General features: G+C 39.9%; 39 protein-coding genes and 1 tRNA gene (1 of these 40 running past the window's edge). 26 read left to right on the forward strand and 14 right to left on the reverse strand.

What is annotated here, in order from left to right; genetic code table 11:
• Positions 1-1,348: 1,348 nt before the first annotated feature.
• The 3 genes from DU508_RS13605 (at position 1,349) to hscB (ending at position 4,549) form a co-directional block, all read left to right on the forward strand.
• On the forward strand, positions 1,349-2,509 hold the full coding sequence (locus DU508_RS13605) for a 1-deoxy-D-xylulose-5-phosphate reductoisomerase (protein WP_115403468.1): 1,161 nt from the start codon (positions 1,349-1,351) through the stop codon (positions 2,507-2,509).
• A 28-nt stretch (positions 2,510-2,537) separates the two neighbouring features.
• A complete protein-coding gene (gene rseP / locus DU508_RS13610; protein ID WP_115403366.1) occupies positions 2,538-3,926 on the forward strand; it encodes an RIP metalloprotease RseP in 1,389 nt (462 codons plus the stop codon).
• An 83-nt stretch (positions 3,927-4,009) separates the two neighbouring features.
• The gene (gene hscB, locus DU508_RS13615) at positions 4,010-4,549 is read left to right on the forward strand and encodes a Fe-S protein assembly co-chaperone HscB (protein WP_115403367.1); all 540 of its coding nucleotides are present in this window, start codon (positions 4,010-4,012) and stop codon (positions 4,547-4,549) included.
• A gap of 67 nt (positions 4,550-4,616) precedes the next feature.
• Here hscB and DU508_RS13620 read toward each other — a convergent pair whose 3' ends face one another.
• Positions 4,617-5,027 carry a hypothetical protein gene (locus DU508_RS13620; protein ID WP_115403368.1) on the reverse strand — a complete coding sequence of 137 codons (411 nt, stop codon included), beginning with the start codon at positions 5,025-5,027 and terminating at the stop codon, positions 4,617-4,619.
• Between the two features lie 436 nt (positions 5,028-5,463).
• On the opposite strand from DU508_RS13620, the gene DU508_RS13625 reads away from it, so the two are divergent.
• The 6 genes from DU508_RS13625 to DU508_RS13650 all read left to right on the forward strand — a co-directional run bounded on the left by DU508_RS13625 (position 5,464) and on the right by DU508_RS13650 (position 8,246).
• Complete coding sequence (locus DU508_RS13625) at positions 5,464-5,943, forward strand: DUF2975 domain-containing protein (protein ID WP_115403369.1); 480 nt, start codon at positions 5,464-5,466, stop codon at positions 5,941-5,943.
• Positions 5,944-5,946: 3 nt separating this feature from the next.
• Positions 5,947-6,174 (forward strand): helix-turn-helix domain-containing protein, encoded by a 228-nt coding sequence (locus DU508_RS13630; protein ID WP_115403370.1) that lies wholly within the window; start codon positions 5,947-5,949, stop codon positions 6,172-6,174.
• 258 nt (positions 6,175-6,432) lie between these two features.
• Positions 6,433-6,717 (forward strand): DUF3817 domain-containing protein, encoded by a 285-nt coding sequence (locus DU508_RS13635; protein WP_115403371.1) that lies wholly within the window; start codon positions 6,433-6,435, stop codon positions 6,715-6,717.
• A gap of 101 nt (positions 6,718-6,818) precedes the next feature.
• Positions 6,819-6,898, forward strand: a tRNA-Leu gene (locus DU508_RS13640).
• Between the two features lie 339 nt (positions 6,899-7,237).
• Positions 7,238-7,708 (forward strand): hypothetical protein, encoded by a 471-nt coding sequence (locus DU508_RS13645; protein WP_115403372.1) that lies wholly within the window; start codon positions 7,238-7,240, stop codon positions 7,706-7,708.
• Positions 7,695-8,246 (forward strand): helix-turn-helix domain-containing protein, encoded by a 552-nt coding sequence (locus DU508_RS13650; RefSeq protein WP_115403373.1) that lies wholly within the window; start codon positions 7,695-7,697, stop codon positions 8,244-8,246. Before DU508_RS13645 ends, DU508_RS13650 begins: the two co-directional genes overlap by 14 nt.
• 606 nt (positions 8,247-8,852) lie before the next feature.
• On the opposite strand, the gene DU508_RS13655 is transcribed toward DU508_RS13650, so the two are convergent.
• Positions 8,853-9,203 carry a winged helix-turn-helix transcriptional regulator gene (locus tag DU508_RS13655; protein ID WP_115403374.1) on the reverse strand — a complete coding sequence of 117 codons (351 nt, stop codon included), beginning with the start codon at positions 9,201-9,203 and terminating at the stop codon, positions 8,853-8,855.
• A 102-nt stretch (positions 9,204-9,305) separates the two neighbouring features.
• Between DU508_RS13655 and DU508_RS13660 the strand changes: the two genes are divergently transcribed.
• Positions 9,306-9,650: an EthD domain-containing protein gene (locus DU508_RS13660; RefSeq protein ID WP_115403375.1), complete on the forward strand. Its 345-nt coding sequence runs from the start codon at positions 9,306-9,308 to the stop codon at positions 9,648-9,650.
• Positions 9,651-10,912: 1,262 nt separating this feature from the next.
• Here DU508_RS13660 and DU508_RS13670 read toward each other — a convergent pair.
• The 7 genes from DU508_RS13670 to DU508_RS13700 all read right to left on the reverse strand — a co-directional run bounded on the left by DU508_RS13670 (position 10,913) and on the right by DU508_RS13700 (position 21,391).
• On the reverse strand, positions 10,913-12,028 hold the full coding sequence (locus DU508_RS13670) for a TlpA disulfide reductase family protein (RefSeq protein WP_115403377.1): 1,116 nt from the start codon (positions 12,026-12,028) through the stop codon (positions 10,913-10,915).
• Between the two features lie 43 nt (positions 12,029-12,071).
• Entirely contained in the window at positions 12,072-13,202 is a 1,131-nt protein-coding gene (locus tag DU508_RS13675) for a TlpA disulfide reductase family protein (protein ID WP_115403378.1), read from the reverse strand.
• Between the two features lie 34 nt (positions 13,203-13,236).
• Positions 13,237-14,205, reverse strand: coding sequence for a discoidin domain-containing protein (locus DU508_RS13680; RefSeq protein ID WP_115403379.1), 969 nt, complete (start codon positions 14,203-14,205; stop codon positions 13,237-13,239).
• Positions 14,206-14,223: 18 nt separating this feature from the next.
• Complete coding sequence (locus tag DU508_RS13685; protein WP_115403380.1) at positions 14,224-15,597, reverse strand: RagB/SusD family nutrient uptake outer membrane protein; 1,374 nt, start codon at positions 15,595-15,597, stop codon at positions 14,224-14,226.
• Positions 15,598-15,609: 12 nt separating this feature from the next.
• Positions 15,610-19,134: a SusC/RagA family TonB-linked outer membrane protein gene (locus tag DU508_RS13690; protein WP_233509560.1), complete on the reverse strand. Its 3,525-nt coding sequence runs from the start codon at positions 19,132-19,134 to the stop codon at positions 15,610-15,612.
• 371 nt (positions 19,135-19,505) lie between these two features.
• A complete protein-coding gene (locus DU508_RS13695; RefSeq protein WP_115403382.1) occupies positions 19,506-20,696 on the reverse strand; it encodes a FecR family protein in 1,191 nt (396 codons plus the stop codon).
• Between the two features lie 101 nt (positions 20,697-20,797).
• On the reverse strand, positions 20,798-21,391 hold the full coding sequence (locus DU508_RS13700) for an RNA polymerase sigma factor (protein WP_115403383.1): 594 nt from the start codon (positions 21,389-21,391) through the stop codon (positions 20,798-20,800).
• Between the two features lie 311 nt (positions 21,392-21,702).
• Here DU508_RS13700 and DU508_RS13705 point away from each other — a divergent pair, with 311 nt between their 5' ends.
• Positions 21,703-22,122, forward strand: a complete 420-nt coding sequence (locus tag DU508_RS13705; protein WP_115403384.1) for a hypothetical protein — start codon at positions 21,703-21,705, stop codon at positions 22,120-22,122.
• Positions 22,123-22,157: 35 nt separating this feature from the next.
• Here DU508_RS13705 and DU508_RS13710 read toward each other — a convergent pair whose 3' ends face one another.
• Entirely contained in the window at positions 22,158-23,183 is a 1,026-nt protein-coding gene (locus tag DU508_RS13710; protein WP_199562711.1) for a GntR family transcriptional regulator, read from the reverse strand.
• 292 nt (positions 23,184-23,475) lie between these two features.
• On the opposite strand from DU508_RS13710, the gene DU508_RS13715 reads away from it, so the two are divergent.
• The 13 genes from DU508_RS13715 to DU508_RS13775 all read left to right on the forward strand — a co-directional run bounded on the left by DU508_RS13715 (position 23,476) and on the right by DU508_RS13775 (position 51,282).
• Positions 23,476-25,146 carry a hypothetical protein gene (locus tag DU508_RS13715; protein ID WP_115403385.1) on the forward strand — a complete coding sequence of 557 codons (1,671 nt, stop codon included), beginning with the start codon at positions 23,476-23,478 and terminating at the stop codon, positions 25,144-25,146.
• Between the two features lie 94 nt (positions 25,147-25,240).
• On the forward strand, positions 25,241-28,420 hold the full coding sequence (locus tag DU508_RS13720; RefSeq protein ID WP_115403386.1) for a SusC/RagA family TonB-linked outer membrane protein: 3,180 nt from the start codon (positions 25,241-25,243) through the stop codon (positions 28,418-28,420).
• Positions 28,421-28,437: 17 nt separating this feature from the next.
• Positions 28,438-30,006 carry a RagB/SusD family nutrient uptake outer membrane protein gene (locus tag DU508_RS13725; RefSeq protein ID WP_233509566.1) on the forward strand — a complete coding sequence of 523 codons (1,569 nt, stop codon included), beginning with the start codon at positions 28,438-28,440 and terminating at the stop codon, positions 30,004-30,006.
• Between the two features lie 17 nt (positions 30,007-30,023).
• Entirely contained in the window at positions 30,024-30,923 is a 900-nt protein-coding gene (locus DU508_RS13730) for a DUF5017 domain-containing protein (protein ID WP_233509577.1), read from the forward strand.
• Positions 30,920-33,508, forward strand: coding sequence for a glycerophosphoryl diester phosphodiesterase (locus DU508_RS13735; protein ID WP_115403389.1), 2,589 nt, complete (start codon positions 30,920-30,922; stop codon positions 33,506-33,508). The genes DU508_RS13730 and DU508_RS13735 overlap by 4 nt, the downstream gene beginning before the upstream one ends.
• 70 nt (positions 33,509-33,578) lie before the next feature.
• The gene (locus DU508_RS13740) at positions 33,579-36,935 is read left to right on the forward strand and encodes a hypothetical protein (RefSeq protein WP_233509579.1); all 3,357 of its coding nucleotides are present in this window, start codon (positions 33,579-33,581) and stop codon (positions 36,933-36,935) included.
• Complete coding sequence (locus DU508_RS13745) at positions 36,922-38,340, forward strand: SGNH/GDSL hydrolase family protein (RefSeq protein ID WP_115403471.1); 1,419 nt, start codon at positions 36,922-36,924, stop codon at positions 38,338-38,340. The genes DU508_RS13740 and DU508_RS13745 overlap by 14 nt, the downstream gene beginning before the upstream one ends.
• 98 nt (positions 38,341-38,438) lie before the next feature.
• Positions 38,439-40,397 carry a glycoside hydrolase family 97 protein gene (locus tag DU508_RS13750; RefSeq protein WP_233509581.1) on the forward strand — a complete coding sequence of 653 codons (1,959 nt, stop codon included), beginning with the start codon at positions 38,439-38,441 and terminating at the stop codon, positions 40,395-40,397.
• 5 nt (positions 40,398-40,402) lie between these two features.
• Complete coding sequence (locus DU508_RS13755; protein ID WP_233509583.1) at positions 40,403-43,252, forward strand: glycoside hydrolase family protein; 2,850 nt, start codon at positions 40,403-40,405, stop codon at positions 43,250-43,252.
• A 12-nt stretch (positions 43,253-43,264) separates the two neighbouring features.
• A complete protein-coding gene (locus tag DU508_RS13760) occupies positions 43,265-45,559 on the forward strand; it encodes an FAD-dependent oxidoreductase (RefSeq protein WP_115403390.1) in 2,295 nt (764 codons plus the stop codon).
• 1 nt (position 45,560) lies between these two features.
• Positions 45,561-47,240 (forward strand): sodium:solute symporter family protein, encoded by a 1,680-nt coding sequence (locus tag DU508_RS13765; RefSeq protein ID WP_115403391.1) that lies wholly within the window; start codon positions 45,561-45,563, stop codon positions 47,238-47,240.
• A 442-nt stretch (positions 47,241-47,682) separates the two neighbouring features.
• Positions 47,683-49,182 carry a sulfatase family protein gene (locus DU508_RS13770; protein ID WP_115403392.1) on the forward strand — a complete coding sequence of 500 codons (1,500 nt, stop codon included), beginning with the start codon at positions 47,683-47,685 and terminating at the stop codon, positions 49,180-49,182.
• 429 nt (positions 49,183-49,611) lie between these two features.
• A complete protein-coding gene (locus DU508_RS13775; protein WP_199562712.1) occupies positions 49,612-51,282 on the forward strand; it encodes a molybdopterin-dependent oxidoreductase in 1,671 nt (556 codons plus the stop codon).
• A 422-nt stretch (positions 51,283-51,704) separates the two neighbouring features.
• Here DU508_RS13775 and DU508_RS13780 read toward each other — a convergent pair whose 3' ends face one another.
• The gene (locus tag DU508_RS13780) at positions 51,705-52,406 is read right to left on the reverse strand and encodes a type 1 glutamine amidotransferase domain-containing protein (protein ID WP_199562713.1); all 702 of its coding nucleotides are present in this window, start codon (positions 52,404-52,406) and stop codon (positions 51,705-51,707) included.
• A gap of 5 nt (positions 52,407-52,411) precedes the next feature.
• Positions 52,412-52,564, reverse strand: coding sequence for a hypothetical protein (locus DU508_RS23850; RefSeq protein ID WP_158542175.1), 153 nt, complete (start codon positions 52,562-52,564; stop codon positions 52,412-52,414).
• Between the two features lie 431 nt (positions 52,565-52,995).
• On the opposite strand from DU508_RS23850, the gene DU508_RS13785 reads away from it, so the two are divergent.
• Complete coding sequence (locus DU508_RS13785) at positions 52,996-53,925, forward strand: tetratricopeptide repeat protein (RefSeq protein ID WP_115403393.1); 930 nt, start codon at positions 52,996-52,998, stop codon at positions 53,923-53,925.
• Positions 53,926-53,982: 57 nt separating this feature from the next.
• On the opposite strand, the gene DU508_RS13790 is transcribed toward DU508_RS13785, so the two are convergent.
• Together DU508_RS13790 and DU508_RS13795 are read right to left on the reverse strand one after the other, a co-directional pair.
• Positions 53,983-54,687 (reverse strand): response regulator transcription factor, encoded by a 705-nt coding sequence (locus DU508_RS13790; protein ID WP_115403394.1) that lies wholly within the window; start codon positions 54,685-54,687, stop codon positions 53,983-53,985.
• Positions 54,688-54,689: 2 nt separating this feature from the next.
• The gene (locus tag DU508_RS13795) at positions 54,690-56,132 is read right to left on the reverse strand and encodes an ATP-binding protein (protein WP_115403395.1); all 1,443 of its coding nucleotides are present in this window, start codon (positions 56,130-56,132) and stop codon (positions 54,690-54,692) included.
• 223 nt (positions 56,133-56,355) lie between these two features.
• On the opposite strand from DU508_RS13795, the gene DU508_RS13800 reads away from it, so the two are divergent.
• Positions 56,356-57,671: the 5' portion of an alpha-L-fucosidase gene (locus tag DU508_RS13800; RefSeq protein WP_115403396.1), read on the forward strand. 100 nt of this gene lie beyond the right edge of the window; the window shows 1,316 of its 1,416 coding nt (coding positions 1-1,316); it begins with the start codon at positions 56,356-56,358; the stop codon falls past the right edge of the window.

Consider the following 57,671-nt stretch of genomic DNA (forward strand, 5'->3'; position numbering starts at 1 on the left):
ATTTGTTAGGCCGGATTTAAGTAGAACGAAGAAACACTGCTTGGGCTTAGCGAGGTGGAATGCGTATTGAAATTTAAGCTGTGATTTGTGACAGGGATTGGCAGCTTGTTGAACGAGGTTCGTCATTGCGAAGAGACACGACGTGGCAAACTCGCTTGTGGTTTTGTCCTGGCCGGACGGGCTTTTTTCTTTTTGATGTCAAAAAGAAACAAAAAACACCGGCTGAAAATTTTTCTTTAAAGTCAGTGGTTTGGATTTGATAAGCGCTGCCGAAAAATTTGTTAGGCCGGATTTAAGTAGAACGAAGAAACACTGCTTGGGCTTAGCGAGGTGGAATGCGTATTGAAATTTAAGCTGTGATTTGTGACAGGGATTGGCAGCTTGTTGAACGAGGTTCGTCATTACGAAGAAGCACGACGTGGCAAACTCGCTTGTGGTTTTGTCCTGGCCGGACGGGCTTTTTTCTTTTTGATGTCAAAAAGAAACAAAAAACACCGGCTGAAAATTTTTCTTTTAAAGTCAGTGGTTTGGATTTGATGAGCGCTGCCGAAAAATTTGTTAGGCCGGATTTAAGTAAAACGAAGAAACACTGCTTGGGCTTAGCCAGGTGGAATGCGTATTGAAATTTAAGCTGTGATTTGTGACAGGGATTGACAGCTTGTTTAGTGAGGTTCGTCATTACGAAGAAGCACGACGTGGCAAACTCGCTTGTGGTTTTGTCCTGGCCGGACGGGCTTTTTTCTTTTTGATGTCAAAAAGAAACAAAAAACACCGGCTGAAAATTTTTCTTTTAAAGTCAGTGGTTTGGATTTGATAAGCGCTGCCGAAAAATTTGTTAGGCCGGATTTAAGTAGAACGAAGAAACACTGCTTTGGCTTAGCCAGGTGGGAAATGCCATATTGAAATTTGAGCTGTAATTGGCAGTTTGTTGAGCGAGGTTCGTTATTGCGATTTGGCAAACTCGTTTAATGGTTTTGTCCTGGCCGGACGGGCTTTTTTCTTTTTGATGTCAAAAAGAAACAAAAAACACCGGCTGAAAATTTTTCTTTTAAAGTCAGTGGTTTGGATTTGATAAGCGCTGCCGAAAAATTTGTTAGGCCGGATTTAAGTAGAACGAAGAAACACTGCTTAGGCTTAGCCAGGTGGAATGCGTATTGAAATTTAAACTGTGATTTGTGACAGGGATTGGCAGTTTGTTTAGTGCGGTTCGTCATTGCGAGGAGGCACGACGTGCCAAACTTAGCTGCGTTTTTGCAGCGACTTTGATTATACTGTCGTGCCTCAGCATGACAAGGAAAATAAACTAAAGGTTCGATACATATTTCGAACCCTTGATATTAAAATAAATTTGAAAAATATAACCATATTAGGTTCTACAGGAAGCATAGGTACTCAGGCGCTCGAGGTTGTCAGAGATCATCCTGCTATTTTTAAAGTTTCTGTATTATCTGCATTAAAAAATTCAGAACTGCTTATTCAACAGGCTAAAGAGTTTAGGCCTGAAGTAGTGGTCATTTGCGATGAGAATCAATACCTGTACGTTAAAAATGAACTATCCGCTTTTAACATCAAGGTATTGGCAGGAGAGGCAGCTTTGTCAGAAGTGGCTGCTTATCCCCAAAGTGATGTTGTTCTAACAGCTTTGATGGGTTCAGTTGGATTAAAACCTACCATTGCAGCCATCAAAGCCGGAAAAAATATCGCATTGGCAAACAAAGAAACACTGGTGGTTGCGGGCGAGTATATCACTCAGCTGGCTGCTGAACACAATGTTAAAATTCTTCCGGTTGATTCTGAACATTCGGCAATCTTTCAATGCCTGGTAGGCGAAGAACATAACGAAATTGAGAAGATTTATTTAACGGCATCAGGAGGCCCTTTCCTGGGGAAAAATAAAGATTTCTTATCAACCGTAAAAAGAGAGCAGGCTTTAAAACATCCGAATTGGGTCATGGGAGCCAAAATCACAATTGATTCAGCTTCTTTGATGAATAAAGGACTAGAGGTAATTGAAGCCAAATGGCTTTTTAACCTTGATGTAGATCAGATCGATGTCATTGTTCATCCACAATCAATCATCCATTCCATTGTGCAGTTTACCGATGGCTCTATGAAAGCACAAATGGGTGTTCCCGATATGAAATTGCCAATTCAGTACGCTTTAAATTATCCCGACAGGCTAAAAAACAATTTTAAACGTTTTAATTTTCTGGATTACCCAAATTTCAGCTTTCAGAAAGCAGATATGGAAACATTCAGGAATTTGGATTTGGCCTTTAAATCCTTAAGAAAAGGTGGTAATATGCCTTGTATTTTAAATGCGGCCAATGAAATTGTTGTAGCGGCTTTTTTAAAAAATAAAATTGGTTTCTTACAAATGAGTGAGGTAATTGAGCGATGTATGGAAGAAATCAGTTTCGTTGAAAAACCACAATTGAACGATTATTTAGAAACTGACAAACATAGCCGTATCTTAGCCGGCGAATTAGTAACAAAAAGTATAGTTTAACATCTAACATAAAATTTTATAAGAGAATATGAATGGATTGATTATGGCGGGGCAGCTGCTGCTCGGATTGTCTTTATTGGTAATTTTACATGAATTAGGGCATTTTCTGGCAGCAAGAGCGTTTGGTATTAAAGTAGAAAAGTTTTATTTGTTCTTTGATGCATGGGGTTTTAAGCTATTTAGTTTCAAAAAAGGAGATGTTGAATATGGCGTGGGCTGGTTGCCACTTGGTGGTTATGTAAAAATTGCCGGAATGATTGATGAGAGCATGGATACCGAGCAAATGGCTCAACCTGCCCAACCCTGGGAATTTCGTTCCAAGCCGGCATGGCAGCGCCTAATTGTGATGCTCGGCGGTATTATTGTGAATGTAATTGTAGGAATTGTCATTTTTTGGATGCTTACCTTTAAATACGGACAAAATTATACGGTTAACGGGAAATTAACAGATGGGATCTCTGTAGGAAACATTGGCAAGGAAATCGGCTTAAAAAACGGTGACAGGATTTTAGCCATTAATGGTAATAAGCTGATTCGTTTTGAAGATGCAATTTCAAGCAAAGTTTTATTCGACGGTGCGCAGTTAACCATTTTAAGAGGAAATCAAACACTTTATATTGCTGTTCCGGATACCATATTAAATAAGATTTCTAAAAATGAGAAGGAGAATTTCATCTCGCCAAGATACAGAATGGCCAGTGTGGCCACAGTGCTTGCTCCGGATGAAAAAGCAGATCAGCAATCTTTCTTCGATAAATTGTTTGGAAGACCTTATGAAAAACCTCAATACCCGGCCTACACGGCAGGCATTAAACCCGGCGACAGCATTTTAGCGGTTAACGGAAAGCCCATTACTTTTTTCGATCAGTTTAAAGAAGAAATTTCCACTAACAAGAATAAGAAAGTTACCATTAATGCTTTACGTAAAGGAAAAGAAGTAAATTTTGATTTAACAGTGGGCAAGGATGGTACCATTGGAATTGCTCCTAACTTTAAAATGCCCGAAAGTGCACATATTGATTTCGGTTTTGCAGAATCTTTACCGGTTGGCGCAACAATGGCCTGGAGCACTTTTGTGGATAATGCAAAAGGCATAGGTAAAATGATTACCGGTAAATTAAGCGCCCGTAATATCAGCAGTCCGATTGGTATTGCAAAAGTATATGGAAGTACCTTTGATTGGGTTAAATTCTGGACTTTAACGGGCTTGATTTCAATGGCACTGGCTTTTATGAATTTGTTGCCTATCCCGGGTTTAGATGGAGGCCACGTGGTGTTCTTATTGATCGAAATGGTACAGCGCAAGCCGGTAAGTGAAAAAGTATTGGAGAAAGCGCAGATTGTTGGTTTTGTGATCCTGATTTGTTTAATGGTGTTTGCTTTTGGTAATGATATTTTAAAATCTTTCGGTAAGTAAAACCAAATTTATATTATTGCCGCAGATGTTCAGATTTGATGATTTCAAACTGAACATCTGCGGCTTTTTAATTTATAACCATCATGAGCGAAGCGAAACAACAACCAGATTATTTCGAGTTTTACGAACTACCCATACAATTTAATCCCGATCAAAATGCAGTAAAAGCTAAGTTTTATGCTTTCAGTAAAAAGTTTCATCCTGATTTTTATGCGAATGAAAGCGAAGAAAAGCAACAGGAGGTTTTGGATTTATCCACGTTGAATAACAAAGCTTATCAAACCTTAAGCAATGCGAAGAAACGTTTGAAATACGTGCTGGAATTAAAGGGAATTGTTGAAACAGATGAAGGCTACCAGTTGCCGCAATCCTTTCTTATGGAAATGATGGATGTAAATGAAGCTTTAATGGATCTGGAATTTGAACCTGATGCAGAGAAATTAGCTCAGGTAAGGAACAATGTTGATGCAATCGAGATAGATCTGGAAAACGAGCTGAATGATTTGGTTAAGCAGTTTGATGAAAATCCCGGTGATTCAGAAAAATTGCTGCCCCAGATAAAAGATATATTTTATCGCCAAAAATACATTGCCAGGATAAGAGAGCGTTTACCAAAAAATTAATTTGTTAATTGCCGTTATCTTTATTCTAATGCGACTTGCCACTATGCCCAACCATTCTGAAATGTATTCAGTAATTTGATCCTTTGGGGTCGAAAAATAACCGACTACTTGCATAAGCAGTTAGGAACATAGGGCCATAGCTAAACAATAAATGACCAAAATCCATGAAGTGGAGCGCACCGCTAAAAAATAAGTAAAACAGGAAAATCACAATGGAGTGTGCAATAGGTCTATCATTAATAAATCTTTTCAAGCCCACCTTGCTTAAAAAATAACTACTTACAAGTATAGCCGCTGCAGTGATCGCTACAAAGATACATGTATGAGTGTATGTTATATTAAAATTAAAGCTATAGTTCGAAGGTTTAATAAGCATAATTAAACCGATATATGCTCCTCCAATTACCATTGTGACCGGAACTGACGCTATTAATGTGGTAAGACATACTTTTAATGTGTACGCGATTGTAGATTTCATATTGAGGGTTAAATTAGCATTGTGAAGATAATGATTATTTCTTTATGTATTAGCTCAGATCAATCTGAAATTTAAATTTAGCCAGATAATTGAATGCTACCTGATTTTTTGCAACCTGTTAATGAGCACTAACCTCAATGTGCTTGATTTCCTTAAAACCGAATTACACTATTATAGTGAAGCCCAATCAGAAGGATGTATAATTGAATATTTGCAGAAACCTGGTAAAGAGTTCATTTACAAATTATGCCCGCCTGAAATTAAGTTGCACATATATTGAAGTTAGTTAATCCTGATAGTTTGACAATTCAAATTCAGAATGTATAAATTATTTAATAGAGATATTTATTTTTTGTAAATTTTATCGATAAATATTTATTGTTTATCAATAATATTTTATTATATTTGAGATATATTTTAAAATTCTAAAATTATTATGAAAAGAATTTCAATCATATTTCTTCAGGCAGTCGTGGTACTTATTGGTATTGTAGCACTTGTTATTATGATTCGGCTTCCCTTGACTGAGGGTAGAGCTAAAGATTTAGATCTGTTCAATATTTATGCTGACCCATTCATCTTGTATGGATATGCATCATCAATCGTTTTTTTTATAGCATTGTATAAAGCATTCAAATTACTTGGATACATTGGGCAAAATAACGTATTCTCATCAAATGCAGTTCGGGCCTTAAAGAGCATAAAGTATTGTGCAATCGCTTTAAGTATTTTAATTTTGACAGCAGGACTATACATAAGGATGTCGCATGATCAACATGATGACCCTGCGGGTTTTATTGCCATGTGTATCGTAACTACTTTTGTTTCTATTGTAGTGGCAACTGCTGCAGCAATATTTGAAAAAATCTTGCAGAATGCCATAGATATGAAATCTGAAAATGACTTAACAATTTAAGCTATGCCAATCATTGTAAACCTAGATGTAATGATGGCAAAACGAAAAATCTCTTTGAATGAACTTTCTGAAAGGGTTGATTTGACATTATCTAATCTTTCCATTTTAAAGACAGGGAAGGCGAAAGCAATTCGTTTTAGCACCTTAGATGCAATTTGCAAAGCATTAGACTGCCAACCTGGCGATATTTTGGAATATGTAAGCGACCAAAAAACAACCACAAACCGCTAAGAATGGTTTTGCGTCAGGCGAGAGTTCCTACCAGGGATTGATCAATGCAAGAAACCACAACACTGCTGTCATTTTCCACGCAGGCGGAAAATGACAAAGCTTTAAGGGCGGCAGACTGATGCGCTATGAGGGATAACTCTTCTCATTGTTTTAAGAAGGTGGGGTATTGGGAGTGGCTTAGACACCCAATTGTCAAATCATTTTTTAGTTTTTGTTTGTCAGCTGTATTGATTTACATTCGAAATAAAAATCAGATTCATGAGTTCACTATCCATCTTTCGTAAGGTTGCCGTAGCAGAAGGGATTTCCTATTTACTTTTGCTGTTTGTTGCCATGCCACTTAAATATTTTGCCGACATGCCACTGTATGTGAAATATACAGGCTGGGCTCATGGTTTGTTATTTGTGCTTTATGCAGCTACTTTAGTGCTGGCCTGGCAAGAACAGAAATGGAAATTCGGTAAAGCATTATTGATATTTTTAGCCTCTTTGTTACCTTTTGCGCCTTTTATTGTAGATAGAAAGTTAAAAGATGGAAGATAAGCAAATGCAAGTGGCATACTTTAAATCAGTTACGAATTATTTTAAAATAATTTTGTGATTTAAGCTTTCGTTATCTACATTTGCAACCCCGTCCAATACATGCCCGGATGGCGGAATTGGTAGACGCGCTGGTCTCAAACACCTGTGGGAAACCGTGCCGGTTCGACTCCGGCTCCGGGTACTTTACCGGAGTTCAAGTTTTTAAGAGACTTAACTCCGGTTTTTTTATGTCGTAACTTATTGTTAATGTGATAGATGAGAAGTGCCGCATCGTTTACTTTTGTGGTGTGATGTTCTGGATCAACATCTCCTCGCCCCATGACAAATTATCTTTGAATACCCCCTAATCAGGGTATGCTTCTAAGTAATATTCCCTTTCTCATAAGTTTGATAAGGTTGGAAAGTTCAGGTAATATATATGTAAATTCAATCATTCTTGCTACAGGCTGTTTAGTGTAAACAATGCAAAAAACAACAAAAAGTTTACTTTTTTTGTAAACTTTTTGTATATTTGATACTGATGTATGTTTTAAATATTGAAACAGGTAAAAAGCATTTAGCTAAGGTCGTTCAAATTGGTTCGGAGGAAATTAAAAGAGTCAATAGAACCAAGCAATTTGATTTCAACTGGAATAAAGAAAGCGCCTTTAAGGTATATAAATTGATTATTGATGATATAGAGGAGCCGATTGGCTTAATGTCATTGAATGAGAGACCCGATGACTATGCTTTAGAGATCAGGTTGCTGGCTTCATCTAAGGCGAATGTGGGTAAAGACCAACAATATGGCAGGATTGCGGGGTGTTTAATCGCGTTTGCATGCAGGGAAGCTTTTAAAGGAGGATACGATGGTTTTGTGTGTTTGAAGCCGAAGACCAAACTCGAACCGCATTATATAAAAAAATACGGCTTTGAATCGACAAAGTTATTTTTAGTTACTGAAGGAAGAAATTCATTGAAATTAATAAAGGAGTATTATGAAAACCAATAGAAGGAATAAGGAAATTCAGGAAACAGATTTTTCTAAGTTTACGGAGGAAGAGCTTACTGATGCTTTTGTTTTTCCTTCTGAAGAAAAGCTAACTGATGAGGAAAAGAAAGTTGAAAGTGATTTTTGGGCAGCCAGACGTATACAGTTTAAAAATCGTACACCGATACAGCAAATATATGGTGATCTTTTGCGATTGAAATTTCAGTTAGAGGATTACATCGGTAGTGACCAATATAAGGAACAACTGAACTTTGGATATTTTCTGAATGAATATGTGAGCAGACAGGATAAGAAGGATAAGGAATTTGCCGATGAAGTTGATGTGACACCGGCGGTATTGAGCCAGTACATCAATAACCACCGGAAACCCAAAGATGAATTTGTGATCAGACTGGAATTGCATTCTAATGGGATGATTCCGGCAATCAGCTGGTTTAAGGTGATCCAAAAAGACAAGGAGCACGAGATCATGACTAATCAGGATTTAAGACGTGAAGAAAGTAAACACGTAAAAAATCGTTTGGAATTAGTGTATTGATCAGTTATGGCGTCGGAACATCCGAGCAGTGGGGGTATGGTGGCAAATTACTTGTTAGTTATGTATTGGAGAGTAGCAAACCTGCCCGAGTCCGAGCAGGTATTTTTGTAAATCAGATAACTAATTATTTTTATTACATAGTTTTTAAAAAATCTTGCGATTTCTTACAATATCTCTATAGGATTCAGGTAATGGTTCCAAATTCATTGGAATATAGGTCAATTGTTTAAGTTGCTCTTTGAAGTTTTTGGTTCTAACTAAGGCACGGAGTACTAACCGGAATCGAACACATCGATTCCGGTTTTTTTATTCTGTTTCTGTGTATAAATATGCTTTAAACTGTGTTCAAAGTATTTCTGGTGAACCTCATCTAATTTGACATTACTAACGGGCTATCTTTGAACCAAATACTTTGATGTTTAATATAAAACACTTAGCGCATTATTGCCACTCCGTTGTAAGAATTTTTTTATTATTTGGGCTATTTCCCTTTAATTATTTTGTATGTTTTTTTAACATAAACTCGTTATCAAAAACTAAAATACCTTTTGAACTTACCATATGTAAACAATATAATTACACTATGTCGGCATATCGATAATTCGATTATTGTTTTTCACTGAGGGCTGCCTCCAAAACAGCTCTATTGTTTTCGCCCCATTTCTCCAAGCTGATTATCAAAGGCAACAGGCTAATTCCCAGAGCAGTTAACCGATATTCAACTTTAGGAATTTTAGTGTCGAAAGAAAACTTATCTACAAAGCCATGATGTACCAATTCGTTCAATTGCTTGGTCATTACTCGCCTGTCTACCGCCATTTTCTTCTGTAGCGCTCCCGGCCTTTTTACCTCCTCTGAAATATAATAGATCAGCATCAGTTTCCACTTTCCGTTCAAAAGCTCCTTAAATATGTGCAGGCCACAATCCATCCTAATAGGAATTTTCTTTTTGTACATCGCTTAGTCAATCAATTGTCAAAGCAAATAAGCACAAATTTGTGCGTACTTGCTGTAATGTAAGTAATGAAATAAGTTTGTCTCAAATTATAAATATAGACAATGATCAAATTTACATTTTTAGTACAAAAACTACCAGGCATGAGCCTTGAAGAATTTGTGGATTATCACAAAAATCAACATGCTCCTTTATTCTGTTCCATCCCTGAGGTAGAACTTTACGTTAGAAAGTATGTAGTTAACCACCCTATAGTAGCTGAAGGTTTTCCTAAGCCTTTATATGATGCTGTGGTAGAAATCTCGTTTGACTCCTTTGAGGATTTCAATACCTTCTTCACATCAGAAAATTATTTAACAAAGGTGCACCCGGATGAGCCCAAATTTTTTGATACTTTAAATTATGTTGCAATGGCAACCAATGAAACAATCATCAAAGCTGGTGCATAATTAATAACCTTATCGATAACGCGAATTAACCTAATAGGTTGATGGGCGTTATTGATTTACTGGATCACGCATTAGATTAGAAAAGAATTTGCTCAAATCACACGCTATTTCTCTATTTAAAAATTACCAAAAAACGGTGGAATAATGATAATGGTCGCTCAAGCTTTTACTGTGATAACTAAGTACTTGGAGAGTTAGAATAACAATCAGAAAATTATTATTAGATAATGTCAAGTTTTTGGTTCGAAGAAAGACCGGTCAAGGTAAATTTAAATAAAAAAATATTAGATATATCCTCAGATTTTTATGTCACTTTATAAATCCTTTTCCTTTCAAATCATTAATAATAGGTTCTATAAGCCCTAAAAAGCGTTCTAAGCGTTCAAAGTATTTCCCGCTCATGGGCACTATCCGTAATCGAACACATCGATTCCGGTTTTTTATTCCGTTTCTATGCTTCTAATCCGAAGTCATATTGATCCTGTCCTTTCGCTTTGATGTGGCGGTAAAAGGCTAACCCTTGTTCCATATCTTTCAGCATTTTATCCATGATATCCAGGTATACGGATTTTTTAGGGATATTGAATGGTTGGTTGTGTAAGATAGCAAATCGCTCCTTTGATATAGGCTGAACCGGGTTCAAATTTCAACTTCTTTAGGCCTTTAAGCGAATCCAAAAGTTCATTATTTGCCTCATCCGACCGAGCTTTAAATTCGGCAGGCCGCTGCTATAATTGATCAGGTGCTTGAGTTGTACTGTTTAGGTGGACCGTGTTGTAACGTCTAAAATTTGTGCCTCTGGCAATATTTTTCCCAAGGAATGCGAGAAAGCGTGGCAGGATGTCAAGGTAACGGTAATAAAGATTCCCTTCATCAATAGGTATAAACCAAAGCAAGGTTGTTCAGCATGCCTGTTGTACGTTGATAGCCTTACTTAATATAATGTTTAAAAATGCTTTGTCAGGTTAAGATGGCAAAGAGATTCGGCCACAATGTAGCAGACACCGCGAGAAGGAAGTTCGGGGGACCTTTGTGGTAAAGCCCTGAAGTGTAAATTTATAGATGCCTGCATAAGTCCTTCAAAGCAATGTGACCGGCTTGTTGACAGGGCTGGAAATATTATTTGAACCGGAGATAAATTTTTTATTATGGTGTGACTCAAGTAATCAGGAGTCAAATAAATTGGTTTGCTCAACTTATTACCAAAAAAAGGTTGTACAATACTGCACAACCTTTTTTAACATATTTGATAAACTACAATATTATTTAATGTAAGCTGCTATAAGTTTATTTACATTTTCACCTCTCAAGTCTTTGGCGATTACTTTTCCTGAAGGATCAATAAGCACATTTTGTGGAATAGCAGTTATCCCGAAACGAAGGGCAACCTCGGTTTTGAAACCTTTTACATCACTAACTTGCGTCCAGGGCATTTTATCAGCTGCTACTGCTGCTAACCAATTAGCTCTTTTATCATCAAGGGAAACACCAACAATTTCGAAGTTTTTATCTTTCAATTCGGTGTATGCTTTCAGAAGGAAAGGGTTTTCCGCTCTACATGGGACGCACCAGCTGGCCCAAAAATCTACCAGTACATATTTTCCTTTAAGTGAAGAAAGTTGAAAAGGAACTCCCTCTGCATCTGGTAGCGTAAAATCGATAGTTTTACCAATGGCAAATTGCTTCGCCTTTGTAAATTTCTCAGTTATCTTTTTTCCTGTAAAGCTGGAAAGTACTTTTTTACTAAAGTTATTATAAATGGGTTCAAATTTAACAACATCAATAACTGCCATTTTATTTGCTAAGACCAGGTCAGCAGCTAAATAAGAATCAGGATTGGCTGCAATGAATTCATCAAGCGTTGCCTCCATGCTAGTCATAATAGGTTTCGCATCTATCGAAATCTGCTTCAGTTCAATAGAATCTTTTGCTGCTTTCGCCTTGTAGTATCTGTCGACAATTTTTTTGTACTGCGCCTGTAGCGGATCGATTTTCTCATGGTAGGCCAAGTTTTCACTCTGAACCTTTGTTCCGGTAATTGATGATTTGCTTATGCTATCTCTTCCAGTTACAATAGTGTTGCCTTTTTCTAAGTAGAACTCTTTAAAGTCAGAATGATTTTTTTTACCAGCCTCGATTTGAGCAGGCTTCAGTTCTAAATAAGCCCTGTTTCCGAAGGCAGTAAAACCATTAAATGAGAATTTCCCATTTTGCAATAATGTGCTGTCTTTACTGTTTTTACCTTCTTCATTAACATAAGTAAGTATTAATTTTTTATCGGTTCCAGCATTTAGCAAAGATCCGGTAATGGTAAATTTATCCTGAGCTTTGCTGCCAACAGTTAAGAGTGTTAAAACAGCGAGCATAAGTTTTTTCATATTATTTATTGATTTTTAGTTTGTTTCTTTTCTAAATCTTTATCTACTTAATGAATTTTCGTAGTTGATCGGTAAGATCCTCGCCTCTTAGGTTTTTGGCAATGATTACACCGTTTGGATCAATAAGTAAATTTTGTGGTACTGAACTAATGCCATACATTACAGCAACATCATTTTTCCAGTATTTGAGGTCACTTACATGAATCCAAGGCATTCCATCTGTTTTGATGGCATTTAACCATGACTCTTTTCCAGCATCCAGCGAAACACTTACAATTTCAAACTTGTCACCTTTTAATGCATTGTAAGCTTTAACAACATTCGGATTTTCAGCCCGGCAAGGTAAACACCAACTTGCCCAAAAATCAACCAATACATATTTACCACGTAATGAAGAAAGTGTAAATGGATTACCATTAACATCATTTTGTGTAAAATCCGTTGCTTTTGCACCTTGTTGACGGCGTTTGCCAATTTCGATTTTATTCTGTGCATTTTTGCCCAATGGTGATGACTGTAATTCAGGAGAAAATCGGTGTAACAATGCTTCTGCATCTACCGGGTCGAATTTGCTATCCAATACGTGTGTTGTGTAAGTTAAAAGACCTGCAAAAGAATTAAGATGGTTTTCTACAAATTCCCTGTTGATGCTTTTGATTTTGGAAACCAGCTTTGAAATGCTATCTCCAGCTTTTTTTCTGTCTTCTATTGATTTCTCATACACGCCTGCACTATTTTTTTTACCATAAAAATTCTGTAAGTGAATGATCTGTTTGGTAATGGGTTTAATCATCTCTTCCCGTTCTCTATTTTCTTTTTCGGCAAGTGAACCTGTAATTTTAGCATTGTAGATTGAATCTTTCCCTTCAATTGTAATCTTAGAGTTTTCGATAATGAAACTTTGATAATCACTCTGTTTTGAAGATTGTTTGGCTTCATGACGTCTTATCGCTATAATTACAGTTTGGGGCTCTTCTACATTTCCGTTAAACTGGAATTTTCCATTTTTAATCTCTACCGAATCTGTTTCTTTCCAAGCAGCGTCTTTATAAAATGCCAGGTAAGCTTTAGCAGGTTCTTTTAATTCAGGAATTTTACCGCTTAGGGTGTAGCCTTTCTGTGCTGCTACCATAAAGGGTAGCAGCATCAAAATTGAAATCAGTAATTTCTTCATTTTTTAATATTTATAAATTATAAGTTGCCTTTAGTTAATTCCTCAATAGAATTCCACCCACAAAGCCTATGCTGTAAGTAAGTGTGCCTGATACATAAGGAGTTGCAGTTAAAATGGTAAAGCGCAGATATCTGGCGGTGGTTAATGAAGGAAGATTTATAATTTGTTTCTTCAATGTGTTGTTAACATCCACCGCGTATGTACCGTTATCTATCCATGTGGTGCCATTTGAACTCGTTTCTACTTTAGCAGTGGTAGTATAGCCCCCTATGGTTGGCGTTACTGCTGTTGGAAAGAAATAGTCCAATCCCGAAAAGGTAACATCCCGTCCGAAATCAATATTTACCCATTGTGGCAACGCTGCAGTCGTAGCGCTTGCCCAGTAGGTTGTGCCGGTGGCAGCATCCACTGCTCTGCTGGCTACATTTGCTCCAGATGTGGAAGATGCAGTGGCAGTTAGGGTATATCCGGTATGGTCAACATATAACGCATCGCCGGTATTAAATACATAATAGACTACCCTGCGTGTCTTTGGATCCTGAATCTGTCCATCAACAGATGCAATAACCAGTGGAAGAACGTAAGTACTTCGTGCTTTTAAAACTGTTTGATAGCTCAGGTTCAGTACAGCTGGTTCTGAAGTGTTGTTTCCAGCGGAGATAGCCACTGTTGGTTTGTAATAAAGATAGGTAGGGGTAGGAAGTAAAAGGGCACTATTACCATACTTTGCTCTATAATCAGCAATTTTAGCGGTGTCCGTTGCGAAAGTAACATAATGCACATCCGAAGAGACACTACCTTGCATAGCGGCTTTCATCTCTATGCTTAATAATGTTACATTCTTGATGTCTAATGACATTGCCACCACATCTGTTGCTGCCGGCAGATCGAAAGTTACACGCCCTTCTGCAAGGGTTTCACGATCAGACGTGTCTTTTTTACAGGCCGTGAGCTGTAATATTACCGTACATAATGCCAGTATATTCAATTTATATGTCTTCATCTTTTATTTTTTAATGATTTATGGATTCTGTATCATGTCTGGGTTAAAAGCCAATACCTGGATAGGTACTTGCAACGTATACTTACTGCTATGTGGCTCAAGTGTTGCAATCACTGTATTTTGGGCATTGGTGCGAATAACTGCTGGCATTCTGTTCTCCGTATCAAATCTTCGCATATCAAACCAGCGTAAGCCATGGAAAGGTAATTCCCGTCTTCTTTCTGCGAATACCTCCATTAGTACGGCGTCCTGATTGGTAGAACTAAAATCTCTGCTCGTAATAGGCATTCCTGTATAACGGTTTCGGCGTACTTCATTCAGGTGGCTAAGCGCTACAGTCAGGTTATTGCTACGTGCTGCCCCCTCTGCCGCAATTAAGCGCATCTCTTGCACAGTTGTGCCGGAATTGGTGAGGCTGAAAGCTTGTGTAACAGCAGCAGCATAAAACAAGGTTGCCCCTCTTGTTGTACCAGCCCAGTTATAATACAATACTGTTCTTCTGGCATCGTTGGCAGCAAACATACTTTTTAATTCTGCAGATAGCGGCAATCCAGCCGCTGCAGACGCTCTCCCATAAATTACGTCAGGATGAGACACCACATTGGTTGTGGTTGGGAAAGTTGCAGAATTGGTATAATCAATCATTATTGCCCCTGTATTGGCCAGAGCCAGCTCAGCATAACGCTGTGCCTCGGTGTATTCTCTTCTATATAGGTGAACGCGTGCCAAAACACTGTATGCGGCGGCCTTTGAGCCACGAAACCTCGCGTTAGCGTTATCGGCGGGAAGGTTGGGAATAGCCGCATTGATATCATTAATGATATGCTGATAAATTTCAGCAGCCGTACTTCTGGCCGGTGTTTTCTGACTTACATCGTCTGATGTGATATAAGGCACAGCAAGATCAGTTGCGGCAGTCGCTGCATTGTAAGGTTTGGCATATTCATTCACGAGGTAGAAATAAGAATGTGCACGGCCTAATAAGGCCTCGGCTTTAATACTGCTTTTCTGTGATGCAGTACCACCCTCAGCAGCATCAATACCTAACAATACGGTATTAAACAAGCTGATGCGTCTATAGTGTTCACCCCATAAATAAGTGGCCGTGCTTATGTCAGTCGTGAACTGCGGTGCCCATGTGTATATTAGTTCAGCAAGAGTGGTAGGAGGGGTATTGACGTTCTGTAAATCAATATTGTCCGTCATATAATTCATAATATTATCGGCACTCGTTTCAGTGGTAAGCACCTGGCTGTTTAGCCATAAGTCGAAGTCATTAGTGGTTTTCAACAGTTGCTTACCTTTTGGTTCTACATCCAGATATTTATCACAACTGCTCAAAACCAGACAGCAAAGGAGCAATTGGGCAGCCATATATTTAAATTTTTTCATAAGTATAAAATTTTAAAAGTTAGTGAATAAACCTAATGTGTAAGTAGGGGTTACATAGGATTTCGCATAGCTTCCGGTACCCATGCTAAAGTTGTAGCGGTTAAAGCCAACTGTGTAAAGATTTGAAACCTGAGCCTTGATCTCAAAGTTCTTAAAGCCTGCCTTTTTTATAAAAGGCACGTTATTTAGCCGGTACGAAGCCGTTACATCGCCCAGCGTTAAGTAATCACCATGAACCACGTAATTACTGTTGTAGCGGTAAGCCCATGATGGATTTGGGCTATTCAAGTCAACCAGGTTAGGAATATCCGTGTTCAACTCATCGCCAGCAACCCTCCAATAGTTATTTGCCCCTAACAAAGGCCTGTTATCTACCGGTGTAGGTCTCGGTACCCTTACCTTAAAACCGCCATAATAATTAATCATGGCAAAGAAATAAAAACTGCCGACATCTATCCGGTTACTTAAGCCCGCACTAATACTTGGAATAGTTGTGCCAGAATATTGTACAAGTCCTGAATCTTTATTGGACATTGCTGCCACCAATGGATTAGTTATAGTACTTGTATTTACCACATAGGATTTTCCGCTTGGATCCAAAATGATTGGATGACCTTCATTGTTAAGTCCCGTAGTATTGTAGGAAAACATAGCACCAACAGGATAACCATTTACATAACCCAGTATATCCAGCACCTGTGGATCGTACCGCCCCGTTCTGTAAACATCAAGTACCTTGCTGCCATTTTTGGCAATAACAAGGCCTGTATTCCAGTTAAAGTTTTTGTTGGATATCCAATCGGCTTTCAGGCTAAACTCCAAACCATTATTTCTGATGGTGGCATAATTGATTAGGGCTGAGGTGGCACCAAGAGTTGGGTCGATGGTAGAATTACCCATTACATCGGTCGTTTTTTTGGTATAATAATCAAAGCTACCTGTGATATTTTTGAAAATATTAAAATCCAGGCCGAGGTTAAAGTTTTCCGTTTGTTCCCAACGAAGGCTGCTATTGGCATTTGATGCTAAAACGAGCGAGGTAAGGATAGGCGTATTTGATGTATTATTCTGAGCCTGGGCGATTACCTGCGGAAGAGAAAGTTTGGCTACATTTCCATTAAATCCAAAGGCACTGCGCAGTTTCAACTGATGCAGCCAGTTTATATTATTCATAAAGTCTTCTCTATGAATGTTCCAGGCGGCACCTAAAGACCATAATGGTTTGTATTTATATCTGGGATCGCTTCCAAAAAGATTCGATTGGTCAATACGAATACTTCCTGATAATGAATAAGTATCTTTAAAGGAATAAACAACATTAGAAAAAGCCGATAAATATCGGTCCTCATTATAGGTCTGATTAAAGAAACTGGTTAATGATCCAAGCGTATTTCCTGTGACAAGTGTGCCTCTAACTGATGCCAAACCGTTAAATATTGAAGCATAGTCTACAGGTTGTTGCAGTAAACTCTGGTCGTTATAGCCAAAATAAGATGCTAAATTACCCTTGTTTAATATGCTCCGAATTTCGCCACCGGCTATAGCGTTAATTGAGTGGTCACCAAATTTCTTATTATAGTTCAATTGTGTACGTGCGGTATAACCAGTTGAACTTGTATTCTGCTGACGAAGGAAATCACCATCAGGAACATTCCTTTTGAATGTTCCACCCGCTGTCACTGTATAATTGTTTACCCAGGCATTTACCTCCGAAGAACCCTGGCCAGCCAGATGCCTGATCTCTGAACGGGACGTTTCATACACTCCGCCAAATAAAAGGTTAAAGCCTTTCCCAATGTCGTAAGTGAAATTGGCAATCGTCTTGTTATTCATCGTCCGCGTTTTGTCGCTTACTGAATAAGCATCAACCAGTGGATAATAGTTTTGATCTAACAAACCCTGCGATAGGAGGAAATTATTATATACCGGCGCATAACTCATTGAAATGATGGCGTTAGGATTTCCATTTACATCTTCATAACGCTCATAGCCCGCAAACTGAGAGACGACAGGTATTGGCGCACTATTAAAACGTTGTTCCTGATATTCTGTTGTGAGCTCTAAGCTTAGCCGTTTTGCCAGTTTAAGTGTGGTTCGACCTGTTAATAAAAATCTGTTATTATCATTCAGGATCGCATTATTACGATTATCTGTATAATTGGCAGTAATATAATACAGTGCGTTAGGCACCCCACCTGAAACATTCAACGTGTTCGTTTGCGTAGCTGCGGTTCTCTGGAATAAACGATTGTAGTCATTAAGATTATCATAGTTGGCAAGTTCTGCAAAAGAACTTTCGGCCTGCGCAGATGAAATAATGCCAGCGGCTAGCTGAGACTGAATGTAGAAAGGGATAGAACGGCGTATGTTACCTACTCCTGGATTGAACAAAGTTGACCAGGTAGCTGGCGTAATATTCAGGCTCTGTCTTTCCCTTACATAGCTCGCATTGATGGCCGATGCGTCTGGATCCCAACGGTAGCGGCTGTAATCCTCCTCAGGTTTCAGGCCCAGTGTAGTTCTGAAATTGAATTGTGCCGCCCCGGGATTAGCCTGCTTTCTTTCAATAATAATTACCCCATTAGATGCTCTTACGCCGTACACAGTGGCAGAGGCTGCGTCTTTAAGTATTGTAACCGACTTTATTTCATTAGGATCGATCATATCAAGTGTTAACTCGGTTGGATAGCCGTCGACAACTATTAACGGGTTTTGGTTGGCCGACATGGTAGAAATACCGCGGATATTGAACAAAGGCCTTGAAGATGTATTGCCGTTGGGGTCCGTACTGTTAAATAAAACGGAGTTATTGATCATTAATCCCGGTAAACGATTTACCAGCCCATCAAGAAAATCGGTACTTACCCGTGATTCATATTCTTTGGTGCTGATTTGAGAAACAGCACCTGTACTTTGCTCGGGTTTAATGCGCTGGTATCCTGTGTTTACGGTAACGCCTACCTCTTCTAGTTCACCCACATCAATGCTCAGGCGAATAATGCCCATGTTTTTTTCAGCTTTTATTTCTTTAGCTTTATAGCCTATAAACTTGATAACCAATATCGCGTTTTCATCTACGTTTAGTAACTTGAAAGAGCCATCAGCTGCGCTTCTAACGGCCTGATTTTTTCCTTTTACCGTAATCGTTGCACCAGGTAAAGGCTTATTAGATAATGAATCTACAATTGTACCACTCACATCTGTTATTTGAAACCATTCGGTAACGCGATCCAATAAACCAGCGGGTTTTGCCTTTAACGTTACCGTGTTGTTATTGATTTCGTAAGTTATCGGCTGATCGTTAAAAATCTGATCTAATACCGTTTTGAATTCAGTATTTTTCACAGCAATACTTACGAGCCTGGCTTTATTCAGCAATTCTCCAGAAGCGATAAAATTATAACCACTTTGTTTTCTTAACTCTGTGATCACATCAACCAATAAGACATTGGATTTGTTAATGCTTATCTTTTGTGCAAAGCCAGCGGCACTGGCTTGCATAAAGGTAGCGATTAAAATTACGGTGGTTAGTCGCATGATAAGTTTGGTTTTTTGGATATATTGTTTACATAGATCCGGTTTTAGGTTTAGTTTCTGATACACTTTGTTTGGTTTGTGACCATTCTTAACAGACAATAATTGCCCCATTACATTGCTTTAACAGGCAATATTTGCTAAGTTTGTGTCTGGTTTATTGCAGATGATCCATGCGTAGAAACTTCGAAAATCTGCTTTAATTGATTAAGTAAATCGATGCCAATTTTTTCCATATCCCGTGTCCAAACGGGGTATGGTTTTTTTTTTGATATCGGTGGTTTGGTTTGATGTGGGTTTATTGTATTTTTATCTCCATATAATTTAGTTTAAGTTTCATGGGGAATATCCCTTATTTATGGTTGTTTTAGTTTTTAACGGTATACGTAAATTTTTCTTCCCTTAATTTCAAAATGTACATTTCCGGTTGCCTCTAGCGAAATCAACACTTGCGAAATGTTATCAAATCGAGACACTGAACCCCAAAATGTTCCTTCAGGAATACCATCAGTGTAAATAACTTCTACATTGTACCAACGCTCCAACATCCTCATGATTTCTTTAATATTGAGTACATCAAAAACAAAATTGTTGTTTGTCCAGGCCACGGCCAGTTCTGTATCCACTTTACCTAAATTGATATTTCCGTTGGTATTGATAGCCTGATTTCCTGGTGATAAAATTTTGGTTTGTTGGTCAGAAGATACTTTTACGCTGCCTTCTAACAGTGTGGTTTTAACATTGGATTCATTGGTATAGCTATTGATATTAAAATGAGTACCTAGCACTTCAACATCTTGTTGCTCGGTTTTAACGATAAAAGGATGAAATTTATCCTTAGCCACTTCAAAATATCCTTCTCCTGTAAGGAAAACCTTTCTTTCAGGCTGTTTAATAAAACTTGTTGGATATTGGAGTGATGATTCGGCATTAAGAAATACAAGGGTTCCATCGGGTAGGATTACTTGCATCTGTTCGCCCCGCATCGTTGAAAGAGTATTCACACCGGTTGATGCCAGGTTTTGATTAACGATTTCGTAAATAATTTGACCCGATTTGTTTTTATAAATTTTCACTCCAGATTCCTCTGCAATGTTTCCGGTCAAAGCATCCTTAATTAAAATTTTTCGTCCATCTGCTAATGTAAGCGTAGCCCCGGGTTTACCCGGGGCAATATCATTTTGATAAGTAATGGATTGTTGTTTTTTAAAAGCATCTTGCGAAAGAAAATAATAAGTGCCAACGCTGATCATGGCTAAAATAGATGCGGCAATTGCAATTTTTGGCCATAATTTAACAGTTATTGTTTTTGATGATGGCCTATTTTGAGGTTTCTCATTGATGGAACTTAAAATTCTTTGATGAAGTGCAGAATAATTAGCTTCACTTATACTCTCTATTTCAATTTCAGCATTGATTACTTCATCAAAATCCTTTGTTAATACGCTGTCCCATTCCGCTAGGTACAGCCCATCTTCCAAGATTTCCAATACCTGGTTAATTTCTTGCTGGCTGGATTGGCCATCTATATATTTTTGAAATATATTTATTATTTCTTTGTTCACTTTTTACTGCTTTTAATACTAATACAATTGGCAGCAGGAAACCATCCAGTTAATCATGAAAAAAAATAATAATTTGTTTATTGTGGTTGCTTGGCGTAAAATTATTTATGAATGGTAATGAATGCCAACAGGATTGTCAGTGCATTTTTATATTTGATGTATTCTCTGATCAATGTCAATGCCTTGTTCATGTGTTTGTTTACGGTACTTTCTGTTATACCAAGTTCTCCAGCTGCTTGCTTATAGGTTAAACCCTGAATGCGACAACGAATAAATACTTCTTTTGGTTGCCCTGTTAATGAATTAAGGGCCTCAACGATTAGCGTATTACTTTCGTTATATTCAATTTTGAGGTCAGTAGTATATTCTGTAGCCTGTGCATATTTTCTTATTTCTGCCAGAATAGATACTTCATGCTTTGCTCTCTTCAAAACATTAAGGAGTGTTCTTTTAGCTATGGTAAACAAATAAGGCTTAAATGGTTTTGAAGCATCAATTTCTTTTCTGCTTTCCCATAATTTCACAAAGGTATCATGAACGATGTCTTCAGCCAGATGTGGTGACTGTGCCGTTCTTTGAATGTAATATTTCAGTTTTTGAACATTTTGATAGTATAGCATACTCAAGGCCTGCTGATCGTCTTGTTTTAAAAGCTCAATCAGTTCTTTTTCGGTACGTTCACTATGATCATTCATGTTAAGGAGAAACGAATCTAATGAAAAAAATGTTTAATTCTTGTGAAGTGACATTCTATCGGTCAAATAATAGCAGATTCTGCAATTAATTTAATATGAAATAAAAATTAGTGGAATATTTGAGTCATAATCGCTAAGTTTTTTTTGAACTTCTGTTAGTTTGAATTAAATTACTTTGAAGTAATTAACAAAAATCCTCATTAAATATCGTAGTTTTTTTTATTTGATTTTTAATTATTCAAAAACACGGCGTGAGAGGTTATACCATCTCAACCTTTTCATATAATTGGTGGTTTCAAACTAAAAAAATAATGATGCTATACTATAATATATATACCTATATTAATGACCAAGAGTTTTTAGAGATAAGAAATAAATTGATCCCCATTGAAAAAAAAATGGCTGATGAGCTTTTCTTATTAGGTTGGGGATTAACAGAATCTGTAAAAAAAAATGATGCTTTAATCATTGATTTTATTTTTCAGGACAGGTTTTTTATGGGGAATATCGGTTTTGTTTATATCGATGAGCCTGGTGGGCCTGTTTTTTCTTTTTATGTGACCAAGAGTTATGACGAATTAGAAAATAGATATTTTGTAAAACAGTTTATATCGGAAAATGAAAGCCTATCTTTTTATGATCAGAATATAGACTTAATATTGGATAAAGCAATAGAACTGTATAAACTATGGGATAAGGATTATGTTTATGAAAATAATATAAATTATTGAGTAAGTCTATTTGGTTTGTACGCTGTTTAAGATAACTAAAGTGAACATCTCTTTATAACCTTTGTAGGGTTTCTTTTCGTAATGATTTTTTCTTCCAGGATGGCTTGTGCAACTGTTTTGCCCATCGCTTCAAAATCTGTTGAGATCACAGTAATGCCATCTTCAAGTACCTCTTTTACATCGGTATCGTTATAAGAGATCAAACCTACATCTTTGCCTAGTTTCAGTTTCTTTTTTCTGGCCAGTTTAATCAACACCACGTCATCAGTGTCATACCTGCTAAAAGTTACATACGCATTGCCTTTCTGAAATGTTTTCTCATCAATTTCAGACTGTATGAGGTAAGGATGCTCAATTTCTGTACAGTAACGTAAAAAACCTTCTATTACCAGTCTGGCATGTACAGCCTCGGGATGAGCAACCAATATCAGGCGATCGTATTTTTTCAGTTCATCCTTCAGTTTGTGAAGGCTGTGATAAATGTCATAACCATAATCTTGGTATATGCTGCTGTAGTTGCCTGATAAGGCTGGTTCGTTTAAATCAATAATTATTCTCTTTTTGTCTGGAATCAGATTCAACAGCGGAGCTACATTTTCTTTTAAAAAAGTGGCAATAACGTAATGGGTATAAGCACCCAGATTTTCTTTGATCAGATTTTCGAAAACGTGATAATTGTGGTGATGAAAATAGATGTCTATATCTGCCCGATTTTTCAATTGATTAAAAAGGGTTCGATAAAACTGTTCACGCAAAATATTCATTTTATCAAGTAGTAAAAAAACGCGGAACGAATGATGGATAGTGTTTTTGCGTACGTAATACCCCTTTCTGTAAACAGACTCTACAATGCCTTTTTCCACAAGCTCATTTAAACCTTTAAGCAGAGTGTCTTTGCTCATTTTTAAACGCTGCTGCAACTGCTTGAGCGAAGGCAACTGATCACCAATCTGGAGTTGATCTAGCTCAATCAACGAGGTAATGTGATCGGCAAGTTGCTGATATTTCATCTTGACTTGACCATTTTTAGGGAATGGATTTTCAGTATGACTGTCTATCATAAGTAACTAATTTAGGCAAATGTAAATAATCAATTATACAAACCAAACCAGTCAAGAACAGATTTTTGATAAATTACCTTTTTTTTAGGTGTTTGAGGTCTTTTTTGAAATTTATTTTTTTAATAGAAATAAATTACTTTAATTTGTTTAAGCAAACCAGTACAGACCAGACTACATGATTTGATTTGTATGAAAACGGGATCATTTTTGTTTCTCAAATTCTTTTTCAAAAAGAAATTGAAAAATCCAAAGTGCAAAAATGTAACCGGCAATTTTTACTAAAAAGATATAAATGCAAAGGGCTTTATTTTTTTTCTTGCTATTAATTGTAACCTCTTTCTGTTATGGACAACAGTTGCAGGAACTTAAGCCTGTTTTGGATATGCAGGCGGGCCAGCGAATCATAGAAATTCCCAAAGGGAGGTATTTACTAGACAATTCCCGTGATGGCGCCTATGTTTTTGCTGGCCTGGTTGGTGTAGAAATACGGGGAAATGGTTCTGAAATTATTTGTAACTCCCAAGAACAGGCTCTTCGTTTTTTCGATTGCACCAATATAAAAATCTCGAATTTCTCTATAGATTATGATCCGCTCTGTTTTACCCAGGGGAAGATTGTTGTGATAGACAGTGCAGAAAACTCATTTGAGGTAGAGATTGATGCAGGCTATTCTGTTGATCATGTGCGCAACAATCGCGTACAGTTTTATGACCCTTTTACAAGGGAACTTAAAAGAAATAGCATAACAAGAGGTTCAGACCATTATGCTGCTTTTGAAAAAATTGCTGACAGGCACTTTCGGTTGGTAAAAAATGCTCGATGGGTAGCCAATGAAAAATTGGGCGATTTGGTAGTGCTTGATGTGGTAGCTGCAAAGGCTAATCCGGCAGCTCATGCCATTCAATTGGAACAATGTACCAGGGCAACAATAGAGGATGTAACTGTTTATGGTTCCAACGGATTTTCGTTCTTTGAAAGAAACTGTAGTGAAAGTCGTTACAACCGCTGTAAGGTTGATAGAGGACGTGTTTTACCTGGTACGGCTCCACGACTGCGATCGGGAAATGCAGATGGTATTCACAGTAGTATGGCAAAGATAGGTCCGCTGATAGAAAACTGTGAAGTAAAACACACTGGCGACGACTGTATTGTGGTATGCGGAAGATCTTTTCCAATATCCCATGTGGATACTGCTGCTAAAACCATCTACGTGCTTAGCAGAGAAGCGAACCCTGTGTTTTATCCAGGTGATACCCTGCAACATGTATTTTACGTTGCCACTAAGGGAAGTAAGGTAAAAATGATCTCTGCAACAGCTTATGCACCTACTTCTGCCGAACAAATTTTCATTAAAGAAAAATATCCAAATTTATTATATAAAAACTATACAAGGGGAATGCGCATTGTACTGGAAACCGTGCCCCAAAACCTTAATCCTGGTGATATAGTGTACAATGATACACATACCGGAAAGGGTTTTACCATACGGCACAACCAATTGGGTTACAATCGCTCTCGTGGAATTCTCATTAAAAGCAGTAATGGGGAGATTTATCATAATGAAATTAACGGTACGGCGATGAACGCGCTACTTGTGGCGCCAGAACTTACTTGGATGGGAGGAGGATTTGCAAGTCATCTTACAATCAGAGATAATATCATTTCTAACTGCATGTTTGAAAAAACGAATAAAGGCATGCCGCCAGGTGTTGTTTCGATATTTTGTGCCGATGCGAAGTTAAACGTGCCACCTGTCGGGGCTTTTACGTCCATTAAGGTGTATAACAATAAGGTAGAGAAATCTCCCTTGCCAGGTTTTGTATTTACGGCTGTGGATGGTTTGTCGCAATACAATAACAAAACATTCGCTGATCAAGGCAATGTGAGGGAACATGGAAAGAATTTCGGCGTTATATCCGATGCAGTGACGTGGGAAAAGAATAATAATGACATACAAAGGTAGCGCGATAGTATAGAAGCGTTTTGCCCGTTGTAAAAAAGCAACAGATATCTGAATGTCTGTTGTGATAAAATAGTAAGCCAAATATAATAATGATATGAAACCAAATCTAATTTTAACTATTTTGTTGGTTTTGGGTATTCCGCTGGCAGGTTTTGCCCAAGCGGTAAAAACCATTACCGGAACCATTGTAGATGAAAACGAGCGTCCTTTGCTGGGTGCAAAAATCATCATTCAGGGAAAACCTGCAGCTGTTACAACAGATAACCAAGGACGGTTCAGCATTTCCAATACTAAAGAAAGCGATTTGTTGATGGTTTCCATGATCGGATATACCTCCAAAAGCGTAGTTGTAACCAGCCAAAATCAATACAAAATACAACTGCTCCCCAGCAGTCAGGCATTAAATGATGTGGTAATTATTGGTTATGGTGAAGTAAAACGAAAAGACCTTACTGGCTCTGTGGGTTCCGTTAACATGAAAGATCTGGAAAAAGCACCTGTTGTATCTTTTGAAGATGCTTTGGCCGGTAGAGTGGCAGGTGTGCAGGTAGGTTCTAATGATGGACAGCCAGGCAGCGTTAGCAACATTACCATTCGTGGAGGAAATTCCATTACCCAATCAAATGCACCTTTGTATGTGATTGATGGGTTCCCGTTGGAAAATCCCGATAACAACGTCATTAATCCTGATGATATAGAATCAATAGAAGTATTGAAAGATGCTTCCTCAACTGCGATTTATGGTGCAAGAGGAGCAAACGGAGTGATTATCATTAAGACGAAACAAGGTAAAACCGGGCCACCGGTAGTGACCTATAACAATTGGTTGGGAAATCAACAGCCAGTTAAACAAATTCCGGTAATGAGTCCCTACGAATTTGTCAAATATCAGCTCGAACTCAACAGGACAAGCGCAGAACGTATGTATTTGCAAGACGGTAGAACCTTGGAATCATATAGAGATGAAAATGGCATTAACTGGCAGGATCATGTATTGCAGAATGCCTTTATGCAAAGCCACAACTTTTCTTTACGGGGAGGAACAGCAGCTACAAAGTACTCCCTCAGCAGTTCCTTTCTGGATCAAACCGGAATCGTGATCAATGGGGGCTATAAACGATATCAAGGTCGTTTTCAAATTGATCAGCGTGTGGGTAAAAATTTTCGGGTCGGTTTGAATACCAATTATACCTATGGGATAAAAAGAGGGCAGATTGCGAATTTAACCAGTGATAATCTGAATAGTACTTCCGCGGGCAATTCCAGCTCCTATCTGTTGTACAGCACCTGGGGATACCGTCCAATTACAGGAAGGGGAGACGAAGATAATTTTATAGATATTCCTTTTGACGATGATGTTGCGGCGAATACAGATCTGAGAATAAACCCTGTGGTAAACTCCAACAATATGTATATGTATGCCTTTAACAGAGCATTTTTTACAAATGCTTTTGTAGAGTATTCTTTTCTGAAATATTTTAAACTCAGAGTTAACGGCGGCCTAACCGAATCCCGTTTGTCTTTTGAGCGCTTTAACAACTCTAAAACGGCAGCAGGAAATCCGCGTACTGTTTATGGTGCCACTTACGGGCTTAATGGTTCAATTGAAAATCTAAATATCCGTGATCTGCTGAACGAAAATCTGCTAACATTCACCAGGTCCTTTAATAAGAAACATCGTATAGATGCTGTTGGTGGATTTACGATGCAGAGAAGCAGTACCGAAGGAGATGGTTATGTATCTATTTTATTGCCTAATGAGGTGCTGGGTGTAAGAGGACTTGATCAAGGGACTGTACTTTCAAAAACGATGTCAGGATCTTACGCAACGCTGGTGTCTTTTTTGGGGCGTGTTAATTATAGTTTCAATTCCCGCTATCTGTTTACCGCATCTTTCCGCAGCGATGGATCTTCAAAATTTTCGCCAAAAAATAGATGGGGATATTTCCCTTCCGGAGCATTTGCATGGAATTTGGGCGAAGAAAAATTTTTGAAAAATATTAAAGCTGTTTCCAATGCCAAATTGAGATTGTCATACGGCATAACCGGAAATAACCGGGTATCAGATTTTGCATACCTCAGTGTTTTAGACCAAGAAGTAGCGGCCAATACGGGTAATACAAAAAGTGGCTACTATTTTAATGGGGTCTATATTCCAGGATCAGTGCCTGTTAACGTGGGAAATGAAAATCTTAAATGGGAGCGAACCGGTAACATGGATATTGGATTAGATCTTGGTTTCTTTAACGAACGGTTGAGCTTAACCACAGACTATTATCACAAAAGAACGACAGATTTATTGCTGAACGCGTCATTGCCTACATCAACGGGATATCTCACAGCATTTAAAAACATAGGTGTTGTTGTAAATAAAGGGTTTGAATTTACCCTAAATACAGTAAACATTAAAACCAAAAAATTCAATTGGACTTCCAACTTCAATATAGCCTTCAATAATAATAAAATAAAGGAATTAAACGGAGACCAGCCGAGTCTTATTACACGTATTGTTAACTGGAACTCCAATTTCAATAATTCCCTACCTTATATCGCGTTGCCGGGACGCCAGGTGGCATTATTTTATGGCTATGTTTTTGACGGATTATATCAGCTAAATGATTTTAATGTATTGTCTAACGGCACTTATGATCTAAAGCCCGAAGTGCCTAACAATGGTAGTGCCCGTTCGATCATTAGACCGGGATTCATCAAATATAAAGACATTAACGGAGATGGAGTGGTGGATGCAAATGACCAGACGATTATTGGCAATCCCAATCCTAAGCACATTGGAGGCTTTTCCAACAATTTCCAGTATGGACAATTTGACCTGAACGTTTTTTTACAATGGTCTTATGGTAATGATATCCTAAATGCGAACCGTATTGTTTTCGAAGGAGCCGAGGCAAGGCAAAGCTTAAATATGTTTAAAACCTACGAAAACAGGTGGTCTTTAGAAAACCAGAATACTTTGCTGCCCGTGGCAGGTGGTTATGGACCAAACGTATTCTCCAGTAGAAATATTGAAGATGGGTCTTTTTTACGGCTAAAAACAGTTTCGCTTGGATATAACCTTTCTCCCGAGTTGATGAAAAAATGGAAGATGCAAGCTGCCCGGGTACACATCTCAGCGCAAAACCTTGCCACCTTAACCAACTATACCGGCCTGGACCCAGAGGTTTCTGTACGGCATTCTGCGCTCACGCCGGGTTTTGATTGGAGTCCTTATCCAAGAGCTCGCACCATTACCTTTGGAATGAATCTAACTTTTTAACATAAATGTTTTTTACAATGAAAACAGTTTTATTTTATATCGGTATGATGTTGGCCCTTGTTGCCACATCATGTTCAAAAATTCTGGATACCACCCCACAGGATTTTATATCACCAATAAATTATTATAACACAGAAAAAGAACTGGAATCGGCACTGGCAGGAGTTTACGACCGCCTGGGCGATAATCGGGTTTATGCACAGGGAATGGCATGTTACATGGTCTTCAGTGACGAGTTCTTTATGAAGAACCAAATATCTGGAATAAATGCCAACATTGTTGATGCTTCTACGCTGGAACTGAATAGGCATTGGGAAGCACTTTATACCGGGATTGAAAGAGCAAATATGCTGCTCGATAATATTGATAAAGCTCAGGTGAGTGAAGCAAAACGGAATGAAATTAAAGGCCAGACACTTTTTTTAAGAGCCTATTATTATTTTTTGCTGACGGATGAATTTGGGGCAGTTCCGCTAAAGTTGCAGTCTACCAAGTCACCTGAAGAAGAACCTCTTCCGGGTACACCAATAAAGGATATTTACGAGCGTATCGTGGCAGACATGAAACAGGCCGAAATCTTGGTTAAATCCGTTTCAGACTATGGCTATAACACACGTATCACTAAAACTACGGTACAAGGAATATTGGCAAGGGTTTATTTAACCATGGCAGGTTTTCCGTTGAACGATGCATCTAAATATGCTGAAGCAAGAAGCTATGCAGAAAAAGTGATGCAGTCTGGATTACACGATCTGACCCCCGACTTCAGCCAGATTTACATTAACCACGTTAGAGAAGTATTCGATACCAAAGAGAATTTATGGGAAGTAGAGTTTAAAGGAACGGGCCAGGGTGAAATACAGGAAGCTGGCACGATTGGAAGTTATAATGGCATTACCTGCGGAATTATTGAGATAGGCTATGGCTATGATTATGTTCATGCTACTGCCAAGCTTTATGATGCTTACGCGAGTGGTGACCAGCGAAGAGACTGGACAGTTGCACCTTACAGGTATGTAACTACCGGGCAAACGGCTGTACGTACCAATTGGGCGGCAGATCAGATCTACGATCGAAGCAACGGGAAATGGAGGCGCGAGTATGAACTGGTTTTACCGAGAAACCAAAACATGACGGGCACGAATTGGCCACTTTTAAGATATGCCGATGTATTGCTGATGTTTGCAGAAGCCGACAACCAGGTAAACGGCGGGCCCTCTGCAGCTGCGTACAACGCCATCAATATGGTAAGGCGAAGAGGGTATGGAAAAAATGTGTCTACACCCGACACCCAGGCAGACGCTGTTGCCGGGCTATCTAAGCAAGACTTTCTGGACCTGATCAGGAACGAAAGGCTGCGTGAACTTGCTTTCGAGGGTATCAGGAAACACGATCTTGTGCGATGGGGTATTTACCCATCTGTTATGCAGGCACAGGTAAGGGAGTACCAGACCAACATGCCGGCAGCTTTAAGAGATCCCGCTATAGCACAGGCACAGCGGGTAACGGAAAGGGCTGTTTTATTCCCGATTCCGAATAGTGAATTGGCCGTTAACCCTAATATCAGACAAAACACAGGATGGTAACCACAAAATTGTACAAGATGAATAAGTTAATAATTGCATTTGTGATGTTCTTTTCTCTGGCTTCCTGCCAGAAAACCTATGAGTTGGGACCTCAGGATGATTTTTCTGTTGAAACCGAAAAAACCAGTTATAAAGTTGGAGAGCCTGTCCGGTTTATCGTTAAGGGAAAACCGGATAATATTGTGTTTTGGTCGGGCGAAGTGGGCCGTAAATATGAGTTCAGAAAAAGGACCGCGGTAGAAGGAAATTCCGTTTTTCTCAACTTTAATACTTTCGCCCAATTCGGGCTGATGCCCATCGATCAGTCGGTAATCAAAGTGTACGTATCAACCGACTTTAATGGAAAATATGAGGCCGCAAGTGTAAGATCGGCCACTTGGGAAGACATTACGGATAAAGCTGTGCTCTCTTCCGGTCAGGATCAGACACCTTCGGGGGATATCGATCTCAGTAGTTTCGCAGCCCGCAATAAAAGTATGGCAATTGCCATGGTTTATAAAACTACCGTCATCAAACCAGAAGCACAGCAAAACCGCTGGGTAGTCCGTACTTTTAACCTGAGAAGCGTTAACCAGCAGGGAGAACAAACCATATTGGCCACTATGGCTACTGCTGGTTGGGTTGCCTTTAACTTTAGCGGCCCAGCTACCAACTGGAGCATTACTTCAGCTCAGCTGCTTACCGTAAGGAACGATACCGAACTGGATGACGATTGGGTGGTAACCAAACAGTTTAACCCCAACAGTACCCTGCCGGACATCGGGGAGCCCATCAAAAACATTTCTCAGAAATTAACAGAATACACCAAGGTTTATAGCAGAGCGGGGGTATACAAAGTCACTTTTGTAGCAACTAATGCCAATTTAGAGCGCTCAACAACGGTTGTAAAGGAATTAGAACTAAACATTACACAATGAGGTTAAATGGTGTAATATTGCTGTTGCTGGCATCAATAAGCAGTGGCTATGCGCAACTGGCTACCAAAGCGGCACTAACCAACAACGTGATCCGACTGAACTGGGAAAATACGGGCAAAGGCTACAAGGTAAAACAGTTGTCGGTGAAGGGACAAAAGGGATGGCAGTCATTACCTGGCTCACTGGGGCAGTACACCCTGCTTTACAGTAAAGAGCAACCAGATATGAATGCACCGATTAAAGATAAAAACGGAAAGGAAATTCCATTTCCAGAACCCGAATACCGTTATATCATCCCTACCTGGAAAGCAAATACTTCTCCTGTTTCCTTAAATACAGAGGGGCGTTCCATTTCATTTTACCCGCAGCGGTATAAACAGGTTGGCCATACACTTGTTTTTCAGCAAAAAACAGAAGTTGCTACCATCGAGGCTACCTGGCAGCTAGACTCTGTTTATAAAAATGACCTTCGTGTTTCCATCCGGTTAACAGCCGATAGGGACGGATATTATTCCATTGCAAGCCCGGTGCTTACAACAAATGATAAAAACCAGTTTCAGTGGGCCTGCATTCCCGGGGTTTTTCAGGGCAATACCATTAACAGTAATTTTATTGATGCTTATGCCTATGGTCACGGAATTCCAGATAAGCCGATGGTAGTAAGAGAGCGGACAGCAGCCGCACTTACTGCCATGCTTACCAATAAAGAAGGGATTACACTGGCGGTTACCGCCGAACCAGGAACGGCCAGAGACCCATGGGAATATGATAAATCTACCCAATCTAACTGGCAGCTCGGCCTGTCGCTGATCAACAGGCAGCAACAACTGAGCCCAACCTTATACCATCCGGTATTAGGGCAAAAAAAATCATATTTAAAAAAAGGGGAAAACATTTCATTTGATTTCAGGTACACGGTCAACCCATCAGATTGGTATAAGGTTTATCAACATGTCGTTAATGATGTTTATCGCTTTGATGAACTGCTCCGTTTAAAACAAACCAACCAGTCCCTATCAGCACGTATGCTGCAGCTTTTAGATTATGTAAAGAAAGATAGCACTTCAAGGTGGAGGACCTTTGATTACCAGGGTCAGCGGATTGGCGCACAGGAATATTTGGGCGGTGTTTATGAATCGGAAAAAGATGCAGTAAAAAATGCCGATTATGGAGCGATGTGGATGTTGGCAACCCTTACACAAGACTCAATCCTTATTCATCAACGATTGAAAAATGCGTTAAATTTTAAACTGGCGCAGCAAAACACAGCTGGTGGATTTTTTCACGGCGCTGCCGCTGGTCAATATTATCTTTATCATTCTAAACGTTTCACCGAAGAGTGGGGGCCTTATACAGAACCGATAGCCACTACGTACTACATGTTACTCGACATGGGGAATGTGTTTTTATTTGAGCCGGACAATCAGCAGCTTAAATCGGCAATACGCTTGGCGGCCGACTGGCTTCTTGCCAAGATGAAGCAGCAAGGTTATTGGGAAGTGGCTTATCATAACAATACCTACCAGCCTATGTTTACAGACCAGAAAGATTATAGGCCTACTTTTTATGGTTTACTGGTCGCCTATCAGGTGCTTGAAGATGAAAAATATTTAAAAGCTGCTATAACGGGCGCAGACTGGTTTATTAAAAATGCCGTAGAAAAGGGATACTTTTTAGGGGTTTGCGGAGATGCCCGTTTTGCTCCAGATTTTGCAACTGGTCAAAGTGCCCAGGCACTGCTGGATCTTTATGAGATTACAAAAGAGCAACGTTTTAAACAGGCTGCCATTAAAACTGCACAATTTTACACCACTTCCATTTATTCTCATCCTATCCCGAACCACCAAGGCAAGAAGAGCGGAACAAGAGAACTCGAAGATTGGCAGATCAGCCAGGTGGGTCTAAGTTTTGAACACGGCGGCATTTTAGGTTCGGCCAACCCTAGCGGTCCAATTTTATTGGCCAGTCATGCCGGCATGTTCGTAAGATTATTCCAGCTCACAAAAGACTCTTTATATCTCAAGATGGCAAGAACTGCGGCGTTGAGCAAAGATGCTTTTGTAGATCCGGCAACAGGGGTTGCCTCTTATTATTGGAGTGCCATGAATAGGGGCGCAGGTCCTTTTCCGCACCACGCATGGTGGCAAGTGGGATGGATCACAGACTATTTGATGGCAGAGCTGTCACTGCGGTCGCAGGGCAGAATTGATTTTCCGGCGGGATTCATCACGCCTAAAGTTGGTCCCCACAAAACCTTTGGTTTTCAGAAGGGAAAAATATTTGATAAGCAGGGTGGTTTGGCCTTGATAGAAAAGCTGGTATCATTAACTAATCCTAACATGGATTATTTGTGCGCCCTGAATAAGGAGGATAAAACATTTTATCTATTTGTACTCAATAATGATGACGAGGCACAAGAGGGCGAGCTTCATATAAACCAATCCCGTTTTATTGGGCAACACCGTTTAGCATTGGAAACAGCACAATGTTTTTCGGCATCTGGATCGCCAATTCCTTTCTCTTTCAATGACAAGATTAAAATAGCACCCTATGGCTTGCAGGTATATACATTTAAATACCAATAAATTTTTTAAGATCATGCATCTTCAAAAAACCAATATATGTTTATTGCTTTTGGCGGGTCTATTTTTAAATATGTCCAAAGCCAATGCACAACAGGAAAAATGCCTGGTATTGGGAACTGATTTTCAGTTTAAAGGCAAATGGTTTACCGAAGTAAACAGGGAGGGGATCAACGGTAGTATCTTAAGATTTCTGGAGGGCGAACTGGACGTTACATCGGATGCGTTGACCGTGTTGAACGTTGGAAAGCCCGGGCGATATGCCGTCTGGATCCGTACACCAGATTTTGAAACATCCCCACGTACAAGGCTGTTTCAGCTTTCGGTTGGCAATGCCAAGCTAAAAAAGGCAGGAGGGCATGGAAAACCTGGTTATGCATGGGAACATCTGGGTTACGCAGACCTTAAACAAAAAGAAGTATTGCTACGGCTGCATAATTTCAATTTTGGTCGCTGTGATGCCATCCTTTTTATGCAGGATAGCACAATAAATCCAAATAATTTAGATAAAAAAACACTTTTGTCATGGAAAAAACTTCCTGTTGAACAAGAAGTATTTACTGATGAAAAGAAAAATACAACCCCATCGCTGCGGTTGAACGATACCGATAAGGTCATTGCTCAAATTGAAAATGAGGTAATGCGTATACAATTTTTAACAACCGGAACAAATCAAAGCGCTATTGCCTGCCGTACAGCAATCAAAAAAGACGGACAATGGAAGCAGCCGATGGGTACAAAAATCGAAGACCATGGTGTTTTTTTGATCAGCAGCGATACTACTGCCATCCGCTATAACAAGTACTACCCAACCTGGGATTCACAGACACCGAAAGCCTATTTTGTTTTCAACGATCAAAAACATGCGGTACATAAAACAGGGGATGATTTCAATCCTTTTGAAGCAGGAAACCTTAGTGAAGCTATTCCCATTGCGGCAAAAACTGTTGATAAACAGATGATAGAGGTCCAGTATGTCACGCGCAATGGTTCTACTATTACCGGTTTATGGTCACTGTTGCCCGGACAACTACATATTCGTTTGCGGCTCATTTGTAAAACAGCCCGTCCGGGTTACTATAGCATGGGCGTTGCTGCCTTTCAGCCGATTGCGCAGGATGAATTGGAAAATGTGCTCATGGCACCTATGTTCCAGTTTAAGCGTCTTTCTGATGGTCCGCAAATGATGATTACGGCCATGATGCAGCAGCCGGTTACCATTGTTTCCTCAAAGACACCACAAGGTACCGTTTCCAGTTACGTTGCGGCAGCGCCAGAATTGTTTAAAAAAGACTGGGGCTCGGTAGATTATGCACCGGCAGGCTTTACACTTAAAAACCACAATAATCAGATACAACCAGTCATGTTTTCACCTGTATTGGGAATGAGTGATTCTAAATATCGTGCTGGGGAGTTAATCGACAGACAATTCGTAATTGGTGTAGCACCTGGTAATTGGGACATGGCTATGGATGATGTATCCAAGGAGGTATTCGAGGTAAGGGATTATCGTAAACAGGAACAGCTGTCGCTTACCGATGCCGTGTTTAATATGATTGAGCTGTTTAAAAATGACAATGCTGCGGGGTGGGCCGCCCAGCTAAAAGGATTCTATGATATTGAAGGAGATCCTACAACAGCACCAACAGTGGTAAATGCTACGCCACTATTGAATGTTGCACTGTCGGTACTGCAAAACGATGAAGATTTTTACATTAAACGGTCGTTGCCGACCATAGAATTTACGCTTTCAAGAAGTGGTTACCGCTGGGCTATAGATATTGTTCCCACAGCATTTAATGCAACCAGAAAAACGTTGGAAATGAATCCTTTAACTTCTCAGTTTACTACTTCTTATTATGTGGGATTGGACCATTTGTTAAACGGCTTAAACCCTTGGATAAAGGCGATAGCCCTACCAGGAGATAGCTTGAGAACAGCCAAGGGATATTCAACAGATTTCCATTCATGGAACCAGGCGCTTTGGGCCTATCGCCTAACAGGTCAGGCAAAATGGTTGCAATTGGCTAAAAAAGATGCCGATCTTTTTATCCAGCGTAAAATATATAGCAATACCAACAATGTACTTAGCCATATACCCTTTTATAACACTACTTTTTATGCACCCTGGTGGGATTTGTTGGATCTATATGAATCTACAAAAGATACAAAGTATTTAAAAGCCGCTGAATATGGCGCTTATTTTACCATTGCAGGCATACGAAGCTATCCGAAGGTAAATGATACTTTGCAGACGATTCATCAAGGTAATCGTTATGACGGGGTTACCCGGATCTGGTGGAAAGGCAATGAACCCTACCGTTTAGGATTTCCAAGAAAAAAAGACGACGTATTGGAAAAGAAAGTGCCAGAATGGCTCGTATCACCTGTAGGGCTGGGGTTGGAGCAACCAAGTACCTATTTTACACGGGTAAAAGGTCAGACGGTACATCCGGTGTTTATGAGCAGCTGGGCACCGCATTTGCTGCGATTGTTTCAATATGTAAATAAACCTATTTACGAAACCTATGCACGTAATGCAGTTATTGGTCGTTTTACAAATTATCCGGGATATTATAGCACGGGCTTTACCGATGTACACATGGCACCTGATTTTCCTTATAAGGGCCCCGATCTAAGTTCTATTTATTATCATCATATCCCTCCTCATCTTGCATTTAGCTTAGATTACCTCATTACAGAAACCATGCAACGCGCTAACGGGAATGTCATGTTTCCATATAGTAAGCAAGAGGGCTTTGTATGGTTTAATAACAGAATATATGGCGGTGGTAAAGGTAAGGTTTTCGGAGATTCGGAGGTTGTACTGCGGATGCATAAAGAGCTGGTAACGGTTCAAAATCCGGGAATAAACTATGTAACAGCAGTTTCTGATAAAAATTTCTGGATCCTGCTGTCTTCTGAAGTGGACAGCGAACAAAAAGTGGCAGTACAATGGAACAAAGCTGCAAATGCCCAAAAGGAGGGAACGGCATTAGGCTATGAAAACAATGGGCAGTCTGCCGCATTAAACTTTAAAGAATCGAAGCTGGAGGTAACAGTTCCCGCAAAAGGGTTCAAAGCAATTGCTGTTCCACTTGCTGCGGCACCCGTGGTGGCCAAATATTCGCCAGTTAAAGAAGGGATGAAAGTTTTTGACCTTGGTGCGCCTTGGGGACGTATCTATCTGTTCCGCATTCGTTCGCCATTTGGTTGGGATACGTGCTATGGGTTTGCAGAAACCGCTCCCCTAAAGAATCATTCGGTAACGGTTACCTGTAATAAAAACGTACAGCAAATTAACCAGTATCCTTATGAATGGAGCTTCAGCAAATTGCCTATGGGCGAAAACTTAACGCTTGAACTCATCTTTAAAAGTGATGACGGAAAAACAAAATCAAAAAAAATTGTGCTCAATGGTAACGAATAAAATTGGTATGAAAGCGATATTGCTTGGTTGTCTGTTGATTTCTACAATGGCATTTTCTCAGGAAAGTGCCGATAGGGATAAAATTGCAGCTTCTCAGACAGGAGCGTCGCCGATTTATTTTGCTTTGGCCGCTAATATTCCTAAAGTTGAACCAGGAAACTATACCAACGAACAGGAGTGCATTGTGCGTGCCGGACTTCCAAGGTTCTTCGCAAAGGTGAACAGCGGTAAAGAGGTGGTGGTTGCTTTTATTGGAGGGAGCATTACGCAGTCAGATTTTGGCTATCGCCTTCAAACGGCCAGCTATATGGAACAAACTTATACTCAAGCTAAGTTTAGGTGGATCAATGCAGGAGTTTCAGGTACCGGAACCGAGCTAGGTGCCTTTAGGATCCAGGAGCATGTGCTTAACCATCGCCCAGATCTCATTTTTATAGAATTTGCCGTTAATGGTGCTTATCCCGATGGCATGGAGGGGATGATCAGGCAAACGATTAAACTTAACCCCGATGCAGAGATCTGTCTAATCTATACCATTTTAAATGGTCAATCTGCTTTTTATCAAAAAAAGGAACTACCGCCAAATATTATAAGACTAGAGCAGCTTGCTGCCTATTATGAGCTACCATCGGTAAATTTAGGAATGGAGGCATCAAGCCTGGAAGCATCAGAAAAACTGATATGGAAAGGGAGTTCACAAACAATTGGCCAGCATCAAATTTTGTTTTCCGAAGATGGGATTCATCCTACTATAGCCGGTGGCAATCTGTATGCCGCAGCCATAGCCCGTGCCTTTAAAAAAATTGGAGCCGCAAAACAGCTAATAAAGGGACAATTGCCTAAACCATTGATCACCTCGGCCTGGGATGAGGCAACGATGGTAGATCCCTCAATTTTGGCAATTGAGAACAATGGCTGGCAGTTAATACCAACAGCTGCCAATCCGAATCTTAAAAAATTCAGTCCATGGTTTCCAAATGTGCTTACGGCAAACAAGCCAGGAGCAAGCTTTAGTTTTCGTTTCAAGGGAGACACGATAGGGATTTTTGATATCGGCGGGCCGGAGGTTGGACAGTTGGAATGGCATATAGATGGAAAGCCCGTAAAATTAAGCAAAGAGAAGCAAGGAAGCTTTAGCTATTATCAAGCTACCAATGCAGCCATAGCAGATGCATTGAATAGATTCAACGCCTTTTGCAACAACCGCTACCGCGGACAGTTTGATGTGATAAAAGTACCAGCGGGAGAACATGTGGTAACTTGTAATTTATCTGGGCAGCAAGCCGATAAACTGGGGATACTCCCCGAAGACAAGAGAGCCGACATTGTCAAAAATCCAGAAAAATATAATCAAACAGTTATTTATTTAGGACGGATTTTATTGAGAGGGAGCATACTGAAATAAACCGTCCATGATTAAAATAATCATTAAACACATACAGAAGTGATTATTTTAATCATGGTAAGCTCCATCTTACCATTGAAAAACATAAAAATAAACGGATGAAATACATCGCTGTAAAAATAATCGGTAGCTTGCTGCCAGAGTTTCCTTCAAAAGGTTTAGGATTGCATAAGATAGCAGCATTTTTGCTCGCACTAAATATATTGGTATGGATAGGTAGTTTTATGCCTGCCACGGCCAGCTGTGCCGAAAAGCCATTACTGCTTAAAAGCCCATCCGCTGCCGTAACTGTCCGCATTTTTAAGGAAGGAGATAAAGGGTTTTTCTATACGTTATCTTTAAATAATCAAGAGCTGATCAAGCCTTCCCGTTTAGGTTTGAGTATTTCTGGAAAGCCTTTGTTAGATGCAGCTGCTGAACCTGAACTTTTAGCTAGCAAAACCATAACAGAATCCTTTGCCCTGTTGCGCTATAATTATCAGCAACGGAGCGTATCATACAAAAAATATCAAATCAGCATTGGTAAAAATAGGATAGAATTGGCCGTGTTTGACAATGGTTGCGCTATCCGCTATCAATTGCCCAATGCGCAACAGGTGCATGTTACAGCAGAGCAAACAAGTTTCGTTCTAGACAGTGGTGTGCGCGCGTGGTTCTTTGAGCGCAACAATAATTGGAAGCTCAAATCTTATGCGGGCTTATGGATGCAGACTCGATTGGATAGCCTTGACAGAATTTCTGCAACCGGCCCCATACAGGGCAAGCCTATTGTAGCACAGTTAGCAGATAAAAGTTACCTGTTTATTACAGAGGCCGCACTGCAGCATTACAGTGGGATGCGCTTAAAAGCCAATAAGAACAGTTTATCGGTAGATTTTACCGAGGGCGATAAGGGCTTTTTTGTACAATCGGGAAAAGGCTCTTTTACGCCCTGGCGCATAATTGGATTGGCATCCAATTTAAACGAGCTGGTTAACCAAAACATTGTTGAAGCTTTAAACGAGAAACCCGATGAATATCTTTATGCGAATACAGACTATATCAGCCCGGGAAAAAGTGCCTGGAGCTGGATTACTAGGCGTGAAGATTACCTGGAGCCGGCTGTAGAGAAAAGCATTATCGATGCTGCAGCCCAGTTAAATTATAGCTATACGTTAATTGATGATGGATGGGAAGAGAAATGGAAACAAAAATGGCAAACGCTAAAGGAGCTGGTAGATCATGGACAGCAAAAAAATATTAAGGTTTGGGTATGGAAAGATTCCAAGTATTTAAGGGATACCGCCTACTGTAATGCTTTTCTGGATACATTGAACAGATTAGGAGTTGCCGGTATAAAAATTGATTTCATGAATAGTGAGGCCAAGGAACTGATAGATTTTGAGATAGGTTTCTTAAAAGCTGCAGCGCAGAAAAAGCTAATGGTCAATTTTCATGGTTGCCACACCTCTACGGGCGAATACCGCAGCTTTCCTAACGAAATGACCAGGGAAGGTGTCCGGGGAGCGGAGCTCAATATTATGAATGAGCCAATTCCCGCATGGCACAACACAGCACTTCCCTTTACCAGGTATATCACCGGGCCAGCAGATTATACGCCCGCACTTTTTTCTAATAGAGCATCTACAACACTTACCCATCAACTGGCACTGCTTTACTTGTTTGATTCGCCGTTTCAATGTATTGCAGAAAATCCGGTAACGCTTGTAAACGATCCGCTGTACAAACCCATACTTCCATTGATACGGAATCTGCCCACAACCTGGGACAGCACTTTGGTATTGGACGGAAGCGAAATAGGCAGCTGCGCCATCATCGCTAAAAAGAAAGGAGAGGACTGGTATGTAGCCGCAATTAACGGACTTACCTCGGAAACGAATATAACATTAGACCTCTCTTTTGTAAAAGGGCTTTCAAATTATAGGGCAACCGCTATTCAGGATGCCAAAATGGGGTTTTCTTCATTAGCTACAGTTCCGTCTCAATTACATAAAAAGAAAATATCCATTCCCCCTATGGGAGGTTTTGTAATCCACTTGCAGCCAATAAAACAATAGTGTGTATGAAAATATGGAGTAGAATGATAAGTAGCAGATACATTAAATTCATTTGTTTTTTAGGTATTTGCTGTTCGTACAGGTCAGTAAATGGGCAAACGATAGCCGCTGGAGGCAATGCATTCGAAATTGTATCGAAAGGCGAAACCTATCAGTTTAAGCCCGATTTTGTAGTCATCTTCAATGAGAAAGATCCCGAAATTGCGTTAAAGCCTTCAGGACTAAAAAAAGTTCCCTACAATATTCCCACCTGGAAAACCACCGACAATCGATTAGCCGATTACAGTCAACAAGCTGTTGATGCCAGTGTTGCCGGCGATGGGTTTGATGACAAGATCTTAAGAAGCGCACAGCAAAACAGAACGGCCAATATTTACCATGCCGGAACAACGTATTTTCTTACTGCGATTAAGGCGGTAAGTGCCGGAGATTCCATTAGTTATACTTTTCCAGCACACCCAATGTTTACGTTAAAGGCATGGCTGATCAAAGGTTTGCCGTATCCCAAGGTCAGATTTTTATTTACGCCTAAAAAGAATGGTTTTTATAGCGTGGGCTACATTGGTGCGCCATCTTTCAAAAGTGATAGCACCCGTGAGTTATGGCAACCGCTGATATGGACAGAAAAACGGACCCCGCCGCAACCTTACCTTACACCATCATTTATGACCACAATACCTGCTACTTTGGTAAATGACGGGCATAATTCGATAGGGGTATTGGCAGATCCTAAGTATTTGCCTTTCCAACCTTTGCCGCTTTTTACCAACAGCCAGTTCGGAGTTGCCCTGCTTAACCATAAATCGCTGTTGCAGTCCCAGCTTTTTGCACCCATGCCGGGAGGCGTCAATTCACAAATGACAGCTGGACGTGCTTTTGAATTTTCCATGAATCTGGTGGTCGATTCTGCCAGCATCACCAAAACGTATGAAAAAATTGCGACAACAGTATTTGGCTTTAGGGATTACCGAACCAATGCTACCGTTTCCATGAATACTACGCTAGATAACCTGATTGATTATTCCAAAACTCGTTATGCCTGGTTTATCGATAGCCTGAAAGGTTTTGCCTATTCTACCGATGTACCTGGCGCTGTAAAAAATGTTTCGAGCTTAAATCCACTTGAGCTGTCGATTATAAGGGATGACAAGGAAATGTTTGATAAAAGGGCCTATCCCTTAATGGAGTTTATGCTATCGCGTGAAAAATTCCTGTTTGCCATTGATAGTAACCAGAAAATTCAGTCGCCGTCAAGAAAGCTAAGAGGGCCCATCGCCCCATTATCAGAATTACAGGTGCTGTACAATGTTTTTGGTAAAAACAATTCATTCTATGCCGCAATGGCCAAAAAGGAGTTCGGCACAACACGCATCAGGAATCTTGACGAAGTGCAAAAAGGAAAGAACTGGGTCAATGCCATGTATATGTTTAAGCTCACATCAGATTCATCTTATTTGCGTTTGAGCATTACCCTGGCAGATAAATATTTGCAAGAAAGGGTGTATACACGGATCACACAGTTTGGAGATCCCTTGTTCAGTTCTAATTTTTTCTGGCCCACATTTACAAACAATTGGTCGGCACTTTTAGAGTTATACGAACTTACAGGCCAAAGCCGGTATCTACAGGCAGCGCAAGATGGGGCCAGGCATTATACTTTGTTTACCTGGATGGCGCCCCAGATACCTGATAGTCTGGTTACCGTGAACAAGGGCGGAAAGGCACCGATGTACTGGTATCTTAAATCAAAAGGCCACCAACAGATGTATTACCCCGAAGAGACAGTTCCTGCTTGGAGGCTTTCTGAAATAGGGCTTACGCCCGAGTCGTCGGGAACTTCAACGGGTCATCGTGGTATTTTCATGTCTACCTACGCCCCATGGCTGCTAAGAATTGGCTATCATACCAAAGATTCTTATCTGATGAATGTAGCCAAAGCTTCGATTGTTGGTCGTTCTGAAAGTTTTCCGGGCTATCACATGAACACCGAAAGAACTACGGCCTATGAAAAGGCAGATTTTCCGCTTCATGAGCATAAAGCGCAGAGCGTAAACTCTTTTCATTACAACCATATTTTGCCAATGGCCTCTATGTTCATCGACTATCTGGTTTCAGATGCTTATGTAAAAAGCGATGGAAAGATCAGCTTCCCAAGTGATTACATAGAAGGATACACCTATTTGCAGAACAAGTTCTATGGGGCTAAGAACGGCAGGTTTTTCCAGTTCGAAAATGCCCGGCTGTGGATGCCATCCCGTTTGTTGCAAATTGATGATCATGCATTAAATTACATCAGTGCAAAAATGGGCGATACGCTGCTTCTGGCTTTTATGAACCAGTCTGGAGCAGAGGTAAACACGCGGGTTTCGGTAGATCTTTCCCGTGTCGGTTTTGCGGGCAATACCACCATCCATAACTTACATCCGTCTGGTAAATCGACATTTTTAAAGGATGGTGTATTTCAGCTTCATGTTCCTGCAGGTGGAATGGCTGCTGTGGCTATTGCTGACGTTAAAATCCCGACCGGTTTCCAGGATCAGCTCCTTCATGCTGAAAAAGATCATAGAAGCGATTATGCCGATATCCCGGAAGGAAATACCAAAGCATTATTGTTTAAGCTGGGTTCTTATGCACAAAAACTTTTCGTTTTTCTCCAAGAAGACGATACAAAATGGAAGAAGGCCACCATCAGCTATAAAATCAATGGGAAAAAAGAAATGAGCATGGATAAAAATGAATATCCATTTGAATTTACCATACCAATTGAAATGGATAAGCCGGTTAGTTTTTATCTGAAACTAACAGATATCAACGGAAAACAGATTAGGACTAAAATAACGGAATTAGGAAAATAATTCAATCAAATAATGATACGAAAAGAGGCAGAAGAAAACCGTAGTTTAAAAATTGAAAAGTATAATACCGATCTTGCTATTATTGGTGGCGGGATGTCTGGTGTGTGTGCAGCCATCACAGCGGCAAGGCAGGGTTTAAAGGTGATACTTGTACAGGACAGGCCCGTTCTAGGCGGCAATGCATCTAGCGAGGTTCGGTTATGGATACTGGGAGCTACTTCACACATGGGCAATAATAACCGCTGGAGCAGGGAGGGTGGCATAATAGATGAGCTGCTGGTAGAAAACACTTATAGAAATCCCGAGGGAAATCCGATCATACTGGATATGATTTTATTGGACAAAGTGAAACAGGAACCCAATATCACGCTTTTGCTTAATACTGCTGTGTATGAAGTAAACAAAAGTGAACCAGAGAGGATCGAAAGCATCAAGGCTTTTTGCAGCCAGAACGCTACAACCTATATTATCCATGCACCCTTGTTCTGTGATGCATCTGGCGATGGAGTTGTAAGTTTTCTGTCTGGGGCAGCATTTAGAATGGGGGCAGAAACAGCCGAAGAATTTAATGAACCAATGGCACCGGATGCGAGTTATGGCGAATTATTGGGACATTCACTTTATTTTTATACAAAGGATACAGAAAAGCCGGTTAAGTTTACTGCTCCGGCATTTGCAATTGATGTACAAAAGGAAATACCACGCTATAAGAGCTTTAATGCCAAGGAACATGGTTGCAAACTGTGGTGGGTAGAACATGGCGGCAGAATGGATACTGTGCATGATACAGAGAAGATTAAGTGGGAATTATGGAAAGTGATCTATGGCGTATGGGATTATATCAAAAATTCGGGTAATTTCCCTGAGGCAGAAAATTATACTTTGGAATGGGTAGGAATGATACCGGGCAAACGGGAGAGCCGGAGATTTGAAGGAGATTATATACTTTCCCAATCTGATTTGATTGAGCAAAAAGTGCATGAAGATGCCGTTGCCTACGGTGGATGGTCTATTGACCTGCATCCTGCCGATGGCGTATTCAGTGAGCGTTCGCCATGTAACCAGTGGCACAGTAAAGGTATCTTTCAAATACCTTACAGGTGCCTTTATAGTAAAAACATTAAAAATCTGTTCCTTGCTGGGCGCATCATCAGCGTGAGCCACGTAGCCTTTGGGGGCACCCGGGTAATGGGCACCTGTGCCTATGTTGCGCAGGCAGCAGCCGTGGCAGCAGCATTGTGTTTAAAGCATCACAAACTACCAGCCGAATTGTACCAGGACAATTACATGCCACATTTGCAGAAAGCATTGATCAGAACCGGTCAATATATTCCAAATGTGGATTGGGAAGATGAGGCAGATAATGTTCAACAGGCCAATTTAAAGTCTAGCTCACACTTTGAATTTAAAGGGTTTAACAGGGATAATCTCGTTTTTAAAACACTTTCTATTGCTGCCGCACAAATGCTACCTGTCCATCCCGGCAAGTTTCCGGCATTTAAGGTATTGCTTAGAGCTGATGCACCTACTACATTCCAGGCAGAATTAAGGATTAGTGCGAGGCACGGTGGTTTTACACCAGATACAGTACTCGCTGTAAAACATATTGCATTGCAGGCTGGAGAACAGGATGTAAACATTGATTTTGATGTAGTTATTGATCAGGACCAATATGCTTTTGTCTGTTTTTTAATCAATGAAAAGGTACAACTGGCCTACTCCGATCAAAGATTTACAGGTATGCTTTCTGTTTTTAATGGTGTAAATAAAGCTGTTTCTAATAATGGTAAACAGGTAGCGCCCGAAGGATCTGGCGTAGAAACCTTTGAATTTTGGTGCCCGCAGAGAAGGCCGGAAGGCCAAAATATAGCCTTGCAGTTTGACGAAGTCATCCATACATTTTCTGAACATAACATAAAAAATGGAATAGATCGTCCAACAGTACAGCCCAACGCATGGGTAGCCGATCTGGCCGATCCGGCCCCTACTATTGAAGTAGCGTGGGAACACGAGAAGTTTATTGAAAAAATTGACCTGGTATTTGATACAGATACAGATCATCCGATGGAGTCGGTACTGATGACGCATCCCGAAACGGTAATGCCTTTTTGTGTAAGAAATTATCATATTGAGGATGAGCACGGCAATGTTGTTTACCGCAAGAGGGACAATTACCAGGCCCGGAATGAAATCGTATTTGAATCTCAGCTAAAAATTAAAAAATTAAAGATCATATTGGAGCATCCATCGACTAATGTGCCAGCTTCCTTATTTTCGGTACGGTGTTATACCATAAAACATTTCTAACATGATAGATACAGTAGTAGTCGTTGTTTTCTCCGTCTTTATAATGCTGGTTGGAATCAGCTTCTCAAGAACAGGAAGAAATTTAAAATCTTTTTTTGCCGGTGGCGAGTCTGTACCCTGGTTTATCGGGGGTTTGTCCTTGTTCATGAGTTTCTTTTCTGCCGGTACCTTTGTAGCATGGGGAGCAATTGCTTACCAGCATGGTTGGGTAGCCATTACTATACAATGGACCATGTGCATAGGCGCACTGGTGGCTGGTTTTTACCTGGCTCCCCGCTGGAAAGCAACGGGTAACCTTACTGCAGCTGAATTTATTAAGGCACGCCTGGGCAATTCCGTTCAGAAAAGTTTTATTTATATTTTTACTATTGTATCGGTGTTGATCAAAGGGTCGGTATTGTATTCTGTATCCAAACTGGTGTCGGCAACACTTGATTATCCATTAATGCCTGTCACAGTCATACTTGGTATTCTGATGATCTCTTATACGGCGGTGGGTGGTTTGTGGGCCGTAATGGTAACCGACATTCTTCAGTTTGTGGTCTTGACGGCAGCGGTGGTGATCATCTTACCGTTGGTATTTGGAGAAGTTGGTGGTGTAGAAGGTTTTATACAGCATCTGCCAGCCGGCTTTTTTGATCCCGTCAGCGGAGAATACACCTGGATATTTATTTTTGCGTTCGCTATCTATCATATTTTTTACATCGGTGGCAACTGGACATTTATTCAACGCTATACGAGTGTAGACAAACCACGCAGCGCTTCTAAGGTGGCGTATCTATTTGCTGCTTTGTATATTTTAAGCCCAATTTTGTGGATGTTGCCACCCATGGCCTACAAGGTAATCAATCCGGAGCTGACAGGTATGAATGCAGAAAATGCATATATAATGGTTTGCAAGCAGGTGCTGCCTCCAGGTCTTTTAGGACTGATGCTAACCGGAATGTATTTTTCTACATCTGCATCAGCCAATACTGCACTCAATGTAGTTTCGGCGGTTTTTACCAATGATGTGTATAAAGGATCAATTAACCCGCATGCCTCGGACAAGAAATTGATGTTCGTCGCACGGGCTTCTTCCTGGTTTTTTGGTGTGTTCATGATTCTTATAGCCTTGATTGTACCGCGTATCGGTGGTGTCGTTGAGTTTACCCTCAGCGTGGGTGCAATTACTGGCGGCCCCTTACTATTGCCGCCTATCTGGGCATTGTTTTCAAAAAGATTAACGGGAAAAATAACGATATATGTTACTTTGACTTCCCTTCTGGTTAACCTGTTGTTCAAAATCATCATTCCCTTCTCCTTCGGTTACAAGCTATCCCGAGCCAACGAAATGTTACTTGGGGTGTTGTTGCCACTTGCTCTTCTGGGCATTACAGAGATAATCATGAGGTTAAAAAGGAAAACAAGCAAAGACTATGAAGATTATCTCTCCTATAAAGCCAAAAAGAAAGAAGCTCACACTTCCTCTGCAAGCCTGGAAGAACTCCAAATGATAAAACAGCAGAATATTTTTGGCTTAAAGATGATCAGTTTTTCTCTGGTATTCATAGCGGCTCTTTTATACATATTGGCAGTTGTTACCATTCAGGCATCTGTAATGGTTACAATAATAGCAACGTTTATATTAATTGGGGCTTTTATACCTTATCGTGCCGCTCAAAGAGCAGCCAGTAGATAAAGGATTTAAAATAGAAATAATATCTTTCTCTGCTTTTTACTGGCATTCCTTGCTGTTATTCCTATAGGTAAGATGCTCGGGAAGTTTATCGATACGCTAAAGACATCGGTGGAATTTAACCGGTGCCACGATATTGAATTCGGCAGATTCAATGATCAGGGCCATCTTGATACGATCAAAAAAAGTTTTGGAGGATAGGTGCCTGTCCTAAACACTTCTTGAGATTGTCTGTTTACCTCTGCAGAATATCAGGGGAGAAAGAAAACCGGGCCCATTTAATAGCCATATCAAACGTTTGTGTAATGAATTCGTTTGTGAAGAGCCGATTATTGTCTTCTAATTTGCTATAATTGACCTCATTAAGAGCCCTGTTCCTGATACAGGAGGATTTGTGACGGCTTTCTTTTAGCGTGAAACAAATATTTATTCAAACCTTAAATAAATGAAAAGTCTATTGACACTTATAATGCTTTTTTCCTTTCTGGTCGGTTCTGGACAGACCAGGCCGAATGTAATATTGATCTGCGCAGATGATCTTGGCTATGGAGACCTCAGCTGTTATGGTGCAACCAGGATCAAGACACCGAATCTGGACAAACTGGCAGCCAGCGGCATCCGGTTTACCAATGGACATTCGACTTCCGCAACCTGCACCCCTTCGAGGTACGCACTCATAACCGGAGAATATCCATGGAGAAAAAAAGGAACAGGCGTACTCCCTGGAGATGCCGCATTGATTGTGCCAACAGGACGGACTACACTTCCAAAAGTATTTCAAAATGCAGGATATAAAACTGCGATCATTGGAAAATGGCACCTTGGACTTGGAGACCGTGTTGAAAAGAACTGGAATGAAGAGATAAAGCCAGGTCCCAATGAGGTTGGCTTTGATTACTCCTTTATATTTCCCGCAACCGCAGATCGTGTTCCGACAGTTTTTTTAAAGGATCATCACGTTGTGGCGCTCGACAGGAATGACCCGATAACGGTTGACTATAGAAACAAGGTTGGCGATGATCCCACCGGAAAGGAACATCCGGAGTTGTTGAAAATAAAAAGTTCTCCGGGGCAGGGGCATAATAATACCATTGTAAATGGTATTGGCAGAATTGGCTATATGAGCGGTGGGAAGATGTCGCGCTGGGTAGATGAAGAACTTTCCTACACTTTTCTTGAACAGGCCAAAACCTTTATTTCGGATCAGAAAAAGGAGCCTTTTTTTCTCTATTTTGCCATGACAGAACCACATGTTCCGAGAATGCCTGCCACAATGTTCAAGGATAAAAGCGGTTTGGGACTCCGTGGAGATGCAATCCTTCAACTGGACTGGACTGTTGGCGAAATCATGAAACAACTGGAAGCGCAAGGAATAGCCAGGAATACACTCATTGTTTTTACTAGTGATAATGGTCCGGTACTTGACGATGGTTATCAGGACGAAGCAGTTGCCAGACTTGGGGGGCACAGCCCCGCAGGGACGCTCAGAGGAGGGAAATATAGTGCATTTGAAGCTGGAACAAGGGTTCCTTTTATTTTGAACTGGCCTTCAGGAATCAAACCAGCCGTATCTGGGGCGTTAGTCTCCCATATTGATTTTGTTCGCTCATTTGCGGCCTTGCTTAAGCAGAATATCCAGGCTGGCGAGGCTTCGGACAGCGAAAACCATATCGACACCTTTCTAGGAAAAAGTCGGGCAGGACGATCAGTTTATGTAGAACAGGGCGGGGCACTTTCAGTGATAAAAGATAACTGGAAGTATATCTCTCCGCAAAAAGGCCTGGCTTTTGATTCCCTGGTTGGTATTGAAACAGGAAATTCCGAAACCGCCCAACTTTTTGACCTATCTCTGGATAAGGAGGAACGGAATAACCTTGCAGCTAAATATCTTCATAAAATGGAAGAACTTTCTCAGCTGCTTGAACTTATAAAAAAGAATCAGTAAGACTGTATTGCTCATCCTCAATCCTTTTCTTATTTGCAAGCTCTTCTTGCAAATGAGAAAAGGGAAATGTACAACAATTGGTTGGCAAGATCGGCATACCTTATGTGATTTGCATGGAGTATAGCGAAATGAAAAAACATGAGAGAGACTGGTACCAGGCAGCATGAGAAATTCATGTGAGATGATTGTTTTTACCTGGATGGTTTCGGATTTTTAGATGGCCAAATATTAAATTAGCATAAGTTCTGCGTAGAATTAACTTCATTTAATTGCCACCTGGACAATATCAATTTCGATCTGTTATGTTGGCCTTAAATGTCTTTCACAATTGACATACCCTGATATGGATATAAGCTTAAAAAACTTGGTAATGATTTATTTGAGAAACAAATACTTATTATCTTTAGTTTAACTATTAACTGGTTCTCAATGTTTACAAGATTTAATCTTTCAGAAAAAGCAGTCCATTTTCCTGATGACAGGCGTTTTGTTGCTAAAATGAAGCCTAGTGTTCTGATCATTGCTGGATTGTTTTTGGGGTTGGTAGTTGGTGTGGCATGGATTCAATTTATTACTACAGGGCTTCCTGCTGATCCTTCCCTTAAACTTCCGGCAATAAACAATGTCAGTGTAAAAGGTTTTCCTTTTTGGGTAATTCTTTGCCATTGGGTTAATTTCTTTTTTCTGATCATATTAATCCGGAGCGGTATCTCAATACTCATGGATCACCCCAGGCTTTACTGGAATCACAATTGCACTCCAGATTCAGAATGGTTAAGGTTTACCCCAATCAGGGTTCCAAGAGATAGATTTTGGACCGCGAAAGATGATGCAAGATATATCAGTCCTGTATTAGGGCTTCCAGGCTACAGACATTCTGTTGGAATAGCCCGTGGCTGGCATTTCATCCATGTGCCGTTTTTCGTTTTAAATGGTGTCTTTTTTGTCTGTTTACTTTTCTTAACCGATCACTGGCAGCGTATTGTTCCCACATCCTGGGAAATAATTCCAGATGCTTGGAGTGTTTTTGTCCATTACATTACATTCCATCTGCCTATTGAGCCAAATGGATTTTATCATTACAATGCACTTCAGAAGCTTTCTTATTTTGCAGTAATTTTTATTTTTACACCACTGTCAATCATAAGCGGAATGTGCATGTCACCCGCTCTGGAGAACAGGTTTCATTGGCTGCCGAAAATCTTTGGTAATCGCCAGGGTGCCAGATCAGTGCATTTTTTGGTCATGTTGGGCTATATTGCTTTTATCTTTGTTCATGTTGGCATGGTCGCAATTAGTGGGCTGGTCCGGAATATGAACCATATTACGCTGGGAACTGATGAGCCAAACAATCTCAATGGTCTATTCATCGGAATTGGAATAATCTGCTTATTGGTTTCATTCTTTTTTCTGGCACATTATATATCCTGGCGAAAGCCCCGTTTGGTTCAGAAGGCAAGCGCAATGATCAATAGTCCTTTATGGGAAAAAACAATCAACAGATTAAAGCCAAGAAAATATTATACAAAAAAAGACATATCGCCATACTTCTGGGCAAACGGAAAATTGCCTACTTCTCAAGTGTGGAAGGATCTTTTGGCAGATGACTTTAAGGATTATAAATTAAAGATTGGCGGAATGGTTTCAAATCCAGTCGAGTTATCCCTGGATGAGCTTAAGTTGCTTGGAAAAGAAGAAAATATAACAATGCAACATTGTATTCAAGGCTGGTCGGGTATTGCGGAATGGGGTGGTATACCCATTCATAGCATCATCAATATCGTTAAGCCCCATAAAAATGCGAAGATGGTAGTATTTTATTCGTTTGGCGAAGGACTTTACGGGGGAACTTATTATGATTCCCATACTCTTGATAATTGTTTAAAGCCAAGCTCCATATTGGCCTGGGAAATGAATTACGAGGCGCTCAGCCCTGTTTATGGCGCACCATTAAGGCTAAGAGTAGAAAACCAACTGGGGTATAAGCAGGTTAAGTGGATCGAGCGAATCGAATTTGTTGAAGACTTTGAAAATATAGGGAAAGGTTACGGAGGAAAAAATGCCGATGATGAATACTTTGATATATTAGCGAATACATAAAAGATAAATTTTAACCTGGTTTCATATGGATGAAATATCTATCATAATGAAAGTCCAAAGGTTTTCGCAATCACATTCTTCATTGGTTAAGATGTATCGGTCAAATGATTAACCTTGCATGGAAATACTTGAAATCAGGATTTAATTTTGTACAGTGAGCTTAATTTCGTAAGGCTATTGATCAAATTGATTTTTTCTGTTCTTAATTTTGACATGGCTCCTTTGGCGCTCCCGATAATGCATATCCGTGTTGCAACGCTTTCCTAACCCGCTAATAAGTCCATAAATATTATTAGCCCTGACGGGTTTAGCGAAGAAGGATTTAAAGTTGCTAAACACGCTAATCTTGATCTGATAAAGATTAGGCAGAAATTTTCTAAAGCACCTTCAGCTATGGTTATGACAAGTTGAGCAGTTTGTCTTTACCCCCCGGGAGTTTCTTTTTGTTCCAACGCTGTGATCAGCGCTTTGGCCACAGGCCCGGCCGAAAGCGGGTTTTGTCCTGTGATCAGGAGGCCATCCGTTTCCACATGCGGTAGAAAAGGAACCAGTGCGGTCTTCACTTCAGCGCCCGATTCTTCCAGCTTTGTCTGCAATAAATAGGGCATATTTCCACTGCGGCCAACCAAGGTTTCTTCTGCATTGCTGAAAGCTGAAACCCGTTTACCCTTTAGAAATCCTGGTCTTTGATGCTCAGCGCTGATCAGCGCAGCCGGTCCATGGCAAACTGCTGCCACCGGTTTTCCCGCATCCAGAAAATCCAGGATCAACAATCCGCTATTGTTGTCTACCGCCAGATCCCAGATCGGTCCGTGACCACCTGGATAAAACACCGCGTCATGATCGGCCTGGCGAACCTGATTGATCGGAATGGTATGCGCAAATCTATCTTTAGCCTGTTCATCATCATTAAAACGCCGGTTCGATGCTGTTATATGCTCTGTCAGTTCGCTCATCGGATCTATCGGTGGCCTGCCTCCCTTTGGACTGCTCAGGATTACCTCGTATCCTTCGTCAATGAACGTATAGTAGGGATCAGTGAACTCGCCTAGCCATACGCCCGTTTTGCTATCGGTGTGCTCCATCTCACTGTGGGAGGTAAGCACCATCAGAATCTTCTTCATCCCGTTCATTTGATGTCTTCAGGATCAACCTGATTGCCTTCCTCATCCACCTGCTGATGAGCATCCCAGTTACCATTGTCTTTATCGGTTGATTGTTTTTCGTGAGATGTGTTGTTCTCTTCCTGCTGCTGAGGATCTTTTTCTTTTGGATCTGTCATGATGTTTAGAGTTGTTTAATAACATAACAAAATCAAGTGGTAAATGGTTCCATAAAATTGAATTTACCTCAATTGAATGGGACGCAGACCGGGAATGTCCAGACCTATGCCTCATACGCCGGGAAAATATCTGAACATTTAGTATAAATTTTTTCCGATGAGTTATCCAGATTAAATAGGAAGCAGTTGTTTTGAGGTGATTGAGCGCATTATAAAGACACGGATGAAAAGGAAAGCTTAGAGCAGCGATGTTTCTAATCGGGAAATATGAAGGACAAATATTCATTGGATGATAAAATAGCCATTTTCCATCCCAGTAAAGATCAATAACACAATATGGCCGTTCAATTGTTTTGTTTCAGCGGCCTTGTTGCATAGTCTGGTATTTTTTATACCTGTTTAGATAATGAGGTGATTTAAAAACAATTGATATGAAACAGTTTTTTGCAATTTTAATGCTAACATTCATGGCTTTATTAACTAAGGCACAAACCGTGCAAAGAGAGCGAAAAGTAGTGCAGGTAATGACCCCGCAAACCTTTTATCTTAATGGCAGGGCAAGAGGAACTTTAGGAGGCAAATCAAGCACGGTATTTAATATTACATTGCCCAAAAATACTGTCGAATGGTATTACTCTTTCACTACCACAAAGGGAGAAAAGCCAAAGGTAAATATTGGGTTGTTATCTCAATTGACAAGACTTTATGATCCAACTGGAGTAACCGCAGTGGCAACCAATGCAATCTTTACACCATCGGGTGCTGGTGTATGTGATATTTATTTAATGGATAAGGAAAACTGCAGTAAATTTATGAACACGATTGATCAATTAAGGGGCACCTATGTTCATAACAGTGACGGCTCCAGAGAGAATTACAGAGATGGAACCGTATATATCAAAGATGTACTGGAGGGTAGCTGGTGTTTGGGATTTAGAAATCCAAGTGCAACAGAAGGCACTTCAATAACATTCGAAGTGGTTGCAATTGTTGAGGAAAACAAAGTAATTGAAAAAACCAATAACGAAACAAAGGCCGAAACATTTGCTAAGCTTGCTCGTACATCATATGAAAAAGATGAGTATGATAAAAGTTTAGAGCTTTACAGTAAAGCAGTAGAACTAAATCCAAACTTGGGAAACGCTTATAATGACATGGGGCTGATATATCTGATAAAAAAAGATCATATTTCTGCCATTGACCGTTTTGCTATGGCAATCATGCTCTTTAAAAAGTCTGACAATCCAAAATATTGGTTTGATGAAGCCATTAACAACTTAAATGCATTAATTGCCCGGCACGGACAATTGGAAGGTGCCAACGATATATTAGAAATGCTTAGAAGTGAGGCACAACGGTAATCGCTATGTTTGAATTGACAGGTAAATTTCTCAGGGAAGTGCTTATACCGGGCATGATTATTTTACTTTCAAAATATAGCCTAACCCATAAACATTTTCTATGCTAACATGAGCTGAGGCTTTGAAAAGCCGCCGTAATCTCGAAATAAACACTTCAAGGCTTTTACCGTTGAAGTAATCATCTTTCCCCCATAGGGCTAACAATAAATCTCTTTTCTTCACAACCTGATTAATATTTGTCGAAAGATGGTCTAATACTTCTGCTTCTCGTACCGTTAACGATACTTCTTTCTCATCTGGCAGCAACAGAAATAATTGATCTTTTTGATATCTGATATCCCCAATTTTAATAAAACCAATTGCTGATGGCTCTGTAGCAGTAGGGTTTGCCGAAAACTTGTTTACAATATTTCCAATCCTCAGAACGAGCTCTTCAATTTCAAATGGTTTGGATATGTAATCTATTGCTCCAATTTTAAGCCCCCGTAAGCGATCTTGTTTCTCATTATGTGCAGTTAAAAAAAAGAAAGCTTGATTCGGATTCATTTGCATGATTTCGGTACTCAAATCGAATCCATTCATATCTGGTAATTGAACATCAATAATAACCAACTTGTTATCAAGCTGATTTTTACGGTAATAATTTAAAGCTTCAGTAGCCGTTTTAAACCAAAGTACACTAAAACCACGCAGTTTGAGGTATTCTGAAATTACATTTCCCAGGTCTGCCTCGTCTTCAATGATTACAATATCGTACTGCATATTCAATTCTGATTAATGGTTTTGTTATTGCGATCTGGCTTTTTAGGGATGTACACCATAAAATCGGTTCCAACTCCTAATTGGGTTTTTACGTCAATTCTCCAACCATGTATATCAAGGCATTGCTTCACGTAATACAAACCGAGGCCTAACCCTGATGTGGTTTTCTCGCTTTCAGCACGGAAAAATTTATCAAATATATTGGCTTTGTTGGCTTCTTCAATACCTTTTCCATTGTCTGTAATATGGAGTATATAATCATCCGGAAGTTCAGTAATAAAAATTGATGTTTTCTTTACGGCGCTTTGATTGTGTTTAAAGGAGTTATCAAGCATGTTCTGCAACATCGTTGTGAAAACGAATAAGTCAATCATCATCAATATTTCATTGGTATGCGGATCGAAGGTCAGCTCATTTGGTTCATGTACTTTAATTTTAAAATCATTTACAATGGTTAAAACCGTATAATTTAAGTCGGTTTCTTCCAAATTGATGTTATTGTTGATTTCTGAAATCTCCAGCATCTGATTAATGTGCGAGTGTAAGCGCAGAGCCTGCCGTTCCACAATATGAACTAGGGCTTTTACACGGTTCCTGTCATTTAAAACCTCATCCTCATCTAAGCTTTTACTAGCTACTAAAATGGTGGTAATCGGCGTATTAAACTCGTGCTTTATACTATTCAAAAAGTCAGATTTTACCTCTGCTTCCTTTTTTTGCCGCATCCAGTTGATATAGGTGTAATAGTTAATACCTACAATGATGATGATACATAAAGCTACCAGCGAAAACGTAGGCAACATTTCCATCGCTACCTTTAACGAGCGGCCAGGCGCATCAACAAAAAGGTTAAATGTTATCCTGTAATTGTAAACCAATGTGCCACTAACTGAAAGGTTTGTAACCCGGTTTCGAGTGTTTGGATTGGTAAGTGTACCATCTATAATTACCCCATACGGATTAACTGTTTTAAGTTGGGCATCGGTATCGGTTCTACTGTCAAAAATAAAAATATTTCCAATTTCATTGTCAAAATTAATCTCTATCGATTCAAAAGTAAGTAAATATTGCAGGTTTTTATCCAGTCCATTTCGATTTACAATAGATTGGAAAATGCTGTCCATCGGACTGTTTTTCTTTAAACTTATGAGCAAAGTATCACTTACACGTTTAGAAAGTTTATCAAATTCTTCTTTATTGCTAAAATAAGCAGCTTTTAAATTGCTCATGTTCCTCGAAAGGATTGTATCGATGATTTTTCCTCCACCTTTATACAGTTTATCCTCAGATATACTTCGTCCATATTCATCGTTAATGAGTTTTTTCTTTATTATGCTGTAATCCCTGTCGCGAAGTTCATAAGTATTATAAGTTAACCTCAATTGAACGAAAAGTAATATGAGAAAGCTGACTAATACTACGGATTTATATATGCGGTCTTTCATTTTATCCTTTAAAAATAGATGTATTATTCCATAATACCATGCTGTTAAGTTTCTGTTAGGCTTTTGTTAGGTTTCCATTAGATAAATATTTGGGTTTCTGCCTTTAGCTTTGAATTATGGATTTAAGCATAGCTCCATTGCATTGTTTCGGTGCTTTGTAAAGCGAAAAATAATGTCTTAGTCATTCCATAAACCAAACCTGAACGAACACAAATTAAACATAATGAAAATCACTATCAGAAGGATTGCAGTTGCAATAATTATTATCTCGGGAATCACATTCCTAAAACCTGTCTTGGCTCAACAAAAAGCAGCCAACAAACCATTAGACGAACTGCAGCAAGATTTTGTTGACCTGGGATTGGGCATGTTCATTCATTACGGTATGCCAACATTTATGGATCAGGATTGGTCAGATCCGGATGCAGCTTTATCGTTATTTCAGTCGCCAAAATTGGATGCTGACCAATGGGCAAAAGCGGCAAAATCTGCAAACATGACTTATGGCTGCTTAACCACAAAGCACCATAGCGGTTTCCCGATATGGGATACCAAAACTACAGCATATAATGTGATGAACACACCATTAAAACGTGATGTAGTAAAAGAATATGCCGATGCATTTCGTAAAAATGGCTTAAAGGTGATGTTGTACTATTCCATTTTGGATACCCACAACGGCATTCGTCCAAATCAAATTACCTCTGCGAGCATTAAACTTATTAAAGAGCAGATTACCGAATTGCTAACTAATTACGGAGAGATTACTGCTTTGATTATTGATGGTTGGGATGCACCCTGGTCCAGAATCTCTTATGATGATGTACCGTTTGAAGACATTTACTATTTAATTAAAGAGTTACAGCCTAACTGTTTGGTAATGGACCTTAATGCCGCTAAATATCCGGCCCAGGCCCTTTTTTATACCGATATCAAATCATACGAACAGGGTGCTGGCCAATTCCTCTCCAAAGAAAGTAATAAACTTCCGGCGCTGGCATGCCTTCCGCTGCAAGAAAACTGGTTCTGGAAAACTTCATTTCCAACCACCCCGGTTAAAAATGTAAGTGAGCTGGTTAACAATTTCATCATTCCGTATAACGGAGCATATTGCAACTTTATACTGAATGTAGCGCCAAATAAAAATGGATTGATAGATGATAATGCTGTTGCCGCACTTAAAGAGATGGGCAAACTATATACCAAATCAGCAACGCCGCCCAAGCTGCCTCAACATCCGGCACCAATCATATCTAGTAACATTGCTAAACATGTAAAAAGTAACAGCAGCTGGAGTGATGATATGAATCTGATGGATTTTGCCAATGATGATAACTTTGGATCGAGTTGGTCATCCAACTCAACGGTTAAAGCCCCCTGGTACGAATTAACATTTGAAAAGGGCACACCTTGCAATATGGTGGTTTTAACTGCCGGAAATTCCTCTGGTGCAAAATACAGCTTAGAATATTTTGTTAATGGAAAATGGAAACCTTTAACAGCAAAAGCCGAAGGCGATAGAAAGGTAAGCATTTTCAG

The sequence above is a fragment of the Pedobacter chinensis genome (genome assembly GCF_003339865.1).
In the GTDB taxonomy this organism is placed as follows: Bacteria; Bacteroidota; Bacteroidia; order Sphingobacteriales; family Sphingobacteriaceae; genus Pedobacter; species Pedobacter chinensis.

Coding starts and splice junctions, on each gene's coding strand:
- DU508_RS13725 (WP_233509566.1), top strand. CDS start 28,438: ATGAAAACAGTTTTATTTTATATCGGTATGATGTTGGCCCTTGTTGCC.
- DU508_RS13660 (WP_115403375.1), top strand. CDS start 9,306: ATGATCAAATTTACATTTTTAGTACAAAAACTACCAGGCATGAGCCTT.
- DU508_RS13705 (WP_115403384.1), top strand. CDS start 21,703: ATGATGCTATACTATAATATATATACCTATATTAATGACCAAGAGTTT.
- DU508_RS13710 (WP_199562711.1), bottom strand. CDS start 23,183: ATGATAGACAGTCATACTGAAAATCCATTCCCTAAAAATGGTCAAGTC.
- hscB (WP_115403367.1), top strand. CDS start 4,010: ATGAGCGAAGCGAAACAACAACCAGATTATTTCGAGTTTTACGAACTA.
- DU508_RS13655 (WP_115403374.1), bottom strand. CDS start 9,203: ATGTACAAAAAGAAAATTCCTATTAGGATGGATTGTGGCCTGCACATA.
- DU508_RS13765 (WP_115403391.1), top strand. CDS start 45,561: ATGATAGATACAGTAGTAGTCGTTGTTTTCTCCGTCTTTATAATGCTG.
- DU508_RS13720 (WP_115403386.1), top strand. CDS start 25,241: ATGAAACCAAATCTAATTTTAACTATTTTGTTGGTTTTGGGTATTCCG.
- DU508_RS13735 (WP_115403389.1), top strand. CDS start 30,920: ATGAGGTTAAATGGTGTAATATTGCTGTTGCTGGCATCAATAAGCAGT.
- DU508_RS13730 (WP_233509577.1), top strand. CDS start 30,024: ATGAATAAGTTAATAATTGCATTTGTGATGTTCTTTTCTCTGGCTTCC.
- DU508_RS13630 (WP_115403370.1), top strand. CDS start 5,947: ATGCCAATCATTGTAAACCTAGATGTAATGATGGCAAAACGAAAAATC.
- DU508_RS13745 (WP_115403471.1), top strand. CDS start 36,922: ATGGTAACGAATAAAATTGGTATGAAAGCGATATTGCTTGGTTGTCTG.
- DU508_RS13675 (WP_115403378.1), bottom strand. CDS start 13,202: ATGAAGAAATTACTGATTTCAATTTTGATGCTGCTACCCTTTATGGTA.
- DU508_RS13685 (WP_115403380.1), bottom strand. CDS start 15,597: ATGAAAAAATTTAAATATATGGCTGCCCAATTGCTCCTTTGCTGTCTG.
- DU508_RS13785 (WP_115403393.1), top strand. CDS start 52,996: ATGAAACAGTTTTTTGCAATTTTAATGCTAACATTCATGGCTTTATTA.
- DU508_RS13635 (WP_115403371.1), top strand. CDS start 6,433: ATGAGTTCACTATCCATCTTTCGTAAGGTTGCCGTAGCAGAAGGGATT.
- DU508_RS13795 (WP_115403395.1), bottom strand. CDS start 56,132: ATGAAAGACCGCATATATAAATCCGTAGTATTAGTCAGCTTTCTCATA.
- DU508_RS13645 (WP_115403372.1), top strand. CDS start 7,238: ATGTATGTTTTAAATATTGAAACAGGTAAAAAGCATTTAGCTAAGGTC.
- DU508_RS13750 (WP_233509581.1), top strand. CDS start 38,439: ATGAAATACATCGCTGTAAAAATAATCGGTAGCTTGCTGCCAGAGTTT.
- rseP (WP_115403366.1), top strand. CDS start 2,538: ATGAATGGATTGATTATGGCGGGGCAGCTGCTGCTCGGATTGTCTTTA.
- DU508_RS13790 (WP_115403394.1), bottom strand. CDS start 54,687: ATGCAGTACGATATTGTAATCATTGAAGACGAGGCAGACCTGGGAAAT.
- DU508_RS13650 (WP_115403373.1), top strand. CDS start 7,695: ATGAAAACCAATAGAAGGAATAAGGAAATTCAGGAAACAGATTTTTCT.
- DU508_RS13680 (WP_115403379.1), bottom strand. CDS start 14,205: ATGAAGACATATAAATTGAATATACTGGCATTATGTACGGTAATATTA.
- DU508_RS13760 (WP_115403390.1), top strand. CDS start 43,265: ATGATACGAAAAGAGGCAGAAGAAAACCGTAGTTTAAAAATTGAAAAG.
- DU508_RS13775 (WP_199562712.1), top strand. CDS start 49,612: ATGTTTACAAGATTTAATCTTTCAGAAAAAGCAGTCCATTTTCCTGAT.
- DU508_RS13715 (WP_115403385.1), top strand. CDS start 23,476: ATGCAAAGGGCTTTATTTTTTTTCTTGCTATTAATTGTAACCTCTTTC.
- DU508_RS13620 (WP_115403368.1), bottom strand. CDS start 5,027: ATGAAATCTACAATCGCGTACACATTAAAAGTATGTCTTACCACATTA.
- DU508_RS13670 (WP_115403377.1), bottom strand. CDS start 12,028: ATGAAAAAACTTATGCTCGCTGTTTTAACACTCTTAACTGTTGGCAGC.
- DU508_RS23850 (WP_158542175.1), bottom strand. CDS start 52,564: ATGACAGATCCAAAAGAAAAAGATCCTCAGCAGCAGGAAGAGAACAAC.
- DU508_RS13780 (WP_199562713.1), bottom strand. CDS start 52,406: ATGAAGAAGATTCTGATGGTGCTTACCTCCCACAGTGAGATGGAGCAC.
- DU508_RS13770 (WP_115403392.1), top strand. CDS start 47,683: ATGAAAAGTCTATTGACACTTATAATGCTTTTTTCCTTTCTGGTCGGT.
- DU508_RS13755 (WP_233509583.1), top strand. CDS start 40,403: ATGAAAATATGGAGTAGAATGATAAGTAGCAGATACATTAAATTCATT.
- DU508_RS13740 (WP_233509579.1), top strand. CDS start 33,579: ATGTCCAAAGCCAATGCACAACAGGAAAAATGCCTGGTATTGGGAACT.
- DU508_RS13700 (WP_115403383.1), bottom strand. CDS start 21,391: ATGAATGATCATAGTGAACGTACCGAAAAAGAACTGATTGAGCTTTTA.
- DU508_RS13690 (WP_233509560.1), bottom strand. CDS start 19,134: ATGCGACTAACCACCGTAATTTTAATCGCTACCTTTATGCAAGCCAGT.
- DU508_RS13625 (WP_115403369.1), top strand. CDS start 5,464: ATGAAAAGAATTTCAATCATATTTCTTCAGGCAGTCGTGGTACTTATT.